This is a genomic window from Acerihabitans sp., from assembly GCF_036398755.1.
GTDB lineage: Bacteria > Pseudomonadota > Gammaproteobacteria > Enterobacterales > Enterobacteriaceae > Acerihabitans.
Genome location: NZ_DASWOM010000020.1, coordinates 57,672 through 114,267, shown reverse-complemented (window position 1 = coordinate 114,267; position 56,596 = coordinate 57,672). Strand labels below are relative to the sequence as shown.

Below are 56,596 nucleotides of genomic sequence, written 5' to 3'. Positions count from 1 at the left end.
TTCATTTTCGACGACTACAGCATCATCAATTTTTATAGGTTGCGTAAAAGCTATCTGAATTCCGGCAAACAGGTTGACAAGCGACTTCTGAAGGGCAAACCCAATGATTATTCCGGCAACCCCCGCGCCGGCTAAGATTGTCGTGCCGAATTTTCGGAAACCGGGAAAACTGAGAAGTATCAGAGTAAGACAGAATGACACGAGCAATACAATAGCGACTTTTTTTACATACATTATTTGAGTGCGAATTTTACGGGCACGAAGATTATTCGAAAGATTAATGTCATAGCGGATAAAAAGCATATCTTGCGCAACATTAACTAATCGAATTAAAATGGAGCAAAATGATAATATAATAAAGATATTAAGGGTGGATGTAATAAAATCAAGGGAGTTTGGCTGAATGTTAATATAATTAACCCCTACATTTATCAACAGTAAGGGAATGAAAAGAAACATTGATCCACGAAGATGTTTTTCAAGTGATTTGAAGAGCTTTCGGTCACGATTCTGCCAGTAGCGGATGAACCTGAGAAGTATAAATCGGGCCAGGAACCCCAGTGCGAGTGAGAGAATGACGAGCAATACCGCAGGCACCCAAATTGGAGCACCAGATAACTCATCGAATATCATTAGCATTCTTTTCCCTTATATCAAGTCAACAACCTCTGGTTGTCAGATCAGTAATAAAAATTCAGTAACCGTTGTCTTAACGGTTATCTGCGGAGTAAATGGTGAACGCACATGAGTTGATGAGAAATGTAGTTAACTGACTTTTTTAACATAAAAAAACCTCGAAAGGAAACCGATAATACAAGCGTAGCATAAATGCAACTCGCTGAAATTAATGATGACGTTTAATTTACTCAATCCGCTAGCAGGATGTCCGCGCTCAAACCGCTCTAGTGTCATCTGCCTGTACCCGCCCCTAGTGATGTGTTCATGCTAATAGCACAGGTTACAGATATCCATGCCGCACCTGAGTACGATCTTTTGCGCGTTGGTCACCCAAAGCGCCAGGGTCAGCTTCTGGCACAGGGCTGCTGTAGCAGCCCTGACGACCTCATACTTCAATCGACTCAGAGATCTCCAACGCATCATCGACTTCAATGCCTAGGTAACGAACCGTGCTTTCCAGTTTCTTATGGCCCAACAGAAGTTGGATCACCCGGAGATTCTTGGTTTTCTTGTATATCAGGTAAGGTTTTGTTCTTCTCATGGAATGTGTGCTGTAAAGTGAATCTTCGAGACCAAGCGTTGCGACCCACCCATGAAAAATTCGGTTGTATTGCCGAGTTGATATATGTTGGCAAGAACCGACGCGGGATTGGAACAAATAGTCTTTACTGTGCAGCTTGCCAAGTTTTATCAACTCGGCGACAGATTCTCTCGTCCCCTTAGTTAACTCGAACTGTACAGGGCTACCGGTCTTCTGTTGCAACACCGTCGCTCTGCTTGAAACAGAATTACCATATGAAACATCTGACACTTTTAGTTTAACCAGATCACAGCCACGCAGTTTGCTGTCCAAAGCCATGTTGAACAGAGCCAGATCGCGTGTTCTACCCTCCAGTTCAAGCCTGATTCTAATCCCCCAGATATGAGATATCTGAAGTGGTCTTTTCTGGCCGATGATACGGTCTTTGTTCCACGGTGATGTGTTCATACTCAAATCTCATGCAATGTGGGAGATTTGAGTATGGTTGTCCCTCAAGAGCGAAGTGCTGACATCATGCACGATGAACTCGATATAAATTATATGTGGTTTCACAATCTGTCACGAAAGTATTTTAACCCAAAAAAATGGCCTTTATTCTTCTCAAGTATCCCAAGGTTTAAATCGTTAAAGAACCATATGAGCTCCGTTTTTTTGGGCTGCTCTAGAGATGGAAGTTGTAACTTCCCATCTGCATATAGTTGAGATATAAAATCGCCACTATTTAATTTTGGATCTAGAGAATTAATTGTGTCCTCGCAATGTATAGCGTAGGCAAATATTTCTAATGTATGACCAGAAGTCATTACAGGATTGAGCATATAGGGTTGACCTGCCGGAATATCTCTTTCAAGATACCTTCGACGGATTTCAAAAAATCGATGCGCATCCTCGTTGCTATTGTCAAAAACACGGTGAGGAGCGATGGCGACTATAGTGAAAGTATCTTTTGATACATCAGAGAATATAAGAAAGTTGCTTCTCCCTTTGGGATTTTTGTTATCTCTGGGAGCAAAGTGAAAGTGATATAATCCTTCCCTAAGTACTAGGGAATCTATATCTTTCCCTTTGCTTTTTAATGAAGCGCCTGGTAAAACGGCACCATGAGTTCTAACTTGCTCAGATAAATATAGATTTAGATCTTCGCCCTTAATGACTTTATTGAGAAACACTTTTATGTCAGGGTACATTTTAATAAAAACATTTAAATCCATACCCATGGGGTAGGTTTCTATAGTCCTTTTTTTTACAGGAATAGTTCTTATCTTCCAAGTGATATATTTAGAGATAATTAACCTAGTCGGCATTTTTTCGAGTTCTTTGCTTGCTATAGGAGTATTAGGAACTTTCGGCAATTCCTTAATCATTACTTGCCTGAAGCGCTTTATACTAAGCGAATATTCTTCACTCATATTTAATTTTCTCTCTATTATAAATTGCTCATAGCTAACCATATCAACATAAATCTAGATGAGGCAAATTTCAATTCATAAGCATCTCACCAACTACAAGTTGGTAAGCTTTTTTCAGGCACGTCCGCTACTGACACGAAGCTGACGAGCTAATTGAGCCGAAGGTCCGCTGTGAGCGGGGAGTGGACTTATTTAATACGAACATGATTTATTATACCAACATTATTGACAACGTATTCCATATACACAAGATTTTGGCATAATAATTCTAGCTAACATGTATTCAACGTCTTTTCTTAATGATACAATTTAGCCTTACTAACATTAATTCTAATTGATTGGTATAGTGCTTATGAATCATACTCCCTCTATTGAATTGAATAAAAATGATACTGAAATGGGTGCCACAGAATCTGAACGTTATCTTTCCAAATTAGCGAGGAAAGCCTTTCTTAATTTCTGGAGCTATTCGAATCCATATACCGATGAAAATAAAGGAAGTGAACTATGCGATTTTATGGTTGTTTTTGGGAACGATATCCTTCTCTTCTCTGATAAACACTGTGAATATCCAAAAATTGAAAATTATGAAACTGCATGGTACAGATGGTATAGAAGTGCAATTAATAAGTCTGTAAGGCAGCTGTCAGGGGCCTCATCGTTTATCAAAAGATTTCCAAATAGAATATTCATTGATTCAGAATGCAAAACACCATTTCCAATCCCGTTACCTTCATCAGAAAATTTAAAAATACATTTAATCGCAGTAACGCGAGGTTCTGCTGAAGCTTGTGCGAAATATTGGGGTGGTGGAAGTTCTAGTAGTTTAGTTATCAATACACTAATTGAAGAAAAAGGTCACAAAGAATATCCATTCATGATAGGGTGGCCTTTGGGAAAAAGTAAGTTTGTTCATGTATTAGATGAGCTAACCCTCGATGTTTTACTTAAAGAATTAGATACGGCTTCAGATTTTGTTAATTACCTGACCAAAAAAGAAAAATACTTGAGCACAAAAGATGTTGATTTCGTAATATGCGGTGAAGAAGAATTACTTGCACATTATCTTATGCACCCACTGGATAACTATGAAGGTTTTTTATTCCCTCCTGTATCCTCCATCAAGAAGATGGTCTGTATTGAAGAAGGTGCTTGGCGGAATTTTTATGAGAGCGGCGCATACTCTTCCTGGAAAGAATTCAATGAAATTAGTTATGAATGGGATCGTTTAATAGAAAGTCAGACTTCACATATAAAACACGACAGTGCTGAAGTTTTAAAAAATAGTGACGTATCTATTAATGATATTCAGGCCCACGAATTAGTTTTAAGGGCAATGGCAGATGAAGGCCGAGCCACAAGGCAAGTGCTTGCCACTCATTACAACCTAATACTAAGGAATGAAACCACAGATGATAGAATTGTCAAAACAATAATCATGCCCAATCGCCCCAATCGAGCTTATATTCTTCTAGTTTTAAAATTTGACTCCGTGATAGAATATTATGAGTACCGTGAGTTACGAAGAGCATCATTAGTTGGTTTTTGTCGAGCTTGCAGATTGAGAATGAAAGGGGTTGATGAAGTGATTGGGATTGCATCAGAACAGCTGGATTCTTCATTTACAACTCAGGATTTTATACTTATGCATTTTGAGGCGAAACTAACACAGGAGGAAAAAGAGAAAGAAGTAGAGGCATTGAAATCTGCGGGAATTTGGAAGGATAGTTGGACTTGTGTTTAATTTTAACCAATGAAGGAACTATATATAACTACTTAACAATTATAGATGCAACGCCCGCTTCTGGCACTAAGCTGACGGTCAGATCTGATCGGCCCCAGATTAGCAAGGGTGCCAAATTAAGTACGAAGCAGTACACCCTATAACTTACCGCGAAATATGCCGAACTAACAGCATCTCGAATCATCATGGATAGGTGCTGGACATCGAGCCATTGGCCGCTGGTGATGACGTTGATTTTAAAGCGGTTCGTATCAAGTCAGAAATCAATTGATGTTGCCCCCTTCCTCGGGTCAAATCTTCATGCAACACCTACCGCCCGAGATATACAGCCGTGATCTGGGTTCGCTCATGTCCCAGTTCCCGGCTGATAGTCTGGCGAGCTACCGCATCCTGGGTACGCTCCGAGGGTGATAGCATGTGGCTAGACTTGCCACCAGCCGCCGGAGCTGGCCATCCCGTCAATGTTTTATACCGAGCCTGGGCGTAATGATGCCGCAATCCATGCATATTACTCAGCCCCTGGAATGTCCACGATCCCAGGGGCAGTCCAAGGTACCGGAAAACCATCGTAGAAAAAGTAAATAGTTTGTCATCGTTCCCCAGCGTTCAGCTTGATATCAAGAAGATGAAAGCTGGCTGCGCTGTATGGCTGCCGACCGGAACAGCTAACGCTTTAAAATGTGGCCCCGGTAGGGGCTATTTGCTCGACCTCTTTTACAGTATGCAGGAAACGTTCTTCCTCCAACTCCACGCCGATAGAACGGCGCTCGATCTCCTGCGCCGCTTTTACCATGGCGCCGGAACCCATAAAAAAATCCGCTGCCACATCGCCGGGCCGGCTGCTGGCCTGAATGGCTCTGGTTAAAGATGCCCTTTATAACGGCTCTTTACTGGTTAAGCTGCTACAGGGATAACTTTGGTTGATTAATTAATAATCTGCCTGATCCCTAACAGCATGATCAACCCGCCGCAAAGCCTATCAATGACTTTTTTGGCCCGCTGATAGGCGGAAGAAATGCGAGGTTGAGACAGTGTGATGGCAACCGCTCCGTACCAGAGTGATGCAATGATGCCGACAACGCCGAGCATGGCAATAAAGGTGCCCACAGAGACTTGCGCCGGAGCGGCAGTAGAGAATATGGCGGCGTAAAAAGCCATGGATTTCGGATTGCCGATATTAGTAATCACGCCCTGAATAAAGGATTGGCGGAAATTACCTGACACTACGGCATTTTCGTTCGCAACGGGTTGTCTTCCCGCATTGAGGATAAGGCGTAAGCCAAACCACAGCAGATATCCTGCCCCTAATATTTTCACAACCAGCGCAACCCAAGGGAATGCGGCGAATAGCAAACCGATTCCGCCGATAGCGCAACTTGCCCAGAATAGGTTGACCACTACAATGCCAGCAACCAGCGCAAGGGCGTCCGGGCGCGTAGAAGCGACTGCTTTATGCACCACGGCGACAAAGTTTGGTCCGGGTATCACCACGCCAGCGAGATAAATCAGCAGTACGGTAAGAACTGCATGTGTATCAATCATGTGATTTCCTTATAAATCGCTGACGTTAAATAAGTTTAAACTCACCAATAAGTCATTGGCTTCCCATTATGCCGGGAGCAGGCCAGCAGTTCGATAATTTTGTATTAATTCATCAAACAAGCTCGGTCCTGCCGGGTATCGGTTGGTTTACCAGGCGATCGATCAAAAAGTGATTGTGCTGGCCGTGGGTAAGCGTGAACGCTCGGCAGTGTTTAACGCAGCTCAAGCCCGGCGTTAACAGTCCAAGTGCCGGCGGGAACAGCAAATCAAAATTTGCCCTCATCATCCCATCACTTTTCCGCACTGTTATACGTTTGGGTACAACCTAAAATTTGCATTGAAATTTAATATATAACAATGAATTATGTTAAAAATTCATATCCCCGCCGCCCGATAAGCCGGTGTTGTCCGGTTTTTTTATGCCCATCAATAAAAGCCGGATTGAGAATGGAAAATAAGAACCCCACACGCAAGCCGTTAAGCGAATGGCAGCCAAAACAGCGGTAATGCCACGATCTCATCGATTCGCCCGGTGTCCCGACCTCGAGCCTGGAATAGGCTCGACGTGACGCCGCCGCAATTCCTTGATTTCTGCATACGTAGAAGCATTTTTCCGCACTGGCCTCGATTTTTCCCGTGCTACAGTGCGGCTATATTCAGCAGGCGAGTCTTTACTCCGTTAAGCCGGAGATCGCCGAGGCCAAAGCTGCTCCCCGGAGGGGCAGGATCCCTGCGTTCAAATTCAGACTTCAAGGAAAACGAAATGACCACCCTAAATGAAAGATTGGCATGGCGCTATGCAACCAAGAAATTCGATGCGACGAGAACCGTGCCGGCCGAAAAGCTAGAACGTATCGTTGAAGCCGTGCGGCTGGCGCCTACCTCAAGCGGGCTCCAACCGTTTGAGTTGTTTGTGGTGAGCAATGCGGATATCCGCGCAAAGATCCGCACCGTGGCTTGGGATCAAGCGCAAATTACCGACTGTTCGCACCTGCTGATATTTGCCGCGTGGGACGACATTACAAATGATCGCGTTAATATGATGTTCGACCTTACCAACGATGTACGGGGTTTCAAAAACGAGGGTTGGGAAAATTATCGCCAACTGTTGTTAGGCATCGTTGCCGATCGTGGAACGGAGGCTAACTATCAGGCGGCCGCGCGGCAGGCTTATATCGGCCTGGGCGCGGCCTTGATTGCCGCGGCTTTCGAAGAAATCGACGCTACGCCGATGGAAGGGTTCGACCCGGCGGCGGTCGATGAAATCCTTGATTTGAAGTCGAAGAACCTGCGTAGCGTTGTTATGCTGCCGCTTGGTTATCGGGCGGCCGAAGGTGATTGGCTGGTGAACTTGAAGAAAGTCCGACGCAGCCGCGACAGCTTCGTCACTGAAATTAAGTGAACCTGGCACCCTTCCCGTCTACGGAGTAGTGAAGCGGGTTTTGCCTTTATTGCCCGCTCGCGGCCTTGGACAGTGAGGCGGCCAGTTTGCTGTCGTTCTGTAGCGCGGGCGAAAAACGTGCGCGGGCGTGGGTCGATTTCAGCGGTGATTTTGGCCACGAGATTGGCCTGCTGGAGATATCCGTCAATAGCGATGGGAAGATCGCGCGTGTCGACGCTTCACTTGAATAACCCTCTACCGGGGGTTTGACGCTGATGTCCGTCTATCGCCGTTGTCACAATGAAGCCTCCCGCTCGGGTGCTGGAGTCTCGCCTCGTTTTGGCGCGCCCCGCTCGCCGAAAGCACCGGCATCATCTAACACGCGATGGCGTTGCTGCGGCCGGCGTGGCATCTCCTTGGCTTAGCTTTTTTACAGCCACAAACATCAATTAATTTGAACAACTTCAACAAATCTATTCGATATCCTATTTTATTAATGAGCGTTATATTTATCCCATCGAAAGCAAACCGCTTTCACATTCACAACACGGGATATCAATCATGAAAAAGACCTTAGCAGCCTTAGCACTCATTTCCGCCATGCTGGCCCCTGTCGTATCCATGGCCGCCGGCGGCGACTACCAGAGCTATACCAATACCTATCCGGTAACCCAGAGTTCTAATCATCACGTCAATAACGCGGAATGATAGCAGCGGGTAAGTAAGACAAATTTTTTCATTAAAACGCAGACCATGTCAAAGTATAAACATGGTCTGCGTTTTTTTTGGCTGCCACGCAATGGGGCCTCATGGGGCGCTGCCTCATCAAAGTGCGCAGCGCTTCATAATGGCACAATCCGGTTGGCTTGCTTTACTTCTGTTCACGGCTGCGACGCCGCGCCATGGCCTTTACTGAGGCGGGCATGCCGGTGAGAGGAGTTGGCATTGTAATTGCTTGGTTGTACATACAAGAATATACATGCCTGAATTTAAAAGGCTGATAACCCATTTAGAGGGATAAGCCATGATCTCATTCGACAACGTCACCAAATTCTATACCGATGGCACCGTTGCCGTGGACAGATTGTCTTTTGTCGCCCCTTCGTCAAAAATCACCATGCTGGTCGGCCCTTCCGGATGCGGCAAAACCACGTCGCTGCGCATGATAAACCGTCTTATAGAACCGAGTTCAGGCGTGATTGCGCTGAACGGCCAATCCACCCGGGAGATGGATGTGGTGCAGTTAAGACGCAAGATAGGCTATGTCATCCAAAACGCCGGATTGTTCCCGCATAAAACCGTGCGGGATAATGTTGCCGTTACCGCGCGCCTTAACGGAGCGACCCGGCATGCCGCCCGGAAAACCGCGCTGGACTTGCTCGATCGGGTGGGTCTGTCGCCCGAAATGGGCCAGCGTTATCCTTGGCAACTGTCCGGGGGTCAGCAGCAGCGGGTTGGCGTTGCCCGGGCGCTGGCCGCGGATCCGGAATTCATGCTGATGGACGAACCCTTCAGCGCGGTGGATCCGGTGGTGCGCGAGCAGTTGCAGGATGAATTTTTGCGCCTGCAGAGCGCTATCGGGAAAACCATTATCATGGTAACGCATGATATCGATGAAGCCATGAAACTCGGCGATCGGGTGGCGGTATTCAGGCCCGGCGGCAGGCTGGCGCAAATCGATACGCCGGCGATGCTGCTTAACCACCCCGGCGATGCGTTTGTCGCCGATTTTATAGGTCGGGACCGCGGCTACCGCAAGCTGGCCTTCAGCGCCATCCCATCCGGCCTGGCCTTGTCGGGCGAGCCTTGCGCCGCCGTGGGCATGCCGGTTGCCGAGGCGCGGGAGCGCGCGCTTGGCCAGTGGATACTGGTGACCGATAATAACCTACCCCTGGGCTGGTTTGATATTAGCCAGGAAAAGGCCCAGATCCTTGCCGGCGACCTTAACCTCAGCTCGACCTTCGCACCGCTGAGCGGCTCGTTGCGCCAACTGATGGACGCGGTGCTCAGCTCTCCGTCCGGTCGGGGAATCGTCGTTGACGATAACCGGCAATTGCTGGGATCGGTGAATATAGAACAGGCGTTCGGCGCCGCCCACCAACCGATGCCGGTGGAGCAACGCCATGCGATTTGATTGGCTGTGGGCGCAAAAAGACGCCATTTTCAACCTGCTGTGCTGGCACCTGTACCTGTCCGTGGCGCCGGTGCTGATTGGATTGATCCTGGCCATTCCGGCCGGGATCCTTATCTATCGCATCACGCGGCTCAAGAACCTGCTGCTCAATATGCTGGGACTGCTTTATACCATTCCTTCCCTGGCGTTATTCGTCCTGCTGCCGGGCATCCTCGGCACCCGAATACTCGATACCCTTAACGTGGTGGTGGCGCTGACGCTGTACGCCTTTTCATTGCTGGTGCGCACCGTGTGCGACGGGCTGGATTCCGTGTCGGAAGATACCCGGCAAGCCGCGGTGGCGCTTGGCTATCGGCCGTTGCAGCGGTTTTTCCTGGTGGAGCTGCCGCTTGCGGTTCCGGTTATCGCCGCCGGCATGCGGGTGGTGCTGGTGTCCAACGTCAGCATCGTGTCCATCGCCGCGGTGGTGGGTATGCCCCAGCTTGGAGCACTGTTTACCCAGGGTTTCCAGCTGCATTTCCTGACGCCGATTATCGCCGGCATCGTGTTATGTATCGCGTTGGCGTTGATTCTCGATAATTTACTGCTGCTGGGCGCGAACCGGATCACCGCCTGGAAACCGACGCGGAGCGGACGATGATAGCCTGGTTTATGGACAGCGCCCATTGGCTGGGCGACGACGGCCTGCTGGCATTGATAATCCAGCATGTAATCTACAGTGCCGAGGCATTATTTATCGCGTTGATTATCGCCTTCCCTATCGGCTGTTATGTCGGCCATACCGGTAAGGGGACCCGTACGCTTATCGGCATCGCCAACGCCATGCGGGCCTTGCCCACCTTTGGCCTGATTATTTTACTGGTCATTCTCTTCGGCCCGGTGTTCGAATCCGATCTGGCGTTTATCGTCCCCTGCCTGATTGTGCTGATTATACTGGCGCTGCCGCCAATCGTGATGGGTATCTATTCCGGCATAACCGCGATTGATCCCAGCGTCATCGACGCTGCCGTCGGCATGGGCTATTCCCCCTGGCGGCTGCTGCTGACCGTGGAAATTCCCTGCGCGCTGCCGCTTATCCTGTCGGGCATTCGCAGCGCGGCGCTACAGATTGTCTCGACCGCCACCATCGCGGCCTACGTTTCCCTGGGCGGGCTGGGGCGGCTGATTATCGACGGCCGCGCGCAAAACGATTATCCGCAAATGGTCGCCGGCGCGATTATGGTGGGCGCGCTGGCCTTGGCGGTGGATTTTATCTTTTCATTTTTAATTCGTTTTCTGGTCTCATCCGGCATCCAGCGGCGCGAGCGCCGGCGCAGACCTTTAATCCTGTTAGCTAAATATTTCAGACACCTATCTCATTAACCGGAGCCATCAAAATGAAAATCAATCCCTTGCTCGCAGCGACGTTATTTTCCACCGTTTTTTTTCATGCCGCGCTGGCGTCGGCTGAGGATAAGGCCACCGCGACCGGTGATATCGGCACCATTATCGTGGGTTCGGCGGATTTTCCTGAAAGCCAGCTCCTGGCCACGATTTATGCCGACGCCCTGGCGGCGAAAAATATCAAAGTGGAAAAGAAATTGAATATCGGCAGCCGGGAGGTGTATATGCCGGCGTTGCTGGACGGCTCGATAAATCTGATCCCCGAATACAGTGGCGCGACGCTCAGTTATCTGGACGAGAAGACCCAGGCCCACAGCGTGGAGGATGTCGAGGCCGCGCTGGCCAAGGCCTTGCCCGCCAAGATCAAGATGTTGTCCATTTCCCGGGCGCAGGATAGCGACGTGCTGGCGGTGACCGAAAAAACCGCAAAAAAATATAATCTCAAGACCATAAGCGACCTGCAGCCGGTCGCCGGCAAACTGGTGCTGGGCGGACCGGCGGAATGGAAAAGCCGCCGCGAGGGGGTTAAGGGGTTAAAGGACATTTACGGCCTGACATTTAAAAACTTCAAGGTATTGGATGTGGCGGGGCCGCTGACCTTATCGGCGCTGGCCAATAATCAAATCCAGGTGGCGGATATGACCTCAACCGATCCGGCAATGAAAAAAAACAGGCTGGTGGCCCTTGAAGACCCCAAAAACCTGTTCCCCGCGCAAAATATCGTGCCGTTAATTGCCGCCGATAAACTCAGCGCCCCGGTTGGCGACACCCTGGACAAGATTTCAGCCCAGCTGACCACCGAAGACCTGATTGTCATGAACGGCAAACTGGCCAATTTCGACAGTATCGACGCGGTGGCGAAGGAATGGCTGACCCGGCACGGTCTGGACAAATAATGCCTACGCGCCATCACCATCAGGTCGGGAGAATAATATGGCAGTAGCGGATAGCATTCTGTTGGGCCGGGACGAGACCACCACCGGGGATATCGCCGCGATTGCCGCGGGCGCCCAGGTGCGGATCGATGCGCGGGCGCGGGCGGGCATGGCGGCGGCGCATCAGCAGATCAACCGTGCCCTGGCCGCGGATAAAGTGATTTACGGCCTGACCACCGGGGTGGGTGACCTGGTTACCCAGCGCCTGTCCTCGCCGCAGATTGCCGCCGTGCAGTTGAATATGCTGAAAAGCCATGCCTGCGGCACCGGCGCGGATTTGGCGCCCGCTGAAGTGCGCGCCATGATGGCTGTCATGATCAAATCGCTGTTGCAGGGTTACAGCGGCGTCAGCCCGTCGCTGGTGGACACCATGGCCATGATGCTGAACCGGAGCGTTATTCCCTGGGCGCCCGCCAAAGGATCGGTGGGGTATCTGATTGCCACCGCGCATATCGGCCTGGCGGTATTCGGCCATGGTAAAGCCTGGTATCGGGGGGAGCTCCTTCCCGGCGGCGAGGCGCTGCGCCGGGCGGGGATCGAGGCGAGGACGCCGGGACCGCGTGAAGGCCATGCGCTGGTCAGCGGCACCTATGAAATCACCGCGCTCGGCTGCCTGGCGGTGGAAGACTTTAACGCACTGTTGCCGGTCGCCGACGCGGCCGGCGCGATAAGCCTGGAGGCGCTGAAAGGCAATACCCGGGGTTACGACGCCCGTCTGCACGCGCTGCGTCCGCACCCCGGCCAGGTGGAGACGGCGCGTATCTTGCGCTGCCTGCTGCAGGACAGCGAAATACTGGACCGTTACCGGGATTTTCGCGTGCAGGATGCGCTCAGCCTGCGCTGCATTCCGCAAATTCACGGGGCGGTGCGTGATGTGCTGGGCTATTGCCGGCAGGTGTTGACCATAGAGATCAATTCAGTCACCGATAATCCGGTGTTTATGGTGCTGGACGGAGAACTACAGGTGTTGCCGGGCGGCAATGGCCACGGCGCGCCTACCGCCCTGGCCCTTGACGCGCTGTCGGTGGCCATTGCGGAACTGAGCACCGCATCGCAGGCGCGCTCCGACCGTTTGACCAACAGCCATCTCAGTGGTCTGCCGGCGTTTTTAATCCAGGAAGGCGAGGCGTATTCAGGCATGATGATCCCGCCCTATGTCGCCGCGGCGCTGGCCGGGGAAAACCGCGCCCTGGCCTCGCCCGCCAGCGTCCATACGGTGTCGACCTGCGCGGGTCAGGAAGATCATCTCAGCATGGGGGTAACGGCGGCGCGCCAGGCGCTGGATGGCATTAACAACGCCGTCGACATCGTGGCCATCGAACTGCTGTGCGCCACCCAGGCCATTGATTTTCACCAGCCGCTGCGCCCTTCCCGGGGCGCCCGCGCCGTGATGGCGGAGATACGCCGGGAGGTTGCCTTTCGCCAACGGGACGATGAGATGTACCCGGATATGCTGGCCATCCGGCGTCTTATCGCCGATGGCCGTTTATCCCACGCCCTGCAACCCCTGCTGGTTGCCGGCGCCGCCACGGGAGAGACCTCATGACGGCGCCCGCTACGCCGCGGGGTTAAAAAAAAACCGGCTTATCCATGCCGGTATCTCTGGCTTCAGCCAGCCGGCCTGGATAAAGGCTCCCGCCGCAACGACTTCGTCAGCCTGTTTATACAGGCATTGGCCCCCGAACCAACCCACGTTTTTATAACAGGCCGGAACTAATTTGCCCTAGCGCTATGCATAAGTCTCAATATATGGAACCGGAGCGGAAAAATTCAGTTCATTTTATATTATATCGGGTTGAGATTTAACAAATAATCAACAATACGGGTCAATATGGATTTAAGCTCCCCCCTCGGCTGAGTGAGTATTTGCAACGCCTGTCCATCCCGCGCGATATCGGCTATTTATCGTTATATGATGCTTTTTAAGCCGCACATTGGGCTGACCCCATTGTCAAGGTATTTCATTTTACGCAGTATTTCGTAATGAATTCTTTAACGAAGAAGAAATAATAAATAGCGTTTCCTGGCGGAAAAATGACGCGCCAATCGCCGCCAAGCTGCTCGCTGCGAACATTAACCTCTTTTGAGTAAAATCTTATCCATAGCGGTGAGATAGCACAAAAAAATAAATAAATTCTTTATTTTACATTAAGTTATATATTTATGCTTTTGCTCGCCCAGGCCGATGCAACGCACAGATAAAACCGTGCTGTTTTTTAGTTATAAAGAATATATTTTTTTATACCTTTTACAATTGTGCTATTTAACATTCTTATCAGAATTTATTAATGGACTATATAAATATTTCAAATTCATTAAAATGTATCCAATTATTTCCAAACCTTGCCAAAAAGCTTTACATTACATTACTATCTGGTTATTACTAATTATACGAGCTTTAACTTTCATATGCTTATCAGGATTAAAGCCGCGGTAAAAAAATTTCAATTGTACGACGATTTGTGTCAGATGTTAATCACTACTGTTACAACGCCTGCATATTCCAAGGGTAATTAATTATGCCAGCTCGTGTTCCCACTAAAAAAATAGTGATACTTGGTATTCCACCTATTGACCTTTTAAATGTCGCCGGTCCAATGGAAGCATTTCGGTTGGCAAACACGTTGGCGGAAAATAACTATCCTTACCAGGTGGAACTGGTCTCCGCCGGTCCGGATAAAACGATTGAAACTGAAGCGGGAATAAGCCTGCTGGGCCATTCAACCCTGTCCGATAAAAAATGGGCGGCCTACGCCATTGATACGCTGATTATCACCACCAATATCGCGTCGTTCGGCCTGTATCCGGCGCATACCATCGAATGGATCAGCAACCAGGAAAAGCGGGTCCGCCGCATCTGCACGGTCTCGGGCGGAATTTTCGCGCTGGCGCAAACCGGCATGCTCGAAGGAAAACATGTCACCACCCACTGGCGCGTGATGGATGAATTCGCCAAACACCATCCTGGGGTGCATGTGGAGGAACAGCCTATCTGGGTCAGGGATGGCAAAATCTACTCATCAGCCGGCATGTCTTCCGGCATTGACCTGGCGCTCAACCTTATCGCCGACGATCTGGGCGATCGGCTGGCCGGCGAGGTGACCAAGGAGCTGGTGCTGTTCCTGCGCCGGCCCGCCGATCAGGCGCAGCTCAGTTTTTCCCTGCTGGCGCAATATTCCAGCCACCGCAGCCTGAAAATGCTCCAGCCCTGGATACATGAACATTTAGCGCAGGAACTTACCGTCGATGTGCTGGCGGATAAGCTGGCCATGAGCAGAAGCACGCTTATCAGGATATTCAAGCACGAGCTGAATACCACCCCGGCAAAATATATTGAAAATATCCGCCTGGAAACCGCGCAGCGCTTCCTGCAAATGACCTCGATGAACCTGGACAAGATTGCGGCCAAATGTGGTTTCACCAGTGCGGATGTCCTGCGGCGTGTGTTTCAGCGTAATATCGGCATCAGTCCCCTGACCTATCGGCAACAATTGGATAAACAGGACTGAACGGCCGGTCATCAGTTAAGCTCGCCTGCCGCAACCCGGGCCACGGGCAAGACGACAGCCGGCGACAGCAATGCGGGCAACGCCGTCGATTTTTTTACGCTGGCCAAATCCTTGCCGTCCATTTCGTTTGCCACCCAATCGGCAATGTTTTGATAGGGCACAAAAATGCTTTGGTTGCGCTTGCGATGCGTGGCGGTAAAGATACCGACGATGGCGCCGTCGGCCACGTATACCGGCCCGCCGCTCATGCCCTGGATGCCGCCCGCGTCGGTCAACCCCATGCGGCAACTGGTGCCGGGCTTATCCCACCAGCCGAAAGCCTGCAACGTGCCGGATGACGAGGTGGGAAGCGTCGTATAAGCGTTGTATCCGTACAGATTGACCCGTTCGCCTTTAACCGCCGATTCCAGTTTGGGCAACGCCCGTCCTTTATTGTTATGGTAAATAATGGCCACATCGCAGAGGGGATTATAGGCTTTCACCCTAACCATCATTAATTTCGCCACATGTCCGGCGGTGAGGCTATAATTTTCCGTTAGCGGAAAGCTGGAACCGACGGCGCCGGCCAATACGGGAATACCGATAAAATGAAAATCCGCTTTATTGCTGGCGTTTTTGTCGACATTATAATGACCTACCGCGCTGCAGCCTGACAATAATAATGCCAGGATGAAAATGATTGATTTCATTGTTGGGCCTGCTGATAACATTCTTTTAAAGAATAGCTTTACGACTGCTAATATTTTTTATGCCTTATTAATCAGAAATTTGATCAATAGTTTTCGCATTGATGCCTTTCTCATTACAGGCATGCCCTAATGTCCATATCCGCGCGAGGTTAAGGTCATCTTCGCTATTGCGTCATTAAAACCACCGATGATTATGTGTTGATTTTAAACTGATTTATGCCGCTCTGTTCATCATGTCTTCCTGGCGGCCATCGGCGAGGCCCTTATTGGCCAGAGCGTGGAAATCCTGATGCCGGACCACTGACAATAACGGTAATTTTATATATCCATAAACCATTACTTGTTTAGCATGCCGTTTTTTCGGTAACGTTCTGCTGGCAAGAAATTGCGCATGGCGTTGAAAACTGTACAGCATGAGGAATACAAGAATTAAACATAATATTAACAAGTTCATTAATAATAAACCCAGATACATTTATGATAGATATTACCCATCCTAACCACTTTTATGGGCCATACGGTTACGCTATTATCGATTCGTGTATTTTATACAGATCGCCGGAATCAGACGATATTAACCCGCCTATGGTATTCCTCTGCGCGTGAGTATATTACGGCGGTAGGAAAATTCTTAGGTGTCATTGTTACGACGATATGCTTCTTTTTTCAACAGTTGGGGATACCGGCCTTGCCGAGGCGGCCGGGTGAACCCCTGTTGCCGAAAGCCGCCGAACGAGTGGAGCTGTCCGGGGCTTTCAGGCACTATGCCCTTGGGGCGTGGCAGGCATCACCGGCCACCCGCAGGCGGCTTTTACGCGCCTGCCGGTAGACCCGCCGCGACATGGGGAGATCGACCTGGTGACGGGTTAACGTGTGACAAGAGGCAGTAATACGATGAGTGAGTTGGAAAAAATGCGGCGGGGCGAGCGTTATTTTATCAATGACCCCGAACTGGTTGAAATACGGCACGCGGTCAGGGATAACATCGATAGCTATAATGCGCTGGGACACCGTGAAACCGCACGGCAGCGGCAACTTCTTTTGACGATCTTCGGCCAGGTGGGCGAGGACGTGCATATCGAGAAAAACCTGCGGGTTGATTACGGCATGAACACCCGGCTCGGGAGCCATGTGTTTATTAATTTCAATTTTGTCCTGCTGGACTGCGCGCCGGTAACCATTGGCAACCACGTGTTCATCGGCCCGGACGTGCAGCTTTATACCGCCCATCATCCGCTCGACGCCCGGGAACGCGGCCGGCATATCGGCTGGGCCGAACCGGTTACGCTCGGCGATAATGTCTGGATTGCCGGCGGATGTATTATCCTGCCCGGCGTGACGATTGGAGAAAACACCACCATCGGCGCCGGCAGCGTGGTAACGCGCCCGATTCCCGCCAATGTCGTGGCCTGCGGTAACCCATGCCGGGTCTTGCGCGCCCTGCCATAAAAGAGCTATTGAGTATTCAGCAATTCGTTCATCCCGGTTAACGCGAAGATGGCGGCCTGTTCTATAACGGATTCGCAATCGCCGGTAAACTGTTTCACCTGCGTATGGATCTTTTTATCAAGCGTAACCCACCCGAACCAGACGGTGCCGGCCGGGGTGCCGTCGGGTCCGTCCTCCGGCCCGGCGTAGCCGCTGACCGACAGGGCGAGATCCTCACCCGCGACCTCCAGCGCGCCCGCGGCCATCTCTTTCACCACCTGTTCGCTGACGGCGGTATGGGTTTGCAGGGAATGCCATCCGACGTGCAGGACTTCATGCTTGGCGCTATCGGTATACGTTATGAAGCCGCGAGTGAAAAAATCGCCGCTGCCGCCCACGGCGCACAGCGCCATGGCCACCAGGCCCGCCGTGCAGGATTCCGCGGTGGTCAGTATCAGCCGATTGCGGCGTAATGTTTCAGCGAGGGTGCCGGCGGCGGCGTTAAGTTGTGAATTCATCGTTCAATTTTCCATAAGCCTGTGGCGCTGCTATTTATATTATAATATCGACGCGACGCGATAAGTGCCGGCGTTATGAATTATCGCATGGCGAAGCTGCCCGGATTATAAAAAATTCATGGGCTGCTGATAGTTAACATCAGCAGCCCATTGACATAGGCTAACGGCAAGCCCTGCTGGCGGCATCATTATTTTTTGGTGCTGCTTTTCCCTTTGGCTTTATCGTCTTTTTTATCTTTGTCGTCGCTTTTGGCTTTCGCCGGCGACTTCGTTTTTTCAGAAGGTTTGTCCTTTACGGGCGCTTTGTCTTTTGAGGGGGCAAACGTTCTCTTACCTTCATGATATAGTGTCATTTTAACTCCAATGCATTAGGTGATGATTTGGTAAGAAAATTACAAAGTGCTGATGACCGCAAATAAACAACAGGCACTTTTATTCCAGTAACCTTATTAGTTTAGACCGGGCGCGGGTTAACACAACTTTATTTTATCCCTGCAATCGGGACGGCTGGATTGAAGCAAATGAGGTTATGTTTAATAATAGACCCTGCTCCCGGCGCGCTCGCATAACGCTCTTCCACCTTGCACTGAGGATAACGCCTTGCTGCCGACTCTACAATTTATCAGTGAGCTTCTGAAGCTTATCCATAGCCTGTTCAGCTAAGGGCCCCATGCCACCCGCCCCGGCACTATTATCGGCGGCGGGCGAGGTGTCGCCGGCGCTAATCTCTTTTTTCAGCCTGATTGCGCCCCGCTTGTTTGGCCTGGTATAACGCAATATCGGCACGATCGATCAGCGCGTCCAGGTTTTCCATCTGCCGATATGCGGCAACGCCACAGCTGACCGTCGCTTTTATCACCGCGCGCTCGGTAATCACCTCCGACTGCGCGATATCGCGGGCCAGGGTTTCCATGCGCCGTAGCGCGTCGTCGCCGTTGCATCCGCCCAGCAGCACCAAAAACTCGTCGCCGCCCCAGCGGCAAACGAAATCGGAGCGGCGCAGCGCGTTCTGGATGAGCCGGGCGATATGCTGGATAACCCGGTCGCCCGCGCCGTGTCCGTAACGATCGTTGATCTGCTTGAAATGATCGATATCAATGATTGCCATGGACAGCGGGCCGTTTTCCGCCATCTTTTGCCCCCGCAGACGCTGGAATCGGTACTCAAACGACTGCCGGTTCATAATGCCGGTCAGTTTATCGGTGGTGGCCATGGACTCGAGCCGGCGCTGGTAGCCGCCGATGGTCAACCATAACAACAGAAGAAACAGCGCGCTGACGCCGGCCCCGATGCCCAGGTTCTTGAGCAGCGTCATAAACAGCACCCGCTCCAGCGGATGTTCGCTTTGCTCCACCATCAGGTACCAGTCGAATTCCGGGATGAGCCGGGTATTGAGCAGCACTTTCCTGCCCTGGTAATCATATTGATAGCTGCCGCCCGGCACGGTAAGAATCGACGTCGCGAGCGGACCCAGTCCCGGCTGCAACCGAATCTGCAGCGGCCGTTTAAACGCGGCGCCATGCAATATCACCGATCCGGTTTTATCAACAAAATAAATGGTGCGGTTATAGCGGCGCTCATATTTTTCAATCAGGTATTTGACCTTTTGCACCGACAGGCCGATGCCGGTAATGCCGATAAAATTGCCTTGGTAATCCATGACCTTATGATTAACAAAGATATCCAGATGGGTCCGGTCCTCGGGATCGGGACGCGCGTCGATAACATATGGCTTATCGTCCGCCGTGGCTTTGATCTGGAAATACCAGCGATCTTTCTCCGCCTGCTCGGAGACGGTTTCCAAAACCCGCTTGGGGTCATAATAGCGCCGGGTTTTATCAGAGATAAAAAAGGAAAAAATAGTGTCGAAACGCCGGTCGATCTCGCTCAGATACCGGATCATCGCCGCCGGATCCCGCTCGCTATCCACCAGTACCCAGTCACGGACAAAGGTGTCATGGGCCATTAGGGAAGAAATAAATATCGGTTTCAACAGGTCTTGCTGAATCTCGGAATAGACGTTGTCGCTGGTCAGCGGTAATGTGTTTTCTTCAATTTCATCGTTAAGCGATTGTCTGGCCACCTCATAGCTGCTCCAGCTGATGATCAAAAACGCGGTGAGCAGCATCAGGGTAAATAAAATAATAGCCCGTGTTTTATTCAACCAATGCGGGTTGTTCATCAAGTTCACCTGGTGCGTCATATTCTTGCCATAGAGAGTGCGTTAATAGCGCGCGCCTGTCACGTCACAAATCCCGATCGGCCGTCATCCGTCGGTGGAGCTTGCCGCCGTTAAGGTTTATCCTAACGGCATCCTTAATACTTGTGCGGGAGCCGCGGATGTTTATCGTTGATTTGACCTATGAAGAGCCCATTGAAAAGGTCGAGGCGCTGCTGGAAGCGCACCTGGCCTGGCTGCAAAAATATTTTGCCACCGGTGATTTCGTGGCCTCCGGCAGGAAAGTGCCGCGCATCGGCGGCATCATTCTGACGCGGACCCTGGCGCGACCAGACCTGGATAATATCCTGGCGCAAGATCCCTTCACTGAAGTGGCCAATTACAGCATAACCGAGTTTGTTCCTTCCACCACCAGCGCACCGCTGAGCGTCCTGCGCACGCTATGATACCCGCCGCCGCCGTGGACATCGTCCCACGGCGGCGCGTCTATATCCGTTGCGAATTTCTGTGATATCGCTCAAAATTTCAACTTAATATTGCCGGTCCGCCAGCCAGGGGATTTTTGAGATAGTCATCACAGCGTTCTTTAAATGGCTGCCAGATTATTTTCCCCCATGGCCATGCGGCAAAGACATCGCGCCCAAAACGCGGAAAAAAACAGCAATCCGTAAGACCTTTCCCACCGGCGCGGCCATTGCATTCTTTCGGTGCCCGGAGTAAAACTTTTATCCAATGCGCAACAATAACCCTACAATTTCTTAATGGAGTTGCAGCAATGGCAATAAAACAGCAACAGATGTATATCGACGGCGAGTTTGTCTCCCACCGTGGCGATAAATGGATTGATGTGCTTAACCCCGCCACCGAGGAAGTGATATCCCGGATACCGGACGCGGACGTGAACGATGTGCGCAACGCCATCGACGCCGCCGAACGGGCGCAGCATGATTGGGAAGATTTACCGGCGCAGGAGCGGGGCGTGTGGCTGCATAAAATCGCCCACGGTATTCGCGCCAGGGAGCGGGAGCTGACCGATATTATCGTGGCCGAAGGGGGCAAGACCCAGGGCCTGGCCAAGACCGAGGTATTGTTTACCGCCGATTATCTCGATTATATGGCCGAATGGGCGCGCCGCTATGAAGGCGAGATTATACAAAGCGACCGGCGTAACGAGAATATTTTCGTATTCAAAAAAGCCATTGGCGTCACCACCGGCATCCTGCCCTGGAACTTTCCGTTTTTTCTGGTGGCGCGTAAAGCGGCGCCCGCGCTTATCACCGGCAATACCATCGTGGTGAAACCCAGCCAGCTGACGCCGAATAACGCCATTGCCTTCGCCGGCATCGTACACGAGGTGGGTTTGCCCCGCGGCGTGTTCAACCTGGTGACCGGCCGGGGTTCGGTGGTGGGCCAGGAACTGGCGGCCAACGCGAAGGTCGGCATGGTGAGCCTGACCGGAAGCGTGGCGGCGGGCGAGCAAACCATGGCGGCGGCGGCGAAAAACATCACCAAGGTTTCGCTGGAGCTTGGCGGCAAGGCACCGGCCATCGTGATGAACGATGCCGATCTGGATCTGGCGGTGAAGGCGATTGTCGCCTCCCGCGTCATCAATACCGGGCAGGTCTGCAACTGCGCCGAACGGGTCTATGTGCAGGAAGATATCAAGGATGACTTTATCGCCCGGCTGACCACGGCGCTTGAACAGGTGACCTTTGGCGATCCGTCCCGGGAGGAAAACCTGGATATGGGCCCGCTGATTGACGCCAGCGCGCTGCAAAGCGTGCAGGATAAAGTGGATAACGCCGTGGCCCAAGGCGCCAGAGTGGTCACCGGCGGCGGGCGCGCGGGCGATAAGGGCTATTTTTTCCGGCCCACCCTGCTGGTGGATGTACAGCATAAGATGGATATCATGCATGAGGAGACCTTCGGCCCGGTGCTGCCGGTCGCCACCTTCCGCACCCTGGACGAGGCGGTGCGGATGGCCAATGACTGCGAATTCGGTCTGACCTCATCGATTTATACCACCAACCTGAATACCGCCATGACGGCGATTAAAAAACTGAAGTTTGGCGAAACCTATATTAACCGGGAAAATTTCGAGGCGATGCAAGGCTTTCACGCGGGCTGGCGCAAGTCGGGCATTGGCGGCGCGGACGGCCGCCACGGGTTGGAAGAGTACTTGCAGACCCATGTGGTATACCTGCAATTTCAATCCTGAGCCATTTACGCGGCGCCGGCACATTGAGTATCGGCAAAGGCGGTGGTTTTTCGCCCGCCGGCCGCCGTCGGACCCGGGATAAGCGACGAGGTAACCATGTCAGATAAACCGGTGCTGTTTATGGCCTGCCCGCTGTTTGCGCAAGCCCATGACTTATTGAATGCCCATTTCACCCTGCGCCATACCACGGAAGGCACGCTGGCAGGCTCCCTGGCGGCATTGTCCGCCATGACCGACGTGGAGGCGATACTGATTTCCCTGGCGATGCCGCTTGACCAGCAGGCCATTGAACGGCTGCCGCGCTCCGTCAAGGCTATCTGCACCTATTCGGTGGGGACCAATCATATCGATCTGGCGGCGGCCAAAACGCGCGGCATAAAAGTCTTGTTTACCCCGGATGTGTTAAGCGAGTCCTGCGCCGATACCGCCCTGCTGCTGATGCTGGGCGCGGGCCGGCGCGCGCTGGAAGGGCTGCGTCTGCTGAAGGGCGGCGATTGGCCTGGCTGGGCGCCTGACCAGCTGCTGGGCAAGGATGTCTGGAACCAGCGCCTGGGGATCTTCGGCATGGGGCGCATCGGCCAGGCCATCGCCCGGCGGGCGCGCGGCTTCGATATGGAAATTCACTACCATAACCGGCTCCGGCTGCCGCCCGCGGCCGAACAACACGCCGTATATCACGATTCCCTCGCCGCGCTTGCCGCGCACAGTGATTATTTTTGTATTGCCTGTCCACCCGCCCCCGAAACCCGGGGCGTGGTGGATGCCGCCCTGCTGGCCCGGTTGCCCATGGGCTCGGTGGTGGTTAACATTTCACGCGGAGACATTATCAACGATAACGCGCTTATCGCCGCGCTCAACGATGGGCATGTGGCCGCCGCCGGACTGGACGTTTTCGCCGGCGAACCGGAAATCCACGCCGCCTACCGGCAGATGGACAACGTATTCGGCCTGCCGCATCTGGGCAGCGCCACGCTTGCCACGCGCCTGCGCATGGCGGCGCTGCTGCGCGACGGCCTGACGGGGTTGCTGGCGGGCAGGACGCCGGCCAATGCGGCCAACTGAGCCTTTCCCGCCTTATCCGCAGGCCGGAGTGTGTTACGCCTGGGGTTTGGGCGCATCCAGCAACAGTTTTTTATGCAATTCGGCGGCCAACACCTCTATGCGCTCGCTCAGGTTTTTGGTCAGGGTGGTCAGCTCGGTATTCTGCTCAAGCAGGGTCATGATTTGCGCCGAGGTTTGCGCCGCCCGCTCCTGGCGTTCGGCATTGGCGACGGCCAGCGCCTCGCGATGCTCGGCATCCGCGTCGGAATGCGCCTTGTCCCGCTCCGCCTGGCGCGTCTGGGCCAGCAGGATAAGCGGCGCCGCGTAGGCGGACTGAAGACTGAACGCCAGGTTAAGCAGGATAAACGGATAGATATCGAATTTTGCGAAACCGAAGGTATTGATGCATACCCAGGCGACAACAATAAGCGTCTGCGCCCCTAAAAACATCGGCGTGCCGAAGAAGCGGGCGAAACCCTCCGCCTTGCGCGCGAACCAGCCGTTGCCGAACGGCGCCGACAGATGGGCGTGACGGCGGTGAAAACGCAGGTGATCGATCTTTACGGGAGTGCCGGCGGGCGCCGCTTTGGGCGCGGTGGCTACAGCCTGTTTTTCCATGGTTTTTCTCATCCCAGACAATGATGCTTTTCATGCTGATGCTAGCGGTAATGCCACAGCCCTGGTACCGGGCCGTCGGCGCATGCGCCCATTATAGTGGCCGGCGCGCGCAAACGGGCACATATAATATGTAACCGGGCGACAGCCCGGTTCGGCTTGACGCCACATCGTCGGGGGAACAGGAAGACTTACCGCGGCCCGGGCAAGATCGGCGCGCCGCACGCGGGGGCGGGCACTTTTCTTATCAACACGTGATCATGTTTTTGCCGCTTGCAATAGCGATAGGCGGAATACGTCAGCGGCCAATACTGCTCATGGTGGCCGCGCGTAAATTTCATGGCGGTTTGATGGCTGAAATTCACGTCGAAATTAACCATAATCTTTATCTTTCTGCTCCACTCCATTCCCAGTTTACTGATGCGTCGCAACAGCATGGTTTTCATTATTCCCGCCAAAAGCTGCGCGTTTTTGTTATGGCGCAAAGACAGGGTTTTAAACCCCGCCACATCGTTTCGCTGGACAAATTGCTTCACCAATGCGTTGGTATCGTGCCATAACCCGTCGCCAATGTGCAGCCTGCCAGGGCTGTTTTTGATCAGCATATTATGTCCGCACCCCCCATTTCGACACGACGTACGGCATTTTTCTATTTTTTTAATCAGTTGTAATTTCAATGATATAAAATCATAATTATCACGTAAAAAATTACGCCACGACCTCAGCAGGATTTTGGCCGTCGCATAGTCGATACCCGTCAATTTGTTGAATTCCAGCACCTTACGGCGTGAAATGGCGATACCACGCTTTATGCCTTTTATTATTTTATAATTTTGCTGGGCGGGGAAAATCCCCAGCGACTGATTAAGTTGCTCGATGGAGCATTTCATCACGCCGTCCCGGCTGTCAAGATTGCGGACATTATCAAATCCATAGACGAGCGAAATCCGTTTATTCAGCGGCAGTTCAGGGTTGGCCGCAGGCTTGAACGCGCGGCTGTTATTTGCGACATAGACCACTTTATCCAGCGTTTTATCATCCGCATTTTGCAAATGATTATGTTGGTCGATAATATTATTAAGTTGATTTCTATTTTTTAAATGGATATTAATTTCCGAGATAAAATTAACCATAAAAATTCCTTCTAAATGAATAATATCTAATTATAACAATTATATTGATATTTATTTCCCGTTTTTAATGTCGCAGGTCTGCCAATGAGAATATTAATTAAAGTATTTTACTCATAAATTTTGACCGGATATAGTCATATAATAGAATTAGATTATTAAACAGCGGTTGTAGCGTCGCGTTTTCCGGCGGACTGCGCGCAGTAGGACTCCAGGATCGCCTGTATCAGGGGGCCGAAGCGTTCCTGTAAATCGTCATGACGTGGGGTATTGCGCACTTCCACGCCTTTGCGTTCACTGCGGACCAGGCCGGCTTCACGCAGAATTTTGAAGTGCTGGGACAAGGTGGATTTCGGCACGGCGCGATCGCTGACCGCAAGAAAGGCCGAACAGGGCTGGGAGCACCCGGCACGGACTATCTCGGCAAAAATATAGGCGCGCACGGGATCGGACAGGGCGTGCAGGATCCCCTCCACGGTAATGTCTTCAGCTGCGGGATGCATTATCGGTCTCATAAAATATTTATACCCGATGGTTGACAACTTGTCCAATAGTTCATACTTTACGAACTAACGTAGTTCATTAATTCCGAACTAACGCACTTAATCTTTCACACCATCGGGAGTCCGCTCATGAGTCAGTTGCAAGGTAAAGTCGCCGTCGTTACCGGCGCATCCAAGGGCATTGGCGCCGGTATCGCCAAAATCTTTGCCGCCGCCGGCGCGTCGGTCGTGGTCAACTATGCCTCCAGCCGCGACGATGCGGATAAAGTGGTCGCCGCCATTGTCGCCGACGGCGGCAAGGCCATCGCCGTGCAGGGCGACGTGGGCAACGCGCTTGACGTCCAGCGGCTGTTCAGCGCCGCCCGGGAGGCCTACGGCGCCCTTGACGTATTGGTCAATAACGCCGGGGTTTTTGCTTTCGGCCCCCTGGAGGAGGTCACCGCGCAGGAGTTTCACCGCCAGTTCGATATCAATGTGCTCGGTACTATCCTGTCGACCCAGGAAGCGCTAAAGTACTTTAATCCCCAGGGCGGCAGCGTAATCAATATCAGCTCGGTGATCAGCACCACCCCTACCCCCGGCTCCACCATCTATGCCGCGACCAAGGGGGCGATTGATACCCTGACGATTGGGCTGTCCAGAGAACTGGCCGGACGCGGCATAAGAGTGAACGCCATCGCGCCGGGCGGCGTGGCCACCGAAGGGGCGGGCGCGGCGGGTATTTTAGGCAGTGATTTTGAGAAAGACCTGATTGCGCAAACGCCGCTGGGCCGCTTCGGCCAACCGGACGACATCGCCAAAGTCGCGCTGTTCCTGGCTTCCGACGCGTCGGCCTGGCTGACCGGCGAACGCATCAGCGCCTCCGGCGGCTTGCGCTAACGCCCGGCGCCGGCTTTTACCCGGCCCGGCGCAACGCGCCAACGTCCGGCCACCATGACCCGGCGCGGCGCGCCTGTGGCCGGGCCACCCATTTTTTCAGGCGGCGGCCCCACGCCGTCCGCCAATCGCCAGAAAGGAGTTATCCATGCCAGCCTATTTTGTCGCGGTACGTGAAGCGGTAAATGACCCAGAACAAATGAAAATCTACGGCGAGAAAGCGGAAAAAAGCGCCGCCGTTCATCAGCCCGTTCCCCTGGCGCTGTACGGGCGTTTGCGCCATACCGACGGCGGCGCGGTGGAAGGCGCGGTAATCCTGGAATTTCCCACCTTTGAGGCGGCCGAAGCCTGGTATGATAGTCCGGAGTACCAAGAGGCGGTGGCGCACCGGTTTCGCGGCGCAACCTACCGGACATTTATCATCCAGGGCGTGACCGGCGAATAACGCTCGTTCACCTGGGGGGACGGGCGATGAAAGTGATGATCTGGGGCGCCACCGGCATGGTGGGACAGGGCGTGCTGCGGGAATGCCTGCTGGCTGACGACGTGTCGGCGGTCATCGCGGTGGGACGATCGGCGCCGCGCGTGGAGCATGCCAAACTGCAGACCCTGATTCACACCGAGCTGTTGCGTTATGACGATATTGCCCACCGGCTCGGCGGCGTCGACGCGGCGTTTTTTTGCCTCGGGGTGAGTTCGGTGGGCATGGATGAACCGCGCTATACCACCATTACCCATGATATGACCCTGGCCGCCGCACAGGCGCTGGCGCGGGTAAGCCCGGCGGCGACCTTTGTCTATCTCTCGGGCGCCGGGGCCGACGGCACGGAAAAAAGCCGCACCATGTGGAAGCGGGTGCGCGGCGGCACAGAAAACGCCCTGCAACGTCTGGCGCTGAAAGCGGTGTATATCGTCCGCCCGGGCATTATATTGCCGCAACACGGCGCGCGCTCGAAAACCGCGCTGTACCGGCTGCTATACCTGCTGCTGGTGCCGGTGGCGACCCTGCTGCGCCCGCTGTTCCCGCGCGACATACTGACCACGGAAACACTGGGACGGGCGATGCTTAACCTCGCCCGCCGGGGATTTTCCCGTCCGGTGCTCGAAACCGGCGATATTTATACTGTTTCCCGTCTCCCCGTCTCCATCCTGAAAGAATGATCCCGTTCGGGCGCTGACAAAACCATGTGACTGACACAATCGGTAATGTATGATGAATTCATTATTACCCCCTGGGGCAGTCCTATGCTAGACGTTCTCATCAAGGCATTTTCATTCATTTTCATTATCGTGGTCGGTTATCTGTTGAAGCGGTACGGCGTATTACAGCGTTCCGATAGCATAGCCTTGTCGAAAATAATGATGAACCTGACCTTGCCCGCGGCGGTTATCACCGGTTTCGCCAGCTTTGAGGTCGAACATTCCCTATTGGTGCTGGTGCTGATTGGTTTTGTTTGTAATGTTCTGTTGCTGTCGGCCGGCTTTTTTATCGCCCGCAAACGCAATAACGAGACCAAAGTGTTTTATATGATTAACTCGCCCGGCTACAATATCGGGTGTTTTACCCTGCCTTATGTGCAAAGTTTCCTCGGTCCGGTGGGCATCGTCGCCACCTGTCTGTTTGACGCCGGCAATTCGGTTATCTGCACCGGCGGCAGTTATGTCGCCGCGTCCAATGTCATCGGCATCAGTACCGGCTTGAAAAATACGTTCAAGCGTTTGTTTTCATCGATTCCATTCGACGTTTATGTGCTGTTGCTGGTGGCGGCCTTGTGCGGCTACCATTTACCCGGCCGGGTAATCATCATGACGTCGATTATCGGCAACGCCAATCCTTTCATCGCCATGCTGATTATCGGCATGATGCTTGAAATCAATATCAACCGGTCGCAGTTGAAAGACGTTTATAAAGTCCTGGCGCTGCGTTATGGCGCCGGCGCGGTCTTTGCCGCGCTGTTCTACTATTGCACCCCGCTGCCGCTTGAAATTCGCCAGGTGCTGGCGGTGGCGGTATTTGCGCCGGTTTCCTCCCTGGCGCCGATGTTCACCTCCAGGTGCAGTTCCCTGGGCTCGGTATCGAGCTTTACCGGATCCTTGTCGATATTTATCAGCATTATCATCATCACCACCCTGCTGACGCTGATGCAGGTCTAAACGCGAAGGAGAACAGTATGCAGATAGAAGGTAGTATCGCACTGGTGACCGGGGCGAACCGGGGGCTGGGCAAAGCCTACGCCGAGGCGCTGCTAAACGCGGGCGCGGCCAGGGTATACGCGGCGGCGCGCGATCCCGCGACCATTACCGACCCAAGGCTTACGCCGGTAAAGCTGGACGTGACCTCGGCGGCCGACGTTGCGGCGGCGGCGCTCGCCTGCGCGGATGTCAATATCCTGGTCAACAACGCCGGCATCCTGCTGAAAAGTCCGATGCTGGCGCCGGGATCCGGCGACGCCATGCGCCGGGAAATGGAGGTCAATGTTTACGGCCTGCTGGCGATGATCACCGCCTTTGCGCCGGTGCTGGCGAATAACGGCGGCGGCGTTCTGGTCAATATGCTTTCCGTGGTGAGTTGGTTCACCTCGCCGTTTAACGCCACCTACGGCGCGTCGAAACATGCGGCGCTGTCGGTTACGGACGCGGCGCGGATCCAGCTGCGGGCGCAGGGAACACGGGTTATCGGCGTCTACGCCGGTTTTATCGATACCGATATGACCACGGACATCACCGCGCCCAAGGTGTCGCCCGCGCAGGTGGCGGAGCAAACGCTCGAGGGGATACGCCAGGATCGGGAACATGTGCTGGCCGATAAGCGCGCCCGGGATGTGTGGGATAACCTCAGGCGGGATCCGGCATCGATAGAGGCACAGATGCAGCAGCTGTGGGATCAGCGCCCGTCATGAGGGGTGCGGGGTTTACGCCGTCGCCCCGCCGGCGGCGACAAAGTGAACGCTGACCGCAAACTGCGTTAGCGCCGCCGTTAAACGGCCCGGGTCGCGCACCAGATCCTGCGGCAGCACCACCGCCGCCGCGCCGTTCAGCAAGGCGCTCCAGACTTCCAACTGGTAGGTACTCCCGGTGGCGTCGGCGAGGCATGCCACCCGATCGTCGGAATTTACCCTCATGTCCGGGCGATTAACCACCTGATCGACAATGCCGCGCGCGCCCAGTTCCCGATTGGCGGGCCACCCGGTTTGCGCCATCACCAGCAAATGGGTGCGCTGCGCCGCCCAGGCCGGCATCGGGTTGAAATCAAGGTCATTACCGTCACCCACCGCGATATCTTCCAGGATAATGTTGGCGGTGCCCAGCGTCCGCCGCCGCGAAGCGGCGTCGGTCAGGGTAAAACTCACCCGCCATTGGCGCAGAACGTCGGCCAGCCGATCGTCCGGCAGCCTGACGTCCAGCGGCGCCACGCTGCCCCCGGCCAGGATAATCGCCACCTGGGCGGTTATGTGCTCGATGCCCGGCGCCAATAATACCGCCACCGGCGTGTTGTGTCCCACGCCCAGCCGGCGCAGGTGCGTGGCCAGGGATCGCGCGTCGCGCGCGAGCTCGCCGTAGCTCAGGATGCGATCCAGCGTGATAATCGCCGGTTTACTTTTGTTCAGCGCGGCCTGGCGCAAAAAAAGCTCGTTCAAAATGCACTCCTGCGCCGGCCCGCCGGTGAAACGCGGGTGATTGAAACGGACCGCGGAATGAATCGGTAACTGAACCATAGGGGTACCTGCGCTCTGGGGTGGAGTTAATAGTATGAGCTAAATGGTGTTGCAGATTTATTAAATAAGGTAAAAATTATCGTTCTGTGAGTATTATCGCAGATAAGGTCCGAGGAAATAGCGGCGCTTTGATAATAAATGCTTTTTTGTTTATTTTTCCACTCCGGCGTTCAGCACAATTCATCATTTCTTAATGCGTTTTGGGCAATATATTACCCCCGTCATTTACTGTAACCATTATTGGGTCAGAGGCAACCACGCCCAGCCGGTTAAGGCCGGCGATTAGCGCGGGCATTGATTCGCCGCCGTGGCGCATGGCGGATAAAGTCTGCCACGGCACGCGGTCAAAGACGGGCAACGTAACCGGGCCGATATCCCGGCCCGGTTACGTTGCCCGCCAGACTTCAAGCCGCGGGTGAGCGGGCTTGCCGCCTTCCCGCGACCCGACGTCCGCAGGGTATATATGGTTATTAATTATTGACCGGGATAACCGCGCCTTTATATTTTTCGCGGATCCAGTCCTGGATGGCCTTGGAATGAAGAACCTTGACCAGGGCTTTTATATCCGGTTTGTTTTCATCGCCGCGATGTACGGTGATAATATTGGCATAGGGGTTATTTTCACCGCTTTCCACGGCAATGGGATCTTTCACCGGGTTAAGTCCGGCATCAATGGCGTAATTGGCGTTTATGACCACCGCGTCGCCCTCATTATTGTTATACATCTGCGGCAGTAGCGATCCCTCTATATTCGGCAGAAACTGCAAATGCTTTGGATTCTCGGTAATATCGGTAATCCGCGCGTCCACTTTGCTGACGCCGGGTTTCAGTTTGATCACGCCCTCGCGTTCAAAAATCGACAGGATGCGGCCTTCTTCCGCCACCGAGTCGCGCATGATCACTTTGCCGTTTTGCGGCAGCGCCTTCAGGCTTTTGAATTTTTTCGAATAAATGCCGATGGGCTCGATGTGGATGGCGCCCGCGCTGACAAAATCATAGGTCTTGTCGCCGGCGTGATCCTTGAGCACGCTGTTGAGGTAGGGCACATGCTGGAAATAGTTGGCGTCGATATCGCCGCTGGCCAGGGCGGTATTGGGCAGGATGTAGTCCTGGAAAGGTTTGATTTCAAGATCGATGCCTTGTTTGGCCAGGATAGGTTTGGCCTGTTCAAGTATCTCGGCGTGCGGCACGTTGGAGGCGCCGACCCTCAGGGTATCCGCCTGGGCCGACAGGCTCAGAACGGCCAGGGTGGCGGCGGCAAGTAATGTCAGTCTTTTTTTCATGATGTGATATCCCGGTCTGTTTAACGTTTATCAAGCAGTGAGGTAATGACGTCGCCAAGCAGCTGGATAACAAACACGATGATAAGAATCATCACGGTCGCCACCAGCGTGACATCGTTATGGTTTCGTTGGAATCCTTCCAGGTAGGCCAGGTTGCCCAGCCCGCCGGCGCCGATCACCCCGGCCATGGCGCTGTAGCTGACCAGCGCTATCAGGGTAACGGTAATGCCCGATACCAGGGCGGGGGAGGACTCCGGCAGTAAAACGCGAAAGATCAGGGTGCCGACGCGCGCGCCCATGGCGCGTGACGCTTCAATCACGCCTTTATCCACTTCGCGCAGTCCAATCTCCACCAGGCGGGCGTAAAACGGCGCGGCGCCGACAATCAGCGCCGGCAGCGCCGCGTTGGCGCCCAGAATGGTGCCGATAAGGATTTTGGTAAAAGGAATCAAGAGCACAATCAAAATAATAAAGGGAATGGAACGGAACACATTCACCAGCACCGAGATGGCGCCATAGATGCCCCGATGGGCAAACAGGCCGCCGCGCGCGGTGAGGAACAGCGCCAGCCCCAGGGCGATGCCCAGGACAAAAGTCGCCAGGCCGGATAAGGCGGTCATATACAGCGTATCCGCGGTGGCCGCCCACAGCTGGTCAAGGCGCAGATGGGGAAACAGTGACTCAAGCATGTTTTACCACCTCGGTGGCGATGTCGTGGCCGGCTAAATCAGCCAGGATCGCGGCCAGGCGGGCTTCATCGGCCGCCACATGCAGCCACAGTTCGCCAAATACGCCGTTGGCGGTTTGGGTCATCTTGCCGTGCAGGATATTAAACGGCAGCTGGTAGCGCAGCGTCAGCTCCGCCACCACCGGCTGATGGGTGCTAAGGCCGACAAACGTCAGTTTCAGGATGGCGCCGGGCAGGTTTTGCACCAGCAGCGGGTTAAAGCCCTGCTCAATCTCGTGATACTGGCTGACCTGCCTGACAAATTGCCGGGTGATTTCCTGCCGGGGATGGGTAAACACCTCCAGGACCTCGCCCTCCTCCACCACGCGCCCCGCCTCCATCACCGCCACCCGTTGGCAGATTTTTCGCACCACGTGCATCTCGTGGGTAATCAGGACGATGGTCAGGTTTAGCTTGTGGTTAATATCCAGCAGTAAATCGAGAATACTGTCGGTGGTCTGCGGATCCAGGGCCGAGGTGGCCTCGTCGCACAGCAACACCTCGGGATTGTTGGCCAGCGCCCGGGCGATGCCCACCCGCTGCTTTTGCCCGCCGCTAAGCTGCGAAGGGTAGGCGTTTTCCCGGCCCTGCAACCCCACCAGCGCCACCAGTTCCGCCACGCGTGCGGTGATGGCCGCTTTGGACGCGCCGGCAATCTGCATGGAAAACGCGATGTTCTCGCGGACCGTGCGCGACCACAGCAGGTTAAAGTGCTGGAAAATCATGCTGATCTTCAGCCGCGCCTGGCGCAGCTGTTCACCGCCGGCGCGGGCAATATCCTGGCCCGCCACCCACACCTCGCCGGAGCTGGGCTTTTCCAGCCCGTTCAGCAGCCGCACCAAGGTGCTTTTGCCCGCGCCGCTATAGCCGACAATACCGTAAATCTGGCCGCGCCCGACGCGCAGGCTGACATTATCCACCGCCACGATCGGCGCGCTACCGCCGTCAAATATCTTGCTCACGTTCGTCAGCACGATCATAACCCTGAGATCCTTAGTACCGCTGCCGGGACTGCGCTAATGTGATGATTAATTTCACTGATTATTTTTTAATCATTATTTGAGATGCTTATAATGTCCGGAATAGTAGGTGAAGCGTCGTCCGGTCAGAAGAAACAATAAAATATGAGATATATTTTATTCTTCTATATATAAGGCAACGGCCGGTTTATAACGCGTTTATTGAAGCCGGCGGATCTCTTAGCTTTATTTAGTATAAACTTAGCCAAGTTTGTTATTTGGTTATGCGTTTTACGGCAATCAATATTTGAATATATCCGTTCTGCTGGCGCCCTATTTCCCTGATATTGGCTCTCATGTTTAGCCCGAGGGACTCGCCATGCAGCAAAAATACCGTTCTCACTCCAGGCATCATCGTATCGCCGGGGTAAACCAGCCCCGAGTACCGTTGCTGGCGCTGACGCTGGCACTGCTCGGCGCCGCCGCCGGCGCTTCGGCGGCCGACAATAGCGCTGCGGTACAAGGCGGCACGCTGATCTACCTGGAGCAACAGGCGCACACGACGCTTTACCCGCCGGCCGGCGGTTTTTATCCCAACGGCGGCATCCTGAACCAGATTACCGATAAGCTGACCTATCAAAATCCGCAGACGCTGGCCATCGAGCCATGGATTGCCGAATCCTGGACCAGCAACGACGACAAAACGCAGTACACCTTTAAAATCCGTCCCGGCGTGACCTTTTCCGACGGCACGCCGCTTGACGCCAACGCGGTGGCCAAAAATTTCGATACCTATGGCCTTGGCGATAAAGAACATCATTTGCCGGTATCGGAGGTGATTAATAACTACGATCACAGCGAAGTGATCGATCCGCTGACGGTGAAATTCGTCTTCAAGCAATCGTCGCCCGGTTTCCTGCAGGGCACCGCCACCATCGGCTCGGGGCTGGTGTCGCTCGGCACGCTGGCGCAAAGCTTCGATGCCCTAGGCGACGCCCGCCATATCATCGGCTCCGGCCCGTTCGTGGTCAGTGGGGAAACCCTGGGCCGCGAGGTGGATTTGAGCGCGCGCCCGGATTACCGCTGGGGACCGAAAAACCTGCAGCAGCAGGGACGGGCCAATCTTGACGGCATCAAGTATCTGATCACCCCGGAAGACAGCGTGCGCATCGGCGCGCTGCTGGCCGGCCAGGCCGACTTTATCCGCCAGGTGCAGGCCTATGACGAGAAACAGGCCACCGATCAACGCTTTGTCATTTACGCCGCGCCGACGCGCGGCGTCAACGACGGTATCTCTTTCCGACCGGATAACCCGCTGGTGGCCGATGTGCGGGTCCGCCAGGCGCTGTTGCACGCCACCAACGGCAAACAGATCGTCGATACCCTGTTTTCACCGCATTATCCCCAGGCGACCTCGGTCATCGCCGCTCCGGCGGCCGGTTACGTCAACCTGGCGGATAAACTGACCTTTGACCCGCAGCTGGCGAAGAAACTGCTTGATGACGCCGGCTGGGCGCCGGGCGCGGACGGCGTGCGCCAGAAGGACGGCCGGCCGCTGGCGCTGGCCATTTATGAGTCGCCGCCGCAGCCGCAAAATAAGGAAGTATTGCAGTTGGTGGCGCAGCAGTGGAAACAGGTGGGCGTACGGCTGAACATTCTGGCCGGCGATGCCGGCAGTAAGATCGCCGATAGCCTTGACCCGCTAAAAACCCCGGTCAATGTGGTGGAAGTGGGCCGCGCCGATCCGGATGTGATCAAAAGCCAGTTCTATCCCGCCAACCGCGACGCGCTGCTGCAAAAAGGCGGGCTCAGCAGCAAAACGACCACCTTTAGCGACGAGAAGCTGAACGCGCTGCTGGTGGCCATTTCAGCGGAAGTAGACGGGCAAAAGCGGCTGCGGCTGGCGGGTGAAGCCCAGCGCTATCTGCTCGAACAGGCCTACGTTATCCCGATTTTCGAGGAGCCGCAGGTGTTTGCCGGCGCGCCTTATCTGAAGGGCGTCAGCTTCGAGGCGGTGGGGCGGCCGTCGTTTTACGGCGCGTGGCTGGAAAAACACTGAGCCCGACCTGCGGGCTTAACCAGGGGAGGCCAGAATGAATCGTTATGTTGCCGCACGGATCGGACAGGCGCTGTTGGTGCTGTGGGCGGCTTTTACCGTCTCTTTTCTGTTATTGCAGGTGCTGCCGGGGGATGCGGTCCTTATCAGGTTCCAGGATCCGGATATGGGCCTGAGCCCGGCGCAAATCGCCGATATACGCGCGGCGTACGGCGCCGATGTCTCCTTATGGCAACAGTATCTGCACGCGGCGGGCAATGTGCTGCGCGGCGATCTGGGTTATTCGGTGCAGGCCGGGGTGCCGGTAACGCAACTGCTGGCCGCCAATCTGCCGCCCACGCTGCGCCTGGCGACGGCCGGTTTCCTGCTGGCGGTGGCCCTGGCGCTCGGCATGGCGTTCCTGTCAAGCCTGACGGCGTTCAACTGGCTGCGCTCGCTGCTGCGCGCCCTGCCCTCGCTGTTTATTTCCGTCCCTACCTTTTGGCTGGGGATCGCCTTAATCCAGCTGTTTTCCTTCCGGCTTAAGCTTATTCCGGTGATTAATCCCGGCGAGTGGCAAGGGCTTATCCTGCCGGTTATCACCCTGGCGTTGCCGATTGCCGCCCCGCTGGCGCAGATACTGACCCGCGGAATCGACGAGGTGCAAACGCTGCCTTTCGTGGCGGTGGCGCGGGCCAAGGGTGGGAGCCGCGGCGGCGTGCTGTGGCGCCATGTGGCGCGCAATGCCGTCCTGCCCGCCCTGACCATGGCCGGACTGCTGCTCGGCGAGCTGATTGCCGGCGCCCTGATAACCGAAACGGTGTTCGGCCGCGGCGGCCTGGGCCATTTGACCTTGCTGGCGGTCAATAACCAGGACCTGGCGGTACTGCAGGCCATTGTGCTGATTTCAAGCGCGGCGTTTGTCGTCATCAACCTGGCGGTGGATTTAGTCTATCCGCTACTCGATCCCCGTCTTAAAGCGCCAGAGAGAGTCGCGTCATGAGCAGTTTACCTTTACCCACGCCCTCGCCGTCCCCCGCCGTCCCGCCGCCGTCGGCCGGCGCCGGCCACCCGGTCCGGCGTACGCGGGCGCGTTTGCCCATGTTCAGGCCGGGCCTGCTGCTGGCCTGGCTGGTGATCGCCGTGGTGATCTGCTGGGCGCTGGCGCCGGGGCTGTTTACCGCCTATAGCGGCACCGAGGGCATCCCCGGCGCCCAGCGGCTGGCGCCGGGCGCCGGCCATTGGCTCGGCACCGACCAGTTGGGACGCGATCTGTATGCCCGCATCGTGTACGGCGCGGCGTTTTCGCTGTCAGGCGCGCTGGTGGCGGTGGCGGTGGGACTGGCATTGGGCACGGCGCTGGGCGCTGCGGCCGGCGCCGCCGGCGGTTTGGCCGAAAGTCTGATAATGCGTTTTATCGATGTGCTGCTGTCGATACCGGGCCTGCTCTTATCGCTAAGTATCATTATCCTGCTGGGTTTCGGCACCGTGCATGCCGCCATCGCCGTAGGCATCACCTCGGTGGCGAATTTTGCCCGGCTCGCCCGCTCGGAGGTGGTGCGGGTGCGCCACAGCGATTACGTCGAGGCGGCCTATGGCAGCGGCGGCACTTTCGGCGCCGTCTTGTGGCGGCATATCCTGCCTAATTCGCTGTCGGCGGTTATCGCGTTTTCCGCCCTGCAGTTCGGCAGCGCCATCCTGGCTATTTCCACGCTGAGCTTTCTGGGTTATGGGACGCCGCCGCCGACCCCGGAGTGGGGACTGCTGATAGCCGAAGGGCGCAATTATATTTCCACCGCCTGGTGGCTGACCACCTTTCCCGGCGTGGTGGTGGTGCTGGTGGTGCTGTCGGCCAACCGTATCAGTCAGTCTTTTTCAAGGAGCCGCCGATGAGCCTGCTGCATGTTTTACCCGGACCGGGACGCAAGCCCGCCGCCGCGCGGGATGATGCGGCGCCGGTGCTGGAGCTGGATGATGTCTGCATCGCCTATGATGAGGCGGGAGTACGCCTGCGCGTGGTGCATAACGTCACGTTTCGCATCCGGGCCGGCGAGGTGGTGGCCCTGGTGGGCGAGTCCGGCTCGGGAAAAACCACCACCGCCCAGGCAATTATCGGCCTGCTGGCGGACAACGGCCGGCTGGAACAGGGCGGCATCCGCCTGAACGGCGTCGACATCGCCCGCTGGCCGCAGCGCCGCCTTGACGCCCTGCGCGGGGCGCGCATCAGCCTTATCCCGCAGGATCCAACCAGCTCGCTTAATCCGGTCAAGACCATCGGCGGCCAGGTGGCTGAAATACTGGCCATCCATGAGCGCATGCCGCGCCGGGAGCGCGATGCGCGGGTGATTGCGCTGTTATCCCGCGTCGGCCTGTCGCATCCGGAGCTGCGCGTCCATCAATATCCTCATGAACTGTCCGGCGGCATGAAACAGCGGGTGCTGATTGCCATCGCCATAGCACTGCGCCCGGCGCTGATTATCGCCGATGAACCCACCAGCGCCCTGGACGTCACGGTACAAAAACGTATCCTCGACCTGATAGATGAGCTGCGGCGTGAATTCGGCACCGCGGTGCTGCTGGTGACCCACGATCTGGCGCTGGCGGCGGAGCGCGCCGATCGCCTGCTGGTGTTCCGCCACGGGCGGATACAGGAACAGGGGCCGGCGGCGGAGGTTTTGCGCGCGCCCAAAAACCCCTATACCCGTCAATTGTTTAACGATGCGCCGGCGCTGTCCGCGCGCCATCGGTCTCCCCCGCCCCGGCAGACCGGGTCGCCCATGGCGATCGTCGCCGAGAATATCAGCAAAACCTTTGCGCTGGGCGGTAAAAACGCCACGCCCCTGCGCGCGGTGGACCAGGTATCGTTTTCAGTGGCGCCGGGCACTACCCATTCGCTGGTGGGTGAATCGGGTTCGGGCAAAACCACCCTGGCGCGTATCCTGCTGGGTTTCCAGCGGCCGGGCGCCGGCCGGGCATTTATCGACGGCACCGATATTACCGGCCTTGAGGGCGAGGCGCTGCGCCGGTTTCGCCAAAAAATACAGCTGGTCTACCAGAATCCGTTCAGCTCACTGGATCCATCGCAGCGCCTGTTTAACATTATTGAAGAGCCGTTGCGCAATTTTGACCCGCTGAGCACCAGCGAACGCCGCCGTCGGGTAGAGGAGATGGCCGATCGCGTCGCCCTGCCGCCGGCGCTGCTCAATCGCCGGCCGCGCGAGTTGTCCGGCGGCCAGCGCCAGCGGGTGGCCATTGCCCGCGCGCTGATCCTGCGCCCGCGCATCCTGATCCTTGATGAAGCCACCTCGGCGCTGGATGTAACGGTACAGGCGCAGATCCTGGCGCTGCTGCAAGAATTACAGCAGCAGTTGGGGCTGACGTATTTATTTATTTCCCACGATCTCGCCATCGTGCGCCAGATCTCCCACAGTGTTTCCGTACTGTATAAAGGCCGCCAGGTGGATGCCGGCCCCGTCGGTCGCATCTTCAGCCGGCCCGGCGATGAGTACACCCGGGAATTGATTAATGCCATACCGGGCCGGCGGCGGGATGCCGGCGCCGCGCGGCCCTATCCAGGAGCGATTCATGAGCACGACCGTTAACCATGCCAATGCGGGAAACACCAGCGGGATAAAGCCGGACGCGGCGGGCGTGGCCGCCGTCGCCAACCGCGCCGCGCCCGCCAAGCGATTGGGCTTTTTTACCCGGCTGCTCGATGAGGTTAATCCACAGCAGCGATATCGTCTGGCCACCGAACAGATCCTCCATGCGGAAGCCCTGGGTTTCGACTCGGCCTGGGTGGCCCAGCATCACTTTCATGAAGCCGAGGGCGGCCTGCCCGCGCCGCTGGTATTCCTGGCGCACGTGGCGGCGTTGACCCGCCGTATTCGCCTGGGTACCGGCGTGATTACCCTGCCGATGGAGCTGGCGCTGCGGGTGGCGGAGGATACCGCGGTGCTGGATCTCCTGGCGCAAGGACGCCTGGAGGTCGGCCTGGGATCCGGCGGCACGCCCACGTCTTTTCCACCGTTCGGCCTGCAAAGCGGCGAGCGCGGCGCCGTTTTCGGCGCCAACCTGGCCATCCTGTTGGCGGCCTGGCGTGGTGACGCCATCGGCGCCGGCGGCAACCGGCTGTATCCGGCCGCCCCGCAGCTGGCGGCAAGGGTTTGGCAGGCGACGTTTTCGGTAGACGGCGGCGCCCGCGCCGGCGCGGCCGGCGACGGACTGATGCTCTCGCGCACCCAGCCCCGTCCGGAGCGCACGCCTGATTTGCCGCTGGACGCGATCCAAAATCCCATTATCGACGCTTACCTGGACGCCTTGCCCGACGGCGTGGAGCCGCGCATCCTTGGCTCCCGCACCGCGTTTGCCGCCGACGACGGCGACCAGGCGCGCCGGTTGGCGGAAAAAGGGCTGCGCCGGCAGGCGGAAAACGCCCGCGCCTCCGGGCAATCCCTGCACGGCGACCGGCTGGAGGATTTTATCGCCGCCTTCGATGTCCATCTCGGCACACCCGGCCAGGTATTGGCGGCGCTGCGGCAGGATACTGCCCTGGCGCGGGTGACCGATTTGGCTTTCCAGGTACATTCCATCGATCCGCCCCATGCGTATATTCTGCGTTCACTTGAGCTGATTGCCCGTGACGTTGCGCCGGGGCTGGGCTGGACACCGCCGGCGCCGAGCAAAACCGATGCGCCGGTTACTTCCACACAGCCATTTTCTTCACAGGAGAGGTTATGACCGACACCCTGACAAACGAGGATGTACTCGACCAACTGGCGGCTATCGCGCCGGATTCCCCCCTGGCGGCGGCGCGCCTCACCCGCGACGCGGCAACCCGCCATATCCAGGGCAGTTACCGGGCGCTGTTTACCGTCGGCGACGGGATTGATTTTTCACTGCCGGCGCGGCTGGAGGTGGCGCGGCAGGTCGCCTTGTGGCACGGCGACAGCCGCCTGGCCGACTTCTACGCCCGCAGCCAGGCGCCGCTTGCGCCCGCGACCCGCGGCGCCAGGCTGGAGGCCGCGCTGGTCCACGCCCAGTTGCTCAGCCATCGTCCCGCCGCCGCCAGCGCGGAGCATCTGCTGGATTTGAAACGGGCGGGATGGTCCCCGGACGCTATCGTGACGCTGTCGCAGCTGATTGCGTTTGTGAGTTTCCAAAGCCGGCTGCTGCGCGGCTACCGGCTGATTAACGGGCAACCGGTGGATACGCCCTCGGATCAGGCGGCGCCGGCGGGCCGCTGGCGTACCGTCGGCCACACCCGGGGCGGGCGTTCCGCGCCGCTGGCGTTTACCCAGAAGGAACTGGGCTGGGAGCCGTGGCTTGCCGCCAAAAAACTGACCGAATTCACGCCGCAGCAGCAAGCCACCCTGGTCAATAACGGCCATGCCGACTCCGACTATTTTCGCCTGCTCGGCCGTAACCTGCCGGTGCTGGAACAGCGAACGCTGACCGACAAAGGCATTTTTTATACCTCCGGCGGCCTGGCGCGCAAAGAGCGGGAGCTGGCGGCAGCCGTGGCCAGCAAAGTGAACGGCTGTCTCTATTGCGCCTCGGTGCACGCCCGCAAGGCCGCGCAACTGTCGAAACAGCCGGAAGACGTGCAGCGGCTGCTGGACACCCCGCCGGGCCTGGCGCTCAGCGACGGACAGTCGCCGCGCTGGCGGGCGGAAATTGATTTTGCCGCCGCCCTGTCCGCCACCCCGGCCACGGCCGGAGTACAACAGCTGACCCGGCTGCGCGAACTGGGATTAAGCGATGTGGAACTGCTGGATTTGGTGCAGGCCACCGCCTTCTTCGCCTGGGCCAATCGGCTGATGCTGACGCTTGGCGAACCGTTCGACGAGTAGAGGCGATAAAAACCACGGCCCGCGCATGGGGAGCGCGGGCCGTGAGACGATCCGGTAAATCATGCCGCCGGGATGCCCGATTCCTTGACATTCCCGACGGGCGCCGCACCGACGGCTAAATTTTCAGCGATTGCCGCACGGCGGCCAATCCCGGCCTGCCCTGCAGGGTGGTCACGCCGTCCAGCCAGCGCTCCAGCAGTTCGGGATGCTGTTGAAGCTCCGCCGCCGCCGCCTCATTGGCGGTCTGTTTATCATCCAGCACCCGTTTGATTATCCGGTTTTCCAAATCGACGTTAAACGCCAACTGGCTAAACAATCGGCCGGTGTTGGGGCATTGGGCGCTAAAGTCGCGGCGCGTGACGGTATTCACCGTGGCGCTGCCGTAGTTTGGCCCGAAATAACGATCGCCGCCGCTCAGGTAGGTCAGCTTATAATGGGTATTCATGGCGTGCGGCTCCCAGCCGAGGAACACTATCCACTGCTGTTTGCCCACCGCGCGGCCGACCTGGGCCAGCATGCCGCTTTCGCTCGATTCCACCAGCGTCCAGCCGGTCAGGTTGTAATCATGTTTATCCAGCATGTTTTTGATATTCTGGTTGGCGGGCGCGCCGGGGGCAATACCGTATATTTTATGATCGAAGCGGTCGGCATATTTTTCCAGATCGGCAAAGTCCTTTACCCCGGCCTGCGCCACATAGTCCGGCACCGCCAGGGTGAATTTGGCGCTGCTCAGGTTGGCGCCCAGCACCTTGACCGCGCCGTCGCGGGTGAATTTTTCAATCACCGGCTGTTGCGCCGGCATCCAGTTGCCGAGGAATACGTCCAACTGCCCGGTTTTCAATCCCTGGTAAGCCAGGGCCACCGAGAGGTTTTGCACCTGCTGGCGGTAACCCAGGCCCTGCAGCACTACGCCGGCGACCGCGTTGGTGGCGGCGATATCGGACCAGCCGGGATCGGACATTTTTACCGTTTCGCAATCGGCCGCCCCGGCGGCCCGGGTTTGGATCGGCAGGCCCATCGCAAGCGATAGCCCCAAAGCAATAACAGCGGCGTGCACGCGCATAATTTTCCTCATAGGTAACGGTTTCAGAGCGTTGAAGGCGGGCGCGGATAGCGCGCCAGCGCCTCCTGCTCGTCCAGGGATTGGTGATTACGGATAAAACGGTGGCTGGCGTCCTGCCAGGGTTGATAATCCCAGTCGGGGGCGCCGCTCCGCCCCAGCGCCCGGGTAAGGAACAGCCGGGCGCGCTGGCTGGTCAATATGTGCCGGTTCAGGTCGGAAAGGTTCCAGCGCGCCCGCGCTTCGCGCTGGAACTGCAGCAACTGCGGCGCAAACGCCGGGGACAACGCCAGATTGACCAGTTCCCTGGGATCCTGGCGCACATCATAGAGCAAATCGGGTTCGCCCAGGGACGCGATGAATTTCCAGGGTCCGCGCCGGATCATCACCATCGGCGCCAGCGCCCCTTCCGCCAGATACTCAGCGTACACACCATCCGGACCCGTCTCGCCGCGCAGATGAGGCACCAGGCTGCGGCCGTCCAGGGGCGCGGCCTGTTCATCCTCGGTTAACGGCCGGCCGGTCGCCAGCTCGCGCAAGGTGGGAAGCAGGTCGGCCAGCGACACGCTTTGCTCAACGCGCCGCGGCGCAAAGCGCCCGGGGGCGTGGATAATCATCGGCACGCGCGACGCCCCTTCAAAAAAGTTCATTTTGTACCACAGGCCGCGCTCGCCGAGCATTTCGCCATGATCGGAAATCAGGATAATAATGGTATCGTCGGCCAGACCGGTGGCGTCAAGGGTGTCGCGCACCTCGCCGAACCGATCGTCGACATAGGCCAGGGCGCCGTAATAGGCATGGCGCGCCCGGCGGATCTGGTCGTCGTCCAGCAGCCCGTCGGTCAGTTGGTACATGGCGCGCAGCCGCCGCGAATGCGCATCGGGCGGCGCATCTCCCGCCGCCACCCTGGGCAGATCGATATCCTGCGCGCGATAGCGGTCCAGGTAACGGCGCGGAATAGCGAAGGGATCGTGGGGATGGGTAAGCGACATCATCAGCAGGAAAGGCCGGTCGTCGTTGCGCCGGGCCAGGTCGAACAGCTTTTGCCGGGTGTGGAACAGAGCCTCATCATCAAAATCCAGCTGATTGGTGCGGATACATTCGCCCGCGTCCAGTACCGAACTCATATTGTGAAACCAGTCCAGTCGCCGTTCAGGATGGCGCCAGTCCGGCGTCCAGCCGAAATCCGCCGGATAGATATCGGTGGTCAGCCGCTCGTCAAAACCATGCAGCTGATCCGGCCCGCAAAAATGCATTTTGCCGGCCAGGTAGGTTCGGTAGCCCTCCTGACGCAAATAATGGCAAAACGTCGGACTTTCGGCGCGAAATTCCGCCGCATTATCATAGACGCCGTTACGGGAAATTAACTGGCCGGTCATCAGCGACGCGCGCGAGGGCGCGCATAATGGGCTATTGCAATATGCGGAGTTAAATACCACGCCCTCGCGCGCCAGTTTGTCTATATTTGGCGTTTTGCTGACATTATTTCCATAGGCTGATAGCGCGCCGGCGGCAAGCTGATCCGCCATCAGAATAACGATATTCGGTTTTTTGCTAAGCATAGTTAAATTTCGCTTTAAATAAATATACAGCTCAATGTTATTTTTATCGCACAAATATATTTTGCTGTGAACCGGTTAATAACTTATCGACCTATAAGGGGACATTATGGCAAACCATTTTCGGCTGCCGCCGCTACAGGCGCTGGCTGTTTTCGAGGCGGCGGCGCGTCATCTTAATTTTACCGCCGCCTCAAAGGAACTGGGCTCGTCGCAGCCGGCGGTCAGCCAGCGTATCAATTTGCTGGAAAATCAATTGGGCGCCAAGCTGTTTGAACGGCGTCACCGCGGCGTGGCCCTCACCGACCCCGGCGAACAGCTCTACCAGATCGTGCGCGCCAGCCTGCAGGAAATCAGCCAGCAAATTGAAAGGATCCAGCTTAAAAAACAACGGGATGTGCTGCGTATCGATACGGATATGGGCTTTGCCAGCTATTGGCTGCTGCCGCGCCTGGACCAATTGCAACAGCTGATCCCGAACGTCGATGTCCAGATATCCACCTCGCCCAACGAGTTCTCCCTGCGTGACAGCAGCGCCCACCTGGGCATCTCCTTTGGCGACGGCCAGATCCCCGGTTGCCGCAGCGATATGCTGTTTCCCGAACTGGTGGTACCGGTATGCAGCCCGTGGTTTTTTCAACAACACGCCAGGCCGGGCGCGGCTCTGGACCTGCTGCCCCTGCCATTGCTCAACTTGCCCGAAACCCTGCCGCGCCGCTGGCTGAGCTGGCACGATTGGTTTCGCGGCCAGGGCCTGGAACCGGATGACGGCGTGACCTCATTGACCTTCAATGCCTATTCGCTGGTGATCCAGGCGGCGCTGAAAAACCAGGGCGTGGCCTTGGGCTGGAAACCGCTGGTGGATCAATTCCTTGATAATGGCGAACTGGTGGTCTGCGGACCGCAATTAAAAACCGGTCGCGGTTATTATTTAATCCAACCGGAACGGGCAAATAACATCCTGCTTTACCAAAAAGTTAAAAAATGGTTAATCAGTGAATCTTTCAGTTTCAAACAGCACTCGGAAAATAATATTAATTATGGTGAGAAGGTTTAAACCATTTAGTTATAACTCATACGATAATAGTTTATTACGCCGTTCTTTTTTCTTATAGCCTGTGCTTATGGTTAGCAGATGGCAAAAATTCAAAACCCGATGAATAAAACGCTAATAAAAATTGACGGGCTGTATAAAATATTCGGCGAAGGTGAACAACAGGCCTTGACGCGTTTACGCCAGGGCGCGGACCCTGCCGAATTATTTACCCAATATGGCTGCTCGGTGGCGTTAAACAATATTACGCTTGAGATTTATCGCGGCGAAATTTTTGTCATCGTCGGCTTATCCGGCTCCGGCAAATCCACCCTGTTGCGCACCCTCAATCGCCTGATTATACCCAGCGCCGGCGAGGTGTTTTTTAGCGGGCAGCCGCTGTCGGGGTTGTCGGCAGCCGCGCTTATCCAGCTGCGCCGGCATGAAATGGGCATGGTGTTCCAGTCTTTCGCCCTGCTGCCCAGGCGCAGCGTATTGGATAACGCCGCCTTCGGGCTGGAGCTGGCCGGCATCGGCACGGCGCAGCGCCATAAACAAGCGTTGGCGGTATTGGCGCAGGTGGGCCTGGAGCAGGTGGCGGGACAGCTTCCGCACCAACTGTCCGGCGGCATGCAGCAACGGGTCGGCCTGGCGCGCGCGCTGGTGGTCAATCCCACGCTGCTGCTGATGGATGAGGCGTTTTCCGCGCTCGATCCCATTAACCGGCGAGAGATGCAGGAACTCCTGCTGCGTCTGCAAGCCAGCCAGCGGCGTACGGTCATTTTTGTTACCCACGACATCGAAGAGGCGCTGCGTATCGGCAACCGCATCGCCATTATGCAGCAGGGCCGGGTGATCCAGACAGGCACCGCCGAGCAGATTGTCAATGCGCCGGCCAATGCTTACGTACGCCGTTTTTTCGCCGGCGTCGATACCTCGCGGTTTGTACTGGCCGAAGATTATGCCGGCGCGTTCAGCGGCCAGCTCACGCCGCCCCGGGAGCAACCCCATGACCGGAACCGTTGATTTCAGCGCGCAGATAGACGCGGGCGTACGTTACCTGCTGGATCACGGCGGCGTATTTTTTGATGCCGTCGCCCTGGCGATCGACACCGTCGCCGGCACCCTTGAACGGGGCCTGGGCTGGCTTTCGCCCTGGGGTCTGGCCGCCATCGCGGTGGGATTGAGCCTGTGGCGCGTCGGCAAGGGATACGCGTTGTTCAGCGCCGCGGCGATGCTTTTCATTATCTACAGCGGCTATAGCGAACACGCCGTGGTAACGCTTGCGCTCACCCTGTCGTCTACCTTGTTCAGCCTGCTGGCCGGTATCCCGCTGGGCATTATGATCTCCCGGCGGCCAAGGGCGGGCCAAATAGTCCGCCCGATGCTGGACTTTATGCAAACCATGCCCGCGTTTGTCTACCTGATCCCCGCCACGATCCTGTTTGGCCTCGGCCGGCCGCCGGGGATCTTCGCCACCGTGCTGTTCGCCATGCCGCCGGTGGTGCGTTTAACCGATTTGGGTATCCGCCAGGTGGATAAAAACCTGGTGGAAGCCGGACTGGCGTTTGGCTGCACCCGCCGGCAGCTATTATGGAAGGTGCAGTTGCCCAACGCGCTGCCCTCCATTATGGCCGGGGTAAATCAAACGATCATGATGGCGATGTCAATGGTGATAATCGCCTCCATGGTCGGCGCCGGCGGGCTTGGCAACGACGTATTAACCAGCATCCAGCAATTGGATATCGGCCTTGGGCTGCAGAGCGGTTTGGCGGTGGTGCTGATGGCCATGTTGCTGGACAGGCTCTCGGCCAGCCTGGTTCGCCAACCCGGAGCGAAGCGTTAAAGCGTATTGCTAATCATAGTTATTATTAGTGCATTAACTATTGTGTGTTTTTTTACTTATTTTTGTTGGGCGGATTAACAGTTATTTATAGTGGATATGCCCAGGCTTTACGCCTGGGAAATGGCTATTATGCTTTCCAGGCGAATATCTATATCGAAAAAAACACTTTGTTTATTTTGTCATGATAATGCAAAGTAGGTGGCCTAAGGCGGAGAGTGAAAACGGATCGCCGGGTAAATTTAGCATAAGTTAAATTAACCACGCTGTTTTGCCGATAAGTTTTGCTACTGACCTGAGGCCAAAATAATTGTTAAATAAATGATAAATAATATCTTGACAATTGTTATATGGATACCGGCGATTTTGCGGGGAGCAATGACTTATTGTGATGTATTGCCATGAGCGGTCAAGGTTTGGTGAGAAAAGTATTATACCAATTGATCATTTTTGCTGCCTGTCATCGGCGGCATTGTGATGGCGCAGGCGGCAACGGCGTTAGCCTGCGCCGATTTGACTTAAGCGGCGTAGGGCGTTGGATCGGGTGCCAGGCGGATGACAGCGCCGGCTTAACCCCTTAAAAAAAAGAGGGGTTTTGTGATGGCTCTCAAATTTTAAATCTGTATGACAAGTTAATGTACGTACCGCGGTTTGGAGCGCCACAGGATAGTAGATTCCAACTTTAATGAAAAGTTCACAATCTAAGTGTAGATTTTGCTGCTACTATCCTGCGCAATCAGACCACGGAGTAATATCTTATTTAAACAGTGCGCGTTCTCTGAGCTTTTATTTTTACATTATAAATGCTGGTTAGCTCAGGACATCAACCATCAAAAGGCTGAGTCCTATTTTATAAACACGAGAGTATTTGGTAAGGAAAAACAGGAATGAAGAAGATAGCATTGGCCGTTTTAGCCACATTGATTGCCCCAGCTCTGCATGCCGCGGAAATTTATAACAAAGATGGCAACAAGTTGGACCTGTATGGTAGCGTCCGCGCCCGTCACTACTTTAGCGACAACAAAACTATTGACGGCGACCAAAGCTACATGCGGTTTGGTTTCAAAGGTCAGACCCAGATTAACGATGCCCTGACCGGTTACGGCCAATGGGAATACAATGTCCAGGCCAACCATACCGAAGGCGGCACCGACGCGCTGACCGGCACCAAAACCCGTCTGGGCTTCGCCGGCTTGAAACTGAAGGATTACGGCTCAATCGATTACGGCCGCAACTGGGGCATCGCTTATGATGTCGCGGCAATCACCGATACCGCGCCAATCTTCGATGACCTGACCTACAGCGCCGCCGACGTGTTTATGGGCGGCCGTACCTCAGGCGTGGCCACTTATCGCAACAATAACTTCTTCGGCCTGGTTGACGGCCTGAAGTTTGGCTTGCAATACCAGGGCGCCAACGACGAAAACTCCAATAATAGCCGTGCCGCCAACAAGTCCAACGGCGACGGTTACGGCGCGTCAGCGTCTTATACCTTTGATTTCGGCCTGTCGGTACTCGGCACCTATGCTTCATCCAACCGTACCCAGCCGCAGAACAATCTGGCGCTTGGCGACGGCGACAAAGCCGATGTCTGGGCGGGCGGCGTGAAGTATGACCATTCCGGCGTTTATTTCGGCGCGTTGTACGGCGAAACGCATAACTACACCCCGATCACCGGCGGTTATGCCAACAAAACCAAGAATGTGGAAGCCATTGCGTCTTACCTGTTTGATTTTGGCCTGAAACCGATGTTCGGTTACTTCCAGTCCAAGGCAAGCGATGTTGAAGGCATCGGCGATGTTGATCTGGTTAAATACTATGACGCGTCCCTGACCTATTTCTTCAATAAAAACATCAATGCGTATGTTGATTATAAAATCAACCGTCTTAGCGATGACAACAAACTGGGCATCGCCAACGATGACCAGGTCGGCCTGGGCTTGACTTATCAGTTCTAATATTTCCCAGACGAAAAAAGCGGCCAATAGGCCGCTTTTTTTTTGCTGGATATGAGCTCAGGCTTATTTATACAGCTCGGCGCTGCCGCGCATGGTGTCGTTGCCACCGGCCCCGATAATGCGGTAAGAGGTGGCGTTGGCGGCGGCGGCCTTGGCGGCCAGCTGGGATTCCAGATCGGTCAGGTTGCTGGTGGTGGATGACGATACCACGCCAAAGGAATGTTCACCGGCGGGACGGCTGGTGACTTCCTGGGCGGCAAAGGTGCCGACGGAAACGGTGCTGAGAACGATGGCTGCGATGGCGAGTGTCAGGTTTTTCATAATGTCTCTTCTCATGGTCTGATGCGTTATTGGACAGGACGTTAATTTGTTAACGTTCGATAAGTAAATGATAGACACCTTGGTGACGGAGATCAAGTATTATTTTATCAATCATTAACTAATTACCTAAAGTACTGTAAAGACCGATGAATTTGTTCACACCGCTGTGTCTGGTTGTTTCCTGCGTCAAGAAACGTTCTCCACCCCGCCCGTCCTGCCCACCTGGATCGGCAACGCGCCGGCCGCGCCCCTTTACAGCTGGCGGATCGGAGCGTAAAGTTAATCAAACGTTTGACTTATTTTATCGGAGACACCATGCCCTCCTCTTCCGCTCCCACCGCGCGCGGCGAACAGGCCAAAGCCCAGCTGATTGCCGCCGGCATCAGCTTATTTGGCGAAAAGGGGCCGCAGACCGCGACCACCCGCGAAATCGCCCAGCTATCCGGGCAAAATATCGCCGCTATTTTTTATTATTTTGGTTCCAAGGAAGGGCTGTACCTGGCGGTCGCGCAGTGGATCGCGGATTTTATCACGCAGTCCCTGCATGCCCAGGCGGAACAGATTGATGCGCTGCTGGCGCGGCCTGAGGTGGATGCCGGTCTGTGCCGGCGCTATCTGCATGAGTCCCTGCTGACCATGAGCGGGCTGCTGGCCCGCGGCGAGACCATGAATATCAGTAAAATCATCTCGCGGGAACAGCTGTCCCCCACCGGCGCCTACGCCGTTATACACCAGCAGGCGATTGCGCCGATGCATCAGCGCATCACCCGGCTGGTGGCCGGTTTTACCGGCTGCGACCCGCAGGCGTTAGGCACCATCGTTCATACCCATGCCCTGCTGGGCGAGGTGCTGGCGTTCCGGCTGGCGCGGGAAACCATTCTGCTGCGCACCGGATGGCGCGAGCTGGGTCCGGCGCAGGTCGCCCAGATCAATCAGGTATTGACCCTGCATATCGACTGGTTTCTTTATGGCTTGCGGGCCGAACAGGCCGGCACGACTTGCCGGCACAACGGGCAAACATCATGAAGCATAAAAAGAGCGCCGTGGTCGTCATCATTATCATCGCGCTGCTGGGCGCGGCGCTCTATGGCGCCCTCTATTATCACCGCCAGCAAAACCGGCCGCTGACGCTGTATGGCAATGTGGATATCCGCAGCGTCAACCTTGGCTTTCGCGTCGGCGGCCGCTTGGCGCAGCTGGCGGTGGACGAGGGCGACGAGGTCCATGCCGGCCAGGTGCTGGCGAAACTGGACGACGCGCCGTATCGCAACGCCCTGGCGCAGGCCCAGGCCGATGTCGATAGCGCCAGGGCCAAGCTGGATTTAACCCGCTCCGGCTACCGCGATGAGGAAATCGCCCAGGTGCGATCGCAGTTGGCGCAGCTACAGGCGGCGTTTGACTATGCCGACAGTTTTTATCATCGCCAGCAGGGCGCCTGGGCCAAACGGGCGATTTCCGCCGATCGGCTGGAGGATGCGCTCACCGCCAGCAACCAGGCCAAAGCCAATCTGCAGGCGGCCAGGGATAAGCTGCAGCAGTACCTGGCCGGCAACCGGCCGCAGGAAATAGCCTCCGCCGGGGCGAGTCTGGCCCGGGCGCAGGCGGCGCGTGACCAGGCCGCGCTGGATGTGACCGATACCATGCTGACGGCGCCATCGGGCGGCACCATCCTGACCCGGGCGCAGGAGGCCGGCGGCATGCTTGGCGCCGGCGACACCGTGTTTACCCTTTCGCTGACGCGGCCGGTGTGGGTACGCGCCTATGTCGATGAACCTAACCTGAACCAGGCGGTGCCGGGCACCCGGATTATCATCCGCGCCGACGGCCTGCCGGAAAAAACCTATCATGGCAAAATCGGTTTTGTCTCGCCGACGGCGGAATTTACGCCCAAAAACGTAGAGACGCCGGAGCTGCGCACCGATTTGGTGTATCGCCTGCGCATTATCGTCACCGATGCCGACGACCGGTTGCGCCAGGGCATGCCGGTGACCCTGGATTTCGCCGACGGCCGGGAGCGGCCCTCGGCCCGGCCCGCCGGCGATGACGTTCATGCCCGCTAACCTGATTGTGCTGGATGCGCTGGAGAAGCGCTTTGCGTCCCTGGCGAAACCGGCGGTCGAAAGCCTGACCATCACCTTGTCGAGCGGCGGGGTCACCGGACTGGTCGGCCCGGACGGCGCGGGAAAGACCACGCTGCTGCGCATGCTGGCCGGTCTGCTGACGCCAAGCCGGGGCTCCATGCGGGTGGCGGGGCTGGATCCGGTGGCCGACGACGCCCGGCTGCACGCCATCCTGGGCTACATGCCGCAGAAGTTCGGCCTGTATGAAGACCTGACGGTGATGGAAAACCTGACGCTGTACGCCAGCCTGCGCGGCATTACCGGCGAAACGAGCCGGCAAACGTTCGGGCGCCTGCTGGCCTTTACCGACCTGGCGCCCTTTACCGCCCGGCCGGCCGGCAAGCTGTCCGGGGGAATGAAACAAAAGCTTGGGCTGGCCTGCACGCTGATAGGCCAGCCCAAGGTACTGCTGCTCGACGAGCCGGGGGTCGGCGTGGATCCCATTTCCCGCCGCGAACTGTGGCGTATGGTGCATGAACTGGCCGACGACGGGATGCTTATCCTGTGGAGCACCTCCTACCTGGACGAAGCGGAGCAGTGCCGCGACGTGCTGCTGATGAACGAAGGGAAACTGATCTACAGCGGCGCGCCCAAAACGTTAACGGCGACGATGGCCGGGCGCACCTGGCTGGCCCATGACGCCGCCGGCACCAATCGCCGGCTGCTGCGGCGCGCGCTGCGCCTGGAGGGCGTCAGCGACGGCGTGATCCAGGGCAAAGCCGTGCGCCTGATCCTGAGAAAAGACGCCGACCGGGCGTGGCTGGGCCGGGCGCTCGGTTTGCCCGATGCGGATATCGCGGAAACGGCGCCGCGTTTCGAGGACGCTTTTATCGATTTGCTCGGCGGCGGCCCGGCCGCCAAACAGGCGCTGGCGGACATCATGCCGCAGTTGACGGGCAGCCGGCAGGAAACAGTGATCGAGGCCCGGGGACTGACCAAGAGATTCGGGGATTTTACCGCCACCGATAACGTGGATTTCCAGGTCACCCGCGGGGAAATTTTTGGCCTGCTGGGGCCAAACGGCGCCGGTAAGTCCACCACCTTTAAAATGATGTGCGGCCTGCTTAACCCAACCGGGGGCCAGGCCCTGGTGCTGGGGATCGATTTGAAAACCGGCTCCGGCAAAGCCCGCCAGCGCCTGGGCTATATGGCGCAAAAATTTTCCCTTTACGGCAATCTGACCGTGGCGCAGAACCTGCGTTTTTTTTCGGGTGTTTATGGATTGCGCGGCCAGCGCCAGCGCCAGAAAATAGCGCAGATGAGCGAGGCGTTCGAGTTCGGCCCGATCTTACACCAGACGCCCGACGCGCTGCCGCTGGGGTTTAAGCAGCGCCTCGCCCTGGCGTGCTCGCTGATGCACGAGCCGGATATTCTGTTTCTCGATGAGCCCACCTCCGGCGTCGACCCCCTCACCCGGCGCGAGTTCTGGCTGCATATCAACGGTATGGTGGAAAAAGGCGTCACCGTGATGGTCACCACCCATTTTATGGATGAAGCGGAATATTGCGACCGGATCGGCCTGGTGTATCACGGCAAGCTGATAGCCAGCGGCACGCCGGACGAGCTGAAACAGCGCACGGCGGACCGGGAGCGGCCCAACCCCACCATGGAACAGGCGTTTATCCGGCTGGTACAGGACTTTGACAAGGACGGCGGCAATGGCGCGACATGACGATACCGGCTTCTCATGGCTCAGGCTGCGCGCCCTGTGCGACAAGGAGACGCGCCAGATCCTGCGCGATCCCAGCAGCGGCCTGATTGCCTTTGTCATTCCCCTGATGCTGCTGTTTATCTTCGGCTACGGCATCAACCTGGATTCCAGCCGCCTGCACGTGGGCATTCTGATGGAGCAGCACAGCGCCGACGCCCGCGATCTGGCCCAGGCCTTCGCCGGCTCGCCCTATATCGCCCCGACCATCAGCGATAATCGCCGGCGGCTGGTGGCGCTGATGCAGGCGGGTAAAATCCGCGGGCTTATCGTGATCCCGGCCGATTTCGACGTCAACATGGACCGTCCCGGCAATCGCGCCCCCATTCAGGTGATTACCGACGGCGCCGAGCCCAATACCGCCAATTTCGTACAAGGCTATGCCCAGGGCATCTGGCAAATCTGGCAGCAGCAGCGCGCTTTGGATCGCGGCCGCGCTTTCCATCAGCTTATCGACGTCAAGGTGCGCTATTGGTTTAATCCGGCGGCGATAAGCCGGCATTTCATTATTCCCGGCGCCATCACCATTATCATGACGGTGATCGGCGCCATCCTGACCTCGCTGGTGATTGCGCGCGAGTGGGAACGCGGCACCATGGAGGCGCTGCTGTCCACCCAGGTCAGGCGAAGCGAGCTGCTGCTGTCCAAACTGTTGCCCTATTATGTGCTGGGCATGGGAGCGATGGCATTGTGCATGGCGGTGGCGGTATTTGTTATGGGCGTGCCGTTTCGCGGTTCGCTTTGGCTGCTGTTCGGCATCAGCAGCCTGTTTCTCGCCAGCACCCTGGGGATGGGGCTGTTGATTTCCACCCTGACCCGCAACCAGTTCAACGCCGCGATGGTGGCGCTTAACGCGGCGTTCCTGCCCGCCGTAATGTTGTCCGGTTTTATTTTCCAGATAGACAGCATGCCGGCCGCGGTGCGCGCGGTGACGTATATCATCCCGGCGCGTTATTTTGTCGGCACGCTGCAAAGCCTGTTCCTGGCGGGCGATATCGGCGGGATTTTAGTGATGAATACCCTGTTCCTGGTGGCGTCCGCCGTGGGATTTATCGGCCTGACCGCCTGGAAAACCAAACGCAGGCTGGATTAAGGAACCCTGATGTTCTTTCGCTTATGGACACTGATCGTTAAAGAGCTACAGTCGCTGCTGCGCGAGCCGCAAACGCGGGCGATCCTGATCGTGCCGGTGATTATGCAGGTGCTGTTGTTTCCTTTCGCCGCGACGCTTGAGGTGACCCATGCCACCATCGCCGTGTACAGCGAGGACAGCGGCCAGGCCTCGGTGGAGCTGGCCCAGCGCTTCGCCAGGGCCAAGGCCTTTTCCTCAGTGGTATGGCTGCGCAACCCCGGCGAGATTCAAGGCACTTTAGATAACCAGCGCGCCCTGCTGGTGGTGCGTTTTCCGGCGCAATTCTCCCGCAATCTGGCCGCCGGCGCGCCGGCGCCGCTACAGTTGCTATTGGACGGTCGCAACTCCAACAGCGCGCAGATCGCGGCCAATTATATCCAGCAGGTTATCCACGATTACCAGTTGGAGCTGACGGCGCGGCAGGCAAAACCCAATAACAGCGAACTGGTGATACGCAACTGGTATAACCCCAACCTGGATTATAAATGGTTTGTGGTGCCATCGCTGATTGCCTTGATCGTCACCATCGGCGTGCTGATCGTCACCTCGCTGTCGGTCGCCCGGGAACGGGAACAAGGCACCCTGGATCAGTTGCTGGTCTCGCCGCTGACCACCGGGCAGATCTTTATCGGCAAGGCGGTGCCGGCGCTGGTGGTGGCCAGCGTCCAGGCATCTATTGTGCTGATTATCGGTATTTTGGGCTACCGCATTCCCTTTGCCGGCTCGCTGCCGCTGTTTTACGGCGCCATGCTTATCTACGGACTGTCGCTGGTGGGCTTCGGCCTGTTGATCTCCTCGCTTTGCTCGACGCAGCAGCAGGCGTTTATCGGCGTATTCGTGTTTATCATGCCGGCGATCCTGCTGTCGGGTTATGTTGCGCCGGTGGAGAACATGCCGCCGTGGCTGCAAACCCTGACCTGGATAAACCCGGTGCGGCATTTTACCGATATCACCAAGGAAATTTACCTTAAGGATGCTGATTTCGCCGTTATCTGGCATAGCCTGTGGCCGCTGCTGGTGATTACCGCCACCACCGGCAGCGGAGCCTACTGGCTGTTCCGCCGCAAGATTGCCTGAGCGCGGCGGGCGGGCGTTAACACCGGCCGCGCCTATTTGGCCGCGCCGGAGGCGGATTTTACCGCGCGGCTTGACGAACGCTCGCCGTTATCATAACCGGAGATGGTTTTACCCTGCGTTTCGCGCCCGAAGCTGACCAGAAGACTGATAAGGATCGCCACGGTACCCGCCACCAGGGCCATGGCCAGGCCATAGTTATTGCCGTGCGCCTCGGCGATGCGGGATTGCAGCGTGGCGTTCACCGAGGCAATCAGGTTGCCGAGCTGGTAGACAAACCCCGGCAGCACCGCCCGTGAATTGGCGGGCACCAGCTCCGTCAGGTAGGTAGGCACCACGCCCCAGGCGCCCTGCACCATAAACTGCATCAGGAACGCGCCCAGGCCGATCATCACCGACCCGCTGGCGAACGCCCAAAGCGGCAGCACCGGCAGGGCCAGCAGCGAGGCGATGATCATCGCTTTTTTGCGGCCTATTTTTTCCGACAGGGAACCAAAACAGATGCCGCCCAGCATCGCGGCGATATTGTAGCCAATGGCGATGATGCTGACGGTGTGGGGATCAAAACCGTGCTGCACTTTCAGGAAGGTGGGATAGAGGTCCTGGGTGCCGTGGCTGAAAAAGTTGAAACAGGCCATCAGCACCACCATATAGAGACACAGTTTCCAATGGGTGCGGATGATGGGCAGCAGCGCCACGCTCTCCTTGCGTTCCCGGGCCGCCAGCCATACCGGCGATTCCGGCACCTTAAAATAGATATAGGGCAGCAGCAGCACCGGCAGCGCGCCAATCAGGAACATGCCGCGCCAGCCGACGCTCTCGAAAAACAGGCCGAACACAATGGCGGCCAGCAGGTATCCGGCCGGATATCCCGCCTGGAAGATGCCCGACATCAGGCCGCGGGATCGGTCGGGGATGGTTTCCATCGCCAGCGACGAGGCCACGCCCCAGATGCCGCCCATCGCCACGCCATAGATCACCCGGAAGGCAATAAAGAACGCCAGCGTCGGCGACCAGGCCGAGAGCAGTTCAAACAGCGAGAACATCAGCACGTTTATCATCAAAATCGGCCGGCGGCCATATTTCTCCGCCAGGCGGCCAAACAGCAGGGCCCCCAGCGGTCGTACCGCCAGGGTGAGCATGATCGAAAGGGACACGCTGGAAATGTCGGTTTTAAACCAGGTGGCCAGATCGCTTAGCACAAACACCAGGATAAAAAAATCGAACGCGTCCAGCATCCAGCAGGCAAAGCAGGCAAAGGCCACGTTGCGTTGTGTAGAGGTCCAGTTAAACATAAGTCAGTGTCCTATCTTTAAAGGGGTCACCGTCTCGGTGGCGCCGGAAAAATAAGCCAGGCCTGGGTATGCCGCCGGGGATTTCCCCCGCTACCCGGATGAGAATAGAGCGGAATGATATGTTTTTAAATTGTTAACTATTTGTTTATAGCACGTGATAGTCTTACTGTTATTGTGGATTTGTATCATTTGTCAAGATTATGTAAACAGTGATTGCCGGCGGGCGCATTTAGTCCACCCTGCCGTGCCCTATTCAGCGTTATACTGCCGCCATGGTTTATTCCCGGCCCGCGATTGACGTCGCGCGGCCGGCCCCGTTATGGGTATGCGACATGGTAAGGATTGACGATCTGGCGTTGTTTGTCCGTTCGGCGGCGCTGGGCAGCTTTTCGAACGCGGCGCGGGAAGTGGATTTACTGCCGGGCCAGGTCAGCGCGGCGATCAAACGCCTGGAGCGGGAGCTGAACA

At 56.2% G+C, this 56,596-nt stretch carries 54 protein-coding genes and 2 pseudogenes (2 of these 56 only partly in view); 36 read left to right on the top strand and 20 right to left on the bottom strand.

Annotated features, from left to right (window positions below):
- The 3 genes from VGC33_RS04490 to VGC33_RS04480 all read right to left on the bottom strand — a co-directional run.
- A protein-coding gene (locus VGC33_RS04490; RefSeq protein WP_331119482.1) for a mechanosensitive ion channel family protein crosses the window boundary here: on the bottom strand, positions 1-639 show its 5' portion. 444 nt of this gene lie to the left of the window's left edge; 639 of the gene's 1,083 nt are visible here — the first part of the coding sequence; the start codon lies at positions 637-639; the stop codon falls past the left edge of the window.
- 424 nt (positions 640-1,063) lie between these two features.
- Positions 1,064-1,666: a site-specific integrase gene (locus VGC33_RS04485; RefSeq protein ID WP_331119480.1), complete on the bottom strand. Its 603-nt coding sequence runs from the start codon at positions 1,664-1,666 to the stop codon at positions 1,064-1,066.
- A gap of 101 nt (positions 1,667-1,767) precedes the next feature.
- A complete protein-coding gene (locus tag VGC33_RS04480; protein ID WP_331119478.1) occupies positions 1,768-2,628 on the bottom strand; it encodes a hypothetical protein in 861 nt (286 codons plus the stop codon).
- Positions 2,629-2,980: 352 nt separating this feature from the next.
- Here VGC33_RS04480 and VGC33_RS04475 point away from each other — a divergent pair, with 352 nt between their 5' ends.
- Positions 2,981-4,372, top strand: a complete 1,392-nt coding sequence (locus VGC33_RS04475) for a hypothetical protein (RefSeq protein ID WP_331119475.1) — start codon at positions 2,981-2,983, stop codon at positions 4,370-4,372.
- 673 nt (positions 4,373-5,045) lie between these two features.
- On the opposite strand, the pseudogene VGC33_RS04470 reads toward VGC33_RS04475, so the two are convergent.
- Positions 5,046-5,237: pseudogene (locus VGC33_RS04470) on the bottom strand (DNA methyltransferase); the annotation flags it as partial.
- Positions 5,238-5,296: 59 nt separating this feature from the next.
- Positions 5,297-5,914 (bottom strand): LysE family translocator, encoded by a 618-nt coding sequence (locus VGC33_RS04465; protein ID WP_331119473.1) that lies wholly within the window; start codon positions 5,912-5,914, stop codon positions 5,297-5,299.
- 118 nt (positions 5,915-6,032) lie between these two features.
- On the opposite strand from VGC33_RS04465, the pseudogene VGC33_RS04460 reads away from it, so the two are divergent.
- From VGC33_RS04460 to VGC33_RS04415, 10 genes and pseudogenes are all read left to right on the top strand, one after another.
- Positions 6,033-6,152: pseudogene (locus tag VGC33_RS04460) on the top strand (type II toxin-antitoxin system mRNA interferase toxin, RelE/StbE family); the annotation flags it as partial.
- Positions 6,153-6,677: 525 nt separating this feature from the next.
- Positions 6,678-7,316 (top strand): nitroreductase family protein, encoded by a 639-nt coding sequence (locus tag VGC33_RS04455; RefSeq protein ID WP_331119471.1) that lies wholly within the window; start codon positions 6,678-6,680, stop codon positions 7,314-7,316.
- 86 nt (positions 7,317-7,402) lie between these two features.
- The gene (locus VGC33_RS04450) at positions 7,403-7,546 is read left to right on the top strand and encodes a hypothetical protein (RefSeq protein WP_331119469.1); all 144 of its coding nucleotides are present in this window, start codon (positions 7,403-7,405) and stop codon (positions 7,544-7,546) included.
- A gap of 310 nt (positions 7,547-7,856) precedes the next feature.
- The gene (locus VGC33_RS04445; RefSeq protein WP_331119467.1) at positions 7,857-8,003 is read left to right on the top strand and encodes a hypothetical protein; all 147 of its coding nucleotides are present in this window, start codon (positions 7,857-7,859) and stop codon (positions 8,001-8,003) included.
- 316 nt (positions 8,004-8,319) lie between these two features.
- On the top strand, positions 8,320-9,429 hold the full coding sequence (locus VGC33_RS04440) for an ABC transporter ATP-binding protein (protein WP_331119465.1): 1,110 nt from the start codon (positions 8,320-8,322) through the stop codon (positions 9,427-9,429).
- Positions 9,419-10,069: an ABC transporter permease gene (locus VGC33_RS04435; protein WP_331119463.1), complete on the top strand. Its 651-nt coding sequence runs from the start codon at positions 9,419-9,421 to the stop codon at positions 10,067-10,069. The genes VGC33_RS04440 and VGC33_RS04435 overlap by 11 nt, the downstream gene beginning before the upstream one ends.
- Complete coding sequence (locus VGC33_RS04430) at positions 10,066-10,791, top strand: ABC transporter permease (RefSeq protein ID WP_331119461.1); 726 nt, start codon at positions 10,066-10,068, stop codon at positions 10,789-10,791. The genes VGC33_RS04435 and VGC33_RS04430 overlap by 4 nt, the downstream gene beginning before the upstream one ends.
- Positions 10,792-10,805: 14 nt before the next feature.
- The gene (locus VGC33_RS04425) at positions 10,806-11,708 is read left to right on the top strand and encodes an ABC transporter substrate-binding protein (protein ID WP_331119459.1); all 903 of its coding nucleotides are present in this window, start codon (positions 10,806-10,808) and stop codon (positions 11,706-11,708) included.
- Between the two features lie 37 nt (positions 11,709-11,745).
- Entirely contained in the window at positions 11,746-13,293 is a 1,548-nt protein-coding gene (locus VGC33_RS04420) for an HAL/PAL/TAL family ammonia-lyase (protein ID WP_331119457.1), read from the top strand.
- Positions 13,294-14,266: 973 nt separating this feature from the next.
- Positions 14,267-15,256 (top strand): GlxA family transcriptional regulator, encoded by a 990-nt coding sequence (locus tag VGC33_RS04415; RefSeq protein WP_331119455.1) that lies wholly within the window; start codon positions 14,267-14,269, stop codon positions 15,254-15,256.
- 11 nt (positions 15,257-15,267) lie between these two features.
- Here the strand turns inward: VGC33_RS04415 and VGC33_RS04410 are convergent, their stop codons facing one another.
- A complete protein-coding gene (locus VGC33_RS04410) occupies positions 15,268-15,945 on the bottom strand; it encodes a trypsin-like peptidase domain-containing protein (RefSeq protein ID WP_331119453.1) in 678 nt (225 codons plus the stop codon).
- An 894-nt stretch (positions 15,946-16,839) separates the two neighbouring features.
- On the opposite strand from VGC33_RS04410, the gene VGC33_RS04405 reads away from it, so the two are divergent.
- Positions 16,840-17,394 (top strand): sugar O-acetyltransferase, encoded by a 555-nt coding sequence (locus tag VGC33_RS04405; protein ID WP_331119451.1) that lies wholly within the window; start codon positions 16,840-16,842, stop codon positions 17,392-17,394.
- A gap of 5 nt (positions 17,395-17,399) precedes the next feature.
- On the opposite strand, the gene VGC33_RS04400 is transcribed toward VGC33_RS04405, so the two are convergent.
- From VGC33_RS04400 to VGC33_RS04390, 3 genes are all read right to left on the bottom strand, one after another.
- Positions 17,400-17,891 carry a CinA family protein gene (locus VGC33_RS04400; RefSeq protein WP_331119449.1) on the bottom strand — a complete coding sequence of 164 codons (492 nt, stop codon included), beginning with the start codon at positions 17,889-17,891 and terminating at the stop codon, positions 17,400-17,402.
- Positions 17,892-18,079: 188 nt separating this feature from the next.
- Positions 18,080-18,244, bottom strand: a complete 165-nt coding sequence (locus VGC33_RS04395) for a hypothetical protein (RefSeq protein WP_331119447.1) — start codon at positions 18,242-18,244, stop codon at positions 18,080-18,082.
- 368 nt (positions 18,245-18,612) lie between these two features.
- A complete protein-coding gene (locus VGC33_RS04390; RefSeq protein WP_331119445.1) occupies positions 18,613-20,073 on the bottom strand; it encodes a sensor domain-containing diguanylate cyclase in 1,461 nt (486 codons plus the stop codon).
- A 158-nt stretch (positions 20,074-20,231) separates the two neighbouring features.
- On the opposite strand from VGC33_RS04390, the gene VGC33_RS04385 reads away from it, so the two are divergent.
- From VGC33_RS04385 to VGC33_RS04375, 3 genes are all read left to right on the top strand, one after another.
- On the top strand, positions 20,232-20,516 hold the full coding sequence (locus VGC33_RS04385; RefSeq protein WP_331119443.1) for a YciI family protein: 285 nt from the start codon (positions 20,232-20,234) through the stop codon (positions 20,514-20,516).
- 329 nt (positions 20,517-20,845) lie between these two features.
- Complete coding sequence (gene aldA, locus VGC33_RS04380) at positions 20,846-22,288, top strand: aldehyde dehydrogenase (protein WP_331119441.1); 1,443 nt, start codon at positions 20,846-20,848, stop codon at positions 22,286-22,288.
- Positions 22,289-22,384: 96 nt separating this feature from the next.
- Entirely contained in the window at positions 22,385-23,350 is a 966-nt protein-coding gene (locus tag VGC33_RS04375) for a 2-hydroxyacid dehydrogenase (protein WP_331119439.1), read from the top strand.
- A 33-nt stretch (positions 23,351-23,383) separates the two neighbouring features.
- Here VGC33_RS04375 and VGC33_RS04370 read toward each other — a convergent pair whose 3' ends face one another.
- From VGC33_RS04370 to VGC33_RS04360, 3 genes are all read right to left on the bottom strand, one after another.
- Complete coding sequence (locus VGC33_RS04370; protein ID WP_331119437.1) at positions 23,384-23,947, bottom strand: DUF1003 domain-containing protein; 564 nt, start codon at positions 23,945-23,947, stop codon at positions 23,384-23,386.
- A 188-nt stretch (positions 23,948-24,135) separates the two neighbouring features.
- Complete coding sequence (locus tag VGC33_RS04365) at positions 24,136-25,077, bottom strand: hypothetical protein (RefSeq protein ID WP_331119435.1); 942 nt, start codon at positions 25,075-25,077, stop codon at positions 24,136-24,138.
- Between the two features lie 155 nt (positions 25,078-25,232).
- Positions 25,233-25,577 (bottom strand): ArsR/SmtB family transcription factor, encoded by a 345-nt coding sequence (locus tag VGC33_RS04360; RefSeq protein WP_331119433.1) that lies wholly within the window; start codon positions 25,575-25,577, stop codon positions 25,233-25,235.
- A gap of 129 nt (positions 25,578-25,706) precedes the next feature.
- Here VGC33_RS04360 and VGC33_RS04355 point away from each other — a divergent pair, with 129 nt between their 5' ends.
- The 5 genes from VGC33_RS04355 to VGC33_RS04335 all read left to right on the top strand — a co-directional run bounded on the left by VGC33_RS04355 (position 25,707) and on the right by VGC33_RS04335 (position 29,353).
- Positions 25,707-26,456, top strand: a complete 750-nt coding sequence (locus tag VGC33_RS04355; protein ID WP_331119432.1) for an SDR family NAD(P)-dependent oxidoreductase — start codon at positions 25,707-25,709, stop codon at positions 26,454-26,456.
- Positions 26,457-26,601: 145 nt separating this feature from the next.
- On the top strand, positions 26,602-26,898 hold the full coding sequence (locus tag VGC33_RS04350) for a DUF1330 domain-containing protein (RefSeq protein ID WP_331119430.1): 297 nt from the start codon (positions 26,602-26,604) through the stop codon (positions 26,896-26,898).
- Positions 26,899-26,924: 26 nt separating this feature from the next.
- Entirely contained in the window at positions 26,925-27,614 is a 690-nt protein-coding gene (locus VGC33_RS04345) for an NAD(P)H-binding protein (protein ID WP_331119428.1), read from the top strand.
- A gap of 84 nt (positions 27,615-27,698) precedes the next feature.
- Positions 27,699-28,607 (top strand): AEC family transporter, encoded by a 909-nt coding sequence (locus tag VGC33_RS04340; protein WP_331119426.1) that lies wholly within the window; start codon positions 27,699-27,701, stop codon positions 28,605-28,607.
- A 17-nt stretch (positions 28,608-28,624) separates the two neighbouring features.
- A complete protein-coding gene (locus VGC33_RS04335; protein WP_331119424.1) occupies positions 28,625-29,353 on the top strand; it encodes an SDR family oxidoreductase in 729 nt (242 codons plus the stop codon).
- A 12-nt stretch (positions 29,354-29,365) separates the two neighbouring features.
- On the opposite strand, the gene VGC33_RS04330 is transcribed toward VGC33_RS04335, so the two are convergent.
- The 4 genes from VGC33_RS04330 to VGC33_RS04315 form a co-directional block, all read right to left on the bottom strand.
- Complete coding sequence (locus tag VGC33_RS04330; RefSeq protein ID WP_331119422.1) at positions 29,366-30,091, bottom strand: AMP-binding protein; 726 nt, start codon at positions 30,089-30,091, stop codon at positions 29,366-29,368.
- Between the two features lie 548 nt (positions 30,092-30,639).
- Positions 30,640-31,452, bottom strand: coding sequence for a MetQ/NlpA family ABC transporter substrate-binding protein (locus VGC33_RS04325; RefSeq protein WP_331119420.1), 813 nt, complete (start codon positions 31,450-31,452; stop codon positions 30,640-30,642).
- 20 nt (positions 31,453-31,472) lie between these two features.
- Positions 31,473-32,141, bottom strand: a complete 669-nt coding sequence (locus VGC33_RS04320) for a methionine ABC transporter permease (protein ID WP_331119418.1) — start codon at positions 32,139-32,141, stop codon at positions 31,473-31,475.
- Positions 32,134-33,159 (bottom strand): methionine ABC transporter ATP-binding protein, encoded by a 1,026-nt coding sequence (locus VGC33_RS04315; protein ID WP_331119416.1) that lies wholly within the window; start codon positions 33,157-33,159, stop codon positions 32,134-32,136. Before VGC33_RS04315 ends, VGC33_RS04320 begins: the two co-directional genes overlap by 8 nt.
- A 358-nt stretch (positions 33,160-33,517) precedes the next feature.
- On the opposite strand from VGC33_RS04315, the gene VGC33_RS04310 reads away from it, so the two are divergent.
- The 6 genes from VGC33_RS04310 to VGC33_RS04285 are packed head-to-tail and all read left to right on the top strand — an operon-like array spanning position 33,518 to position 41,025.
- Positions 33,518-35,197, top strand: coding sequence for a TIGR04028 family ABC transporter substrate-binding protein (locus VGC33_RS04310; RefSeq protein ID WP_331119414.1), 1,680 nt, complete (start codon positions 33,518-33,520; stop codon positions 35,195-35,197).
- Positions 35,198-35,231: 34 nt separating this feature from the next.
- A complete protein-coding gene (locus VGC33_RS04305; RefSeq protein WP_331119412.1) occupies positions 35,232-36,176 on the top strand; it encodes an ABC transporter permease in 945 nt (314 codons plus the stop codon).
- Positions 36,173-37,066, top strand: a complete 894-nt coding sequence (locus VGC33_RS04300; protein ID WP_331119410.1) for an ABC transporter permease — start codon at positions 36,173-36,175, stop codon at positions 37,064-37,066. The genes VGC33_RS04305 and VGC33_RS04300 overlap by 4 nt, the downstream gene beginning before the upstream one ends.
- Complete coding sequence (locus VGC33_RS04295) at positions 37,063-38,775, top strand: dipeptide ABC transporter ATP-binding protein (protein WP_331119408.1); 1,713 nt, start codon at positions 37,063-37,065, stop codon at positions 38,773-38,775. The genes VGC33_RS04300 and VGC33_RS04295 overlap by 4 nt, the downstream gene beginning before the upstream one ends.
- Positions 38,759-39,913 (top strand): putative FMN-dependent luciferase-like monooxygenase, encoded by a 1,155-nt coding sequence (locus tag VGC33_RS04290; RefSeq protein WP_331119406.1) that lies wholly within the window; start codon positions 38,759-38,761, stop codon positions 39,911-39,913. The genes VGC33_RS04295 and VGC33_RS04290 overlap by 17 nt, the downstream gene beginning before the upstream one ends.
- Positions 39,910-41,025, top strand: a complete 1,116-nt coding sequence (locus tag VGC33_RS04285; RefSeq protein WP_331119404.1) for an alkylhydroperoxidase domain protein — start codon at positions 39,910-39,912, stop codon at positions 41,023-41,025. Before VGC33_RS04290 ends, VGC33_RS04285 begins: the two co-directional genes overlap by 4 nt.
- 115 nt (positions 41,026-41,140) lie before the next feature.
- Here VGC33_RS04285 and choX read toward each other — a convergent pair whose 3' ends face one another.
- The gene (gene choX / locus VGC33_RS04280) at positions 41,141-42,088 is read right to left on the bottom strand and encodes a choline ABC transporter substrate-binding protein (RefSeq protein WP_331119402.1); all 948 of its coding nucleotides are present in this window, start codon (positions 42,086-42,088) and stop codon (positions 41,141-41,143) included.
- 23 nt (positions 42,089-42,111) lie between these two features.
- Complete coding sequence (betC, locus tag VGC33_RS04275) at positions 42,112-43,647, bottom strand: choline-sulfatase (protein WP_331119400.1); 1,536 nt, start codon at positions 43,645-43,647, stop codon at positions 42,112-42,114.
- Positions 43,648-43,753: 106 nt separating this feature from the next.
- Here betC and VGC33_RS04270 point away from each other — a divergent pair, with 106 nt between their 5' ends.
- From VGC33_RS04270 to VGC33_RS04255, 4 genes are all read left to right on the top strand, one after another.
- Positions 43,754-44,701, top strand: a complete 948-nt coding sequence (locus VGC33_RS04270) for a choline sulfate utilization transcriptional regulator (protein WP_331119398.1) — start codon at positions 43,754-43,756, stop codon at positions 44,699-44,701.
- 78 nt (positions 44,702-44,779) lie between these two features.
- Positions 44,780-45,703, top strand: a complete 924-nt coding sequence (locus VGC33_RS04265) for a quaternary amine ABC transporter ATP-binding protein (protein ID WP_331119396.1) — start codon at positions 44,780-44,782, stop codon at positions 45,701-45,703.
- Positions 45,687-46,523 carry an ABC transporter permease gene (locus tag VGC33_RS04260; protein ID WP_331119394.1) on the top strand — a complete coding sequence of 279 codons (837 nt, stop codon included), beginning with the start codon at positions 45,687-45,689 and terminating at the stop codon, positions 46,521-46,523. Before VGC33_RS04265 ends, VGC33_RS04260 begins: the two co-directional genes overlap by 17 nt.
- Positions 46,524-47,407: 884 nt before the next feature.
- Positions 47,408-48,478, top strand: a complete 1,071-nt coding sequence (locus tag VGC33_RS04255) for a porin (protein ID WP_331119392.1) — start codon at positions 47,408-47,410, stop codon at positions 48,476-48,478.
- A gap of 63 nt (positions 48,479-48,541) precedes the next feature.
- Here the strand turns inward: VGC33_RS04255 and bhsA are convergent, their stop codons facing one another.
- Positions 48,542-48,799, bottom strand: a complete 258-nt coding sequence (gene bhsA / locus VGC33_RS04250) for a multiple stress resistance protein BhsA (protein WP_331119390.1) — start codon at positions 48,797-48,799, stop codon at positions 48,542-48,544.
- A gap of 315 nt (positions 48,800-49,114) precedes the next feature.
- Here bhsA and VGC33_RS04245 point away from each other — a divergent pair, with 315 nt between their 5' ends.
- The 5 genes from VGC33_RS04245 to VGC33_RS04225 are packed head-to-tail and all read left to right on the top strand — an operon-like array spanning position 49,115 to position 54,836.
- Positions 49,115-49,825, top strand: a complete 711-nt coding sequence (locus VGC33_RS04245; protein WP_331119388.1) for a CerR family C-terminal domain-containing protein — start codon at positions 49,115-49,117, stop codon at positions 49,823-49,825.
- Positions 49,822-50,859 carry a secretion protein HlyD gene (hlyD, locus tag VGC33_RS04240; protein ID WP_331119386.1) on the top strand — a complete coding sequence of 346 codons (1,038 nt, stop codon included), beginning with the start codon at positions 49,822-49,824 and terminating at the stop codon, positions 50,857-50,859. Before VGC33_RS04245 ends, hlyD begins: the two co-directional genes overlap by 4 nt.
- Positions 50,849-52,591, top strand: a complete 1,743-nt coding sequence (locus VGC33_RS04235) for an ATP-binding cassette domain-containing protein (protein ID WP_414636886.1) — start codon at positions 50,849-50,851, stop codon at positions 52,589-52,591. The genes hlyD and VGC33_RS04235 overlap by 11 nt, the downstream gene beginning before the upstream one ends.
- Entirely contained in the window at positions 52,578-53,720 is a 1,143-nt protein-coding gene (locus VGC33_RS04230) for an ABC transporter permease (protein ID WP_331119382.1), read from the top strand. The genes VGC33_RS04235 and VGC33_RS04230 overlap by 14 nt, the downstream gene beginning before the upstream one ends.
- A 9-nt stretch (positions 53,721-53,729) precedes the next feature.
- A complete protein-coding gene (locus tag VGC33_RS04225) occupies positions 53,730-54,836 on the top strand; it encodes an ABC transporter permease (protein ID WP_331119380.1) in 1,107 nt (368 codons plus the stop codon).
- 32 nt (positions 54,837-54,868) lie between these two features.
- Here VGC33_RS04225 and VGC33_RS04220 read toward each other — a convergent pair whose 3' ends face one another.
- Positions 54,869-56,128 (bottom strand): MFS transporter, encoded by a 1,260-nt coding sequence (locus VGC33_RS04220; RefSeq protein WP_331119378.1) that lies wholly within the window; start codon positions 56,126-56,128, stop codon positions 54,869-54,871.
- 332 nt (positions 56,129-56,460) lie between these two features.
- On the opposite strand from VGC33_RS04220, the gene VGC33_RS04215 reads away from it, so the two are divergent.
- A protein-coding gene (locus tag VGC33_RS04215) for a LysR family transcriptional regulator (protein ID WP_331119376.1) crosses the window boundary here: on the top strand, positions 56,461-56,596 show its 5' end (the start). Its footprint extends 860 nt past the window's final position; only the first 136 of its 996 coding nucleotides appear in the window; its start codon is at positions 56,461-56,463; the stop codon falls past the right edge of the window.

Excerpts from the sequence above, each read along its gene's own strand:
- VGC33_RS04260 (WP_331119394.1), top strand. The coding sequence starts at position 45,687 with ATGACCGGAACCGTTGATTTCAGCGCGCAGATAGACGCGGGCGTACGT.
- VGC33_RS04325 (WP_331119420.1), bottom strand. The coding sequence starts at position 31,452 with ATGAAAAAAAGACTGACATTACTTGCCGCCGCCACCCTGGCCGTTCTG.
- VGC33_RS04430 (WP_331119461.1), top strand. The coding sequence starts at position 10,066 with ATGATAGCCTGGTTTATGGACAGCGCCCATTGGCTGGGCGACGACGGC.
- VGC33_RS04235 (WP_414636886.1), top strand. The coding sequence starts at position 50,849 with ATGCCCGCTAACCTGATTGTGCTGGATGCGCTGGAGAAGCGCTTTGCG.
- VGC33_RS04245 (WP_331119388.1), top strand. The coding sequence starts at position 49,115 with ATGCCCTCCTCTTCCGCTCCCACCGCGCGCGGCGAACAGGCCAAAGCC.
- VGC33_RS04290 (WP_331119406.1), top strand. The coding sequence starts at position 38,759 with ATGAGCACGACCGTTAACCATGCCAATGCGGGAAACACCAGCGGGATA.
- VGC33_RS04305 (WP_331119412.1), top strand. The coding sequence starts at position 35,232 with ATGAATCGTTATGTTGCCGCACGGATCGGACAGGCGCTGTTGGTGCTG.
- VGC33_RS04355 (WP_331119432.1), top strand. The coding sequence starts at position 25,707 with ATGAGTCAGTTGCAAGGTAAAGTCGCCGTCGTTACCGGCGCATCCAAG.
- VGC33_RS04265 (WP_331119396.1), top strand. The coding sequence starts at position 44,780 with ATGGCAAAAATTCAAAACCCGATGAATAAAACGCTAATAAAAATTGAC.
- VGC33_RS04340 (WP_331119426.1), top strand. The coding sequence starts at position 27,699 with ATGCTAGACGTTCTCATCAAGGCATTTTCATTCATTTTCATTATCGTG.
- VGC33_RS04295 (WP_331119408.1), top strand. The coding sequence starts at position 37,063 with ATGAGCCTGCTGCATGTTTTACCCGGACCGGGACGCAAGCCCGCCGCC.
- VGC33_RS04315 (WP_331119416.1), bottom strand. The coding sequence starts at position 33,159 with ATGATCGTGCTGACGAACGTGAGCAAGATATTTGACGGCGGTAGCGCG.
- VGC33_RS04230 (WP_331119382.1), top strand. The coding sequence starts at position 52,578 with ATGGCGCGACATGACGATACCGGCTTCTCATGGCTCAGGCTGCGCGCC.
- VGC33_RS04345 (WP_331119428.1), top strand. The coding sequence starts at position 26,925 with ATGAAAGTGATGATCTGGGGCGCCACCGGCATGGTGGGACAGGGCGTG.
- VGC33_RS04335 (WP_331119424.1), top strand. The coding sequence starts at position 28,625 with ATGCAGATAGAAGGTAGTATCGCACTGGTGACCGGGGCGAACCGGGGG.
- VGC33_RS04420 (WP_331119457.1), top strand. The coding sequence starts at position 11,746 with ATGGCAGTAGCGGATAGCATTCTGTTGGGCCGGGACGAGACCACCACC.
- VGC33_RS04255 (WP_331119392.1), top strand. The coding sequence starts at position 47,408 with ATGAAGAAGATAGCATTGGCCGTTTTAGCCACATTGATTGCCCCAGCT.
- VGC33_RS04415 (WP_331119455.1), top strand. The coding sequence starts at position 14,267 with ATGCCAGCTCGTGTTCCCACTAAAAAAATAGTGATACTTGGTATTCCA.
- VGC33_RS04400 (WP_331119449.1), bottom strand. The coding sequence starts at position 17,891 with ATGAATTCACAACTTAACGCCGCCGCCGGCACCCTCGCTGAAACATTA.
- VGC33_RS04270 (WP_331119398.1), top strand. The coding sequence starts at position 43,754 with ATGGCAAACCATTTTCGGCTGCCGCCGCTACAGGCGCTGGCTGTTTTC.
- VGC33_RS04225 (WP_331119380.1), top strand. The coding sequence starts at position 53,730 with ATGTTCTTTCGCTTATGGACACTGATCGTTAAAGAGCTACAGTCGCTG.
- VGC33_RS04475 (WP_331119475.1), top strand. The coding sequence starts at position 2,981 with ATGAATCATACTCCCTCTATTGAATTGAATAAAAATGATACTGAAATG.
- VGC33_RS04370 (WP_331119437.1), bottom strand. The coding sequence starts at position 23,947 with ATGGAAAAACAGGCTGTAGCCACCGCGCCCAAAGCGGCGCCCGCCGGC.
- VGC33_RS04405 (WP_331119451.1), top strand. The coding sequence starts at position 16,840 with ATGAGTGAGTTGGAAAAAATGCGGCGGGGCGAGCGTTATTTTATCAAT.
- VGC33_RS04385 (WP_331119443.1), top strand. The coding sequence starts at position 20,232 with ATGTTTATCGTTGATTTGACCTATGAAGAGCCCATTGAAAAGGTCGAG.
- VGC33_RS04440 (WP_331119465.1), top strand. The coding sequence starts at position 8,320 with ATGATCTCATTCGACAACGTCACCAAATTCTATACCGATGGCACCGTT.
- VGC33_RS04465 (WP_331119473.1), bottom strand. The coding sequence starts at position 5,914 with ATGATTGATACACATGCAGTTCTTACCGTACTGCTGATTTATCTCGCT.
- VGC33_RS04395 (WP_331119447.1), bottom strand. The coding sequence starts at position 18,244 with ATGACACTATATCATGAAGGTAAGAGAACGTTTGCCCCCTCAAAAGAC.
- VGC33_RS04435 (WP_331119463.1), top strand. The coding sequence starts at position 9,419 with ATGCGATTTGATTGGCTGTGGGCGCAAAAAGACGCCATTTTCAACCTG.
- VGC33_RS04425 (WP_331119459.1), top strand. The coding sequence starts at position 10,806 with ATGAAAATCAATCCCTTGCTCGCAGCGACGTTATTTTCCACCGTTTTT.
- VGC33_RS04375 (WP_331119439.1), top strand. The coding sequence starts at position 22,385 with ATGTCAGATAAACCGGTGCTGTTTATGGCCTGCCCGCTGTTTGCGCAA.
- VGC33_RS04410 (WP_331119453.1), bottom strand. The coding sequence starts at position 15,945 with ATGAAATCAATCATTTTCATCCTGGCATTATTATTGTCAGGCTGCAGC.
- VGC33_RS04285 (WP_331119404.1), top strand. The coding sequence starts at position 39,910 with ATGACCGACACCCTGACAAACGAGGATGTACTCGACCAACTGGCGGCT.
- VGC33_RS04480 (WP_331119478.1), bottom strand. The coding sequence starts at position 2,628 with ATGAGTGAAGAATATTCGCTTAGTATAAAGCGCTTCAGGCAAGTAATG.
- VGC33_RS04485 (WP_331119480.1), bottom strand. The coding sequence starts at position 1,666 with ATGAACACATCACCGTGGAACAAAGACCGTATCATCGGCCAGAAAAGA.
- choX (WP_331119402.1), bottom strand. The coding sequence starts at position 42,088 with ATGCGCGTGCACGCCGCTGTTATTGCTTTGGGGCTATCGCTTGCGATG.
- VGC33_RS04300 (WP_331119410.1), top strand. The coding sequence starts at position 36,173 with ATGAGCAGTTTACCTTTACCCACGCCCTCGCCGTCCCCCGCCGTCCCG.
- VGC33_RS04220 (WP_331119378.1), bottom strand. The coding sequence starts at position 56,128 with ATGTTTAACTGGACCTCTACACAACGCAACGTGGCCTTTGCCTGCTTT.
- betC (WP_331119400.1), bottom strand. The coding sequence starts at position 43,647 with ATGCTTAGCAAAAAACCGAATATCGTTATTCTGATGGCGGATCAGCTT.
- VGC33_RS04365 (WP_331119435.1), bottom strand. The coding sequence starts at position 25,077 with ATGGTTAATTTTATCTCGGAAATTAATATCCATTTAAAAAATAGAAAT.
- VGC33_RS04310 (WP_331119414.1), top strand. The coding sequence starts at position 33,518 with ATGCAGCAAAAATACCGTTCTCACTCCAGGCATCATCGTATCGCCGGG.
- aldA (WP_331119441.1), top strand. The coding sequence starts at position 20,846 with ATGGCAATAAAACAGCAACAGATGTATATCGACGGCGAGTTTGTCTCC.
- VGC33_RS04445 (WP_331119467.1), top strand. The coding sequence starts at position 7,857 with ATGAAAAAGACCTTAGCAGCCTTAGCACTCATTTCCGCCATGCTGGCC.
- VGC33_RS04320 (WP_331119418.1), bottom strand. The coding sequence starts at position 32,141 with ATGCTTGAGTCACTGTTTCCCCATCTGCGCCTTGACCAGCTGTGGGCG.
- VGC33_RS04390 (WP_331119445.1), bottom strand. The coding sequence starts at position 20,073 with ATGAACAACCCGCATTGGTTGAATAAAACACGGGCTATTATTTTATTT.
- VGC33_RS04350 (WP_331119430.1), top strand. The coding sequence starts at position 26,602 with ATGCCAGCCTATTTTGTCGCGGTACGTGAAGCGGTAAATGACCCAGAA.
- VGC33_RS04360 (WP_331119433.1), bottom strand. The coding sequence starts at position 25,577 with ATGCATCCCGCAGCTGAAGACATTACCGTGGAGGGGATCCTGCACGCC.
- bhsA (WP_331119390.1), bottom strand. The coding sequence starts at position 48,799 with ATGAAAAACCTGACACTCGCCATCGCAGCCATCGTTCTCAGCACCGTT.
- hlyD (WP_331119386.1), top strand. The coding sequence starts at position 49,822 with ATGAAGCATAAAAAGAGCGCCGTGGTCGTCATCATTATCATCGCGCTG.
- VGC33_RS04455 (WP_331119471.1), top strand. The coding sequence starts at position 6,678 with ATGACCACCCTAAATGAAAGATTGGCATGGCGCTATGCAACCAAGAAA.